Raw genomic sequence first — 49,156 nt, forward strand, 5'->3', positions numbered from 1 at the left:
ACGCGAAAATCGGTGTCGACAATGGCCGTCGGCGCGGCCGAATGGGTCAACCACGCATAGCCGGAACCGTAGACGTTCTCAGAGGTGCCAAAAGGCAGCTTGTCCTCGTCGCCCTTGGCGCGCCGGTAGACCAGGGCGCGGTCCTGCCGGCTGAACGGAACTTCGTCATGGTCGCTTTCGATGATGTATTGCCGGATTTCCGGCCGGATGCTTTCCATCAGAAAGCGCAGATGCCCGATCACTGGATAGTTGCGCAGAATCGAATGCTTGTGCTGGCGCATATCATGAACGCCCAGAAGGACCAGCGCGCCCGCAACCACCGTCGGGACAAGCAGCCACCCGCTATAGGCAAGCCCCCCGGCAAGCGAAGCGACAAGAGCGAGCATGGCAAGGACAAATACCGCATAGCGTTGATTCAGCAGAGCATTTTTTAGCATGATGTCCTGACGCAATGCGTGGTCGGTGTACGTTGAACGCGGGAAATTCGGGGTTTCCTGAAGAGACGGCGGCAAACGGCGCCGTCCTCTTCTTCGAGACCGAATCTGGACGATCTCATCCAGAATATAGCCCTCCTGATCGACCGCGCGCCACACAGCTTGGCTCTGCCACGCGGGCAAAATTCGGCAGGCCTGGTGTCGTCGGGATCGCGAGCACCCAGGTGGACGATATGCTTGACGCCTGCCTTCTTGGCATCGTCGATGAGGGATTTGCTCTGGCGCAGCATGTCGATGGTATATCCGGTCATCAAGAACGCCCCGTCGACGCCCTCAAATGCGGGCAGCCGGGTTTTCGGGCGGTCAAAGTCCATCTCGACGACAGGCAAGCCGAAATGGGCAGCCTCCTCCGGTGAACGAACGGCTAGAACCATTTCCAGATCGGTGCGTGCCGCCAACAGACGGACGATCGTTCCACGGACTTGACCGGTGGCGCCGGTCACGAGGATGACCGGTTTCTGGTGCTGATTTGACATGGATATTCTTTCGTTGACGTCGGCTGTTCCGCCGCTGAAATCGGCAGAGGCGGAGGTTAAAGCGTCAGCGCCATCCTGGTCGCACGGTGAAAGCCGAATACCGGCGCGAGCAGGCCAAGAGACACCCGTTCGACCGGGCGAAAGCCGAGGTTCTGATACAGTCTCCTTGCGCCCTCGTTGCTATCGACTACATCCAGAGTAAGCGCACGTTTGCCAGCTTCGCGAGCGAAGCTGATCACGCCCGCCATCAAAGCTTGTCCAACCCCCTTCCCACGGGCGCTCTCGTCCACACAAATACTTTCGATCATCATTTCATCGACACTCGCGCTGCTGTCGAGCGCATTGAGTAGAAGCCCGCGCCAGATGCCGCCGACCGGACCATAGCTTTTGCGCAAATCATCATGTGTGACGGCAAGCCCTCCCTCTTGGTCGGTTTTGAAAGTCACGATGCCAATAAGCTGACCGTCGCCGGCAATGGCCGTGAACGCCTGCGCGGGCTGAATGCAGCGGCGCAGCAGGCCACGCGCCTGAGGCGCGGGCCCGAGCGGCACGAGGAGTTTGCGTGAAAACGCCTGCCAGTAAAGGTCCAGTGCACGGTCCAGAAGCTCGGCACGGATACCCGCTTCGATGCGAATGGTGGGGACGTTCCGCGAATTCGGCGTGATGGTTTGCATTTGAGAACTTTCAGGCACGTTTGCCTTGAACGTGAGCCCGCCCTCTGCAAAGTGGGCGGGCGCGCAGGCGGATGCAGGATCCGTCCGCGAGCCAGAGACGGCCGCGATTGGGTTGTCGGGCCGGAACCTTCAGCCCCTCGCGTCGCCAGATCCGCTCAACCCGTTTGTCGTTGTCCAGCCATTGGCCAGCACCTCCCTGCTACAGGCTCTTGGCGAGCCTTGGATCGAGCGAGTCTCGCAGGCCGTCGCCAAGCAGGTTGACCGCCAGGACGGTGATGGACAGGAACAGGGCCGGGAAGAAGATGATTTGCGGGCGGACCTGCCAGAGCGATCTGCCCTCGGCCATGATATTGCCCCAGGACGGCGTGGAGGGAGGGACGCCCGCGCCGATGAAGGACAAGATTGCCTCGACGATCATGGCGCTGGCGCAGATATAGGTCGCCTGCACCATCATCGGCGCGATCGTGTTGGGCAGGATGTGGCGGATGATTATGCGCGGCACGCGTGCGCCCTGTGACACGGCAGCCTCGACATAGGGCTGCTCCCGCAAGGAGAGCACGACACCTCGGATCAGCCGTGCGACCCGTGGAATTTCCGCAATGGTTATTGCGATGACGACGTTGCCGACCGAGCCACGCGTCAGTGCCATCAAGGCGATGGCGAGCAGGATCGGAGGGATCGACATCATGCCGTCGATTATGCGCATGACGATGCCATCTGCCCAGCGCACGAAGCCAGCAAAAAGACCGACGGCTAGGCCAATGACGGAAGCCAAGATTGCCACGCTGAAACCAACGACGAGCGAGACGCGCGCGCCATAGATGACGCGCGCATAGACATCGCGGCCGAGCATATCGGTGCCAAACCAGTACAACTCAGATGGCGCGCGGGTGCGGCGGGCCGGCGAAATCGCCGTCGGGTCGACCGTCCACAGCAGGGGCGCGAGGATAGCGATCGAGATCATCAACAGCACCAGCCCCCCCCCGATCGTGACTGAGAGATGCTTGCGCCAATAAGATCGCCGCTTGGGGGAAGTTTTACTTGCTACAGGGGGCGTTACAGCGAGAGAGGAGGGTGCGTTGGTCAATAGCTGATCCTCGGATCGACAACGGTATAGATCAAGTCAACGGCCAGATTCACCAGCACGTAAACGAAAGAGAAGATCAGCACGACGCCCTGGATAACGGGATAGTCGCGCTGCAAGATCGCATCGAGCGTCAGTCTCCCGAGGCCTGGAATGGCGAAGACGCTCTCCGTGACAACCGCACCGCCGATCAACAGCGCGACGCCTATGCCGATGATGGTGACGATCGGGACGGCCGCATTCTTCAGCGCGTGGATGTAAAGCACAGCCGTCTCGTCAAGCCCCTTGGCCTGCGCCGTGCGGACATAATCTTGCTGCAGCACTTCCATCATCGTCGCTCGGGTAATCCGCGCGATCAGCGCAATGTAGACGGAACCGAGCGCGATTGAGGGGAGGATCAGGTTCCGCAACCATGGCCAGAAGCCCTGAGCAAGCGGCGTATAGCCTTGGACGGGCAGCCATTCCAGTCTGAGCGCAAAAACATAGGCGAGCAGATAGCCGACGACGAAGACCGGGACGGAGAAGCCGAAGACGGCAAAGGCGACTACCGCGCGGTCGATCCAGCTGCCGGCTCTCCAAGCCGCGACGACGCCAAGCGGAACCGCGATCACAACGGCCAGTATTAGCGTTAGCACCATCAGCGACACTGTCGGCTCAATGCGCTGTCGAATGAGTTGGGACACCGGTAGGGACGTGAAGATTGAAGTGCCGAGATCGCCCTGCAGCACCCGGAACAGCCATTCGCAAAAGCGTACGAGATAGGGTTGGTCAAGACCCAGGCTAGCACGCATGCGCTCGACATCGGCGGGCGAGGCCTGGTCACCGGCGATAACGGCGGCGGGGTCCCCAGGCGCAATATAGAGCAGCGAGAATACGAACAGGGCGACAAAGCCCATCACTGGTATCGTAGTCAGAATTCGCCTAAAGATGAACGCTATCACGATTGACTTCCATCTGCCATAGTTGGATTCTGGTGAAGTTTAATTAAATCAAACCCTTCAAATAAATTCGGCTATCTGGAATATATAAAATATATGACTTAGATAAACTTTATAGATTAGTCATCTTATACATAATTGTGAGCGTTCGATTATCGCCGAATACAATAGATATTCTCCGTCTTTAGCGCAGCCGATTGGATACCGAGATCGTCTCAAGCCCGGCCCTTTCGGGTAGGCGCGTAAAGCGTGCTGATTTGGAATCGTCGGCCAAGCCGCTTCGTTCCGCCGCAATAAGTAGGGATCCGGTTCCAGGCCACCGATAGTTAGTTCAACAAACGTCTTTCCACCGTTCCCAATGACTTAAGCGACAGCCCGCGTTGCAACCGCAACATCCTTTGGGTGGTGTTCGCAGGATTCTTGATCTCGTTATTGAGCTAGTCCCAATAGCGCCCCGTATCGATAGGCTCCTCGAGCGGCTCGTGACGGCGCGCGGGAGCTGTAATGTTCCAGAGCAGATGTATGGAGCCAAGCTCGAACGGATCGACGAGGCCCAGCACGGTATGCGCCTTGACTCTCATTGCTTCACGATTCAGTCGCACCATGTTCTCACCCTTTTCATACAGGACAGCAGAGCATCGCCTCGGCGTAGTCTAATTACGTTTTACACCCCAAGGCAGATTCTGACTGCTGCGCACGAAACCGGTGAGATTCGACCGATAAGCGGTTCTGATAAAGTATCGCCCAAGCGGAACGATAGGAGCTTCCTTGTAAGACTCCTCTTCGATCGCGGCGGATATCTGCTTCTTGCTCAACTCGGTGGAAGCGTCGAGCCATTGGGCTACGAGTTGTTCGACTCTTTCGTTTTTGTACCATCCGAACCAACCCGAATGGCCGAGGCCCCGAAGGGTTACGTTGATCGCTGGATTGCTGACCGAAGCGACCGGCCACCAGGTATGAAAAATGCTCCAACCGCCCTTCTCGACCGGCTCTTTGCTGGTGCGCCGCTGAACGACCGAGCCCCAATCCGTTGCGACCATCTCGACGTTCATTCCAAGCTTTCTCAAAAGGTCTTCAGTAACGTCGCCAAAAGGGCCGAGCGACGGCAGATCGCTGGGGTTGATAATAACAACCTTCTCACCCTTGTAGCCGGCCTCAATAAGCATCTTCTTGGCAGCTGCGATGTCCGGCTTCTTCGGGCCGACGTCGGAACCATATGATGTCCCACAAGGCCACATGCTATGGCATTCGCTGAACAAGCCCGGTTCGTTGCCAGTGATGACCCGCAAGTAATCGTCTTGATTAGCGGCAATTAAAACCGCGCGCCGAATCGCGGGGTTGTCGAAAGGTGGGTGAAGCGTGTTGAACCGCAATGTTCCAACATAACCGTTCGGATCGTTTACGCCGACCGAGACGCCTGCTCGCCCCTGCAGCAGCGGAATAAGATCAGGTGCAACCTGATCCCACCAATCGACCTCACCTGCCTGCAACGCTGCTGCCGCGGTGCTCGGATCAGGAATGATATGCCACTCGACGCGATCAAAATTGACTACCTTGCCGCCGCTCGTCCCCGACGGCGCCTCCTGCCGTGGCACGTATTCGTTGAAGCGAGAATACACGACCCGGCTACCCGAAACGTATTCACTCGCGACAAATCGGAAGGGGCCTGAGCCGATTATCTCCGTAATTTGCCTGAACGGATCGGTGCTTGCAATTCTCTCTGGCATCATAAACGTGTAAGCTGTAGATGGCTTTCCCAAAGCTTCCAATAAAGACGGAAATGGGCGTTTCAGCTTGATACTAATAGTCCTGTCGTCTGCCGTCCCCCATTCTTCTACAACAGTTGCAAGCAGGCCGCCAAACGAGTCCCGCTTCGACCAGCGCCGCAAACTTGCCGAGCAATCCCTCGCCAGGACAGGCGTATTGTCATGCCAACGCAGTCCGTCGCGCAGCTTGATTGTCCAAGTCCGTCCGTCATCTGAGACCGTGTGCCCTTCGGCCATCTGTGGCATGATGGCACCGAACTCGTCCGCGCCATAGAGCGTATCGAACACCGTCATGCCATGGAGCACAGTCACCGAGGCGTTCGTCCATATTGGGTCGAGCGCCGTCAGGTTCGCATGCGGCACGAAGCGAAGGACACGAGGGTCCGCAGCCCGCGGGCGCCCAGGCATGGCGCTGGCCCCGACAAGGCCGGCAGCCGTGGCAATGAAGCGACGTCGATGCATCATATCCTGATCTCCCGCAGTAGTGGCGCCCTGAGTTTCACAAACTCCGAGATCGCGCTGGCAAATTTCTGCAAATGCATATCGGTCACCGGCAAGCTAAGCGCGATCATGCCTCGGCGTGCCAGATACAAGCCGGCGTCGTGGACCGCGTATTGCCGCCAGGAAGAACGGCGGCGGCCTCTTTGTGGAGCGCCTCGCTGCGCGGTCGTCGCTTAGTCAATGCGCGCATGGCCAAGCGCCGACTTGAGGTCACTATTCACCGAATAGGCTGCGCTACCGACATATCCGCACCTCTTGCCCCTCATGAACCTGGATAACGCTACAATGGAATCTCAAAATAATGCAACATGTGATCACGAGTTTCAATCCGAACAAATGATTATGACCGCGCTGCCCTATGCCGTTCGCGTGGCGCCAATGTAAAGCGCGCGATCGATCCGAAGGGAGGCGCAGGCGCGCCTGTTCGAGACCTTCCAATCGCTGCGAACACTGTCGACCAGCCCCCGTTTGCGCGCAGGCCTCAGAGCTCCATTTTTTCCAGAACATCCCGGAGCACCACCTTGTCCAGCGGCAGATTCGACACGATCCGCTTGAGCTTGGCGCTCACCTCTTCCAGCCGTCGCAACCGCCTCACCTCCGACGGCAGGCCGGTATGATCCTTCCACCAATCAACAAAAGGCGGCGTCCGAGATCCCGACCTTCCGAAAACCTCCGCAACCGGGGCGCCGTCCACCACCTGCTTCAGCACGAACGCAATCTGCGCGCCCCTGTGAACTTCTACTTCTTCATCGACTCTCCCGCCCCCCGCCCTGGCAGGCATATGGAAAATTCCAGTTCAAATCGGCCTAAATTCGAGCAAGCCCCCGCTTTGCCCTCTCATGCATCTGTCTAATTTTATCCGGGACCACTGGAGACGCGCGTTCAAGTGGTTGCTAGAGCAGATTCTCGGGTCGCCGCTGCAAACGGCCAGCTTGATCTCCATCAAAATATGTGATCACAAATGATGGTCGCGCGTTTTTCGCACTCGCTCCTTCTTCATCCAAACTGGATGCCGCAATGTATTCCTACAGAAATTCCGACAGTAAATTGGCCTTGCCGAAAAGCGGGCTGCCTTGGTCGACTCTCGAAAGAGAACTCGATTCACTATAATCTTTCGACTTTGGTTGGAAATCTGCGGTCGGCAGGGCGGTCGCCAGGAGCCCGCTGTGATCCCTCCAGTTCGACGGCTGGGATCGAAGTAGCAGTTATTTCTTTTTTCTATTGGAGAAGCGTACATGACCTTTAACCTCGTTGCCGCCTTCTGGCAGCAGGAGACTAATACGTTCAACGCCCGGAAAACGGAGCTGGCGGCCTACCATGCCACGGCTTATCTGGAGGGGGACGCCATCGTCCAAACCTATCGCGATACACGGACAGACTGGGGAGCTGTCTTTGAGATGGCGGAGGAACGTGACTGGACGGTCATTAGCCCGCTCCATGCTCACGCGGTCCCGTTCGGTACGCTTTCTCAAACGGCCTTCGAAAGCCTTGCAGCAACAATCCTCGCCCCTTTGACCACGGACGCGCCGGTAGACGCGGTCCTGCTGATGCTGCATGGCGCGTTGGTCTCGGAAGACTATGAGGACTGCGAAGGAGAACTCATTTCGCGTGCGCGCCGTATCGTCGGACCTCGCGTTCCCATCGTAGTCACACTGGATCCCCACGGCAATGTTACGCAAGCGATGGCTGACGCCGCCTCAGCCATCGTCGCGTATCGCACAACCCCTCATGTCGACCAGTATGAGACGACCCGACGCGCCTTGGGCGTGCTGTGTCGTATCATCGACGAAAAGCTCTCGCCGCGAGTCCACTTGGCGAGGCCGCCCGTACTCGGTGGCCTTGACGGGGGTCGCACCCTCACGGGGCAAGGCCCCATGGTCGATGCACTGCGGCGAGCCGCGGAGTTGGAAGCTGAGAACCCCGACATCCTGGCGATCAGCCTACAGGCGGGATACATGTACTCCGATATCGCGGAAGCCGGGCCGAGCGCCACGATCACGACGTCCGGCGGTGGCGCGATCGCGGATTCGATCGGCCAGGAATTGTCTCGGTTCATCTGGGACACCCGCGCGACGCGCAGCGTGCATCTTCTTGGGCTCGACGAGGCCCTGCATGCCTTTGAACAAATTCCCGCGGGAACGGGGCCGGTCGTCTTGGTTGATTACACAGACAATCCTGGCGGCGGCGCGAATGGCGATGCTACGGCCCTTCTCGGACATATGCTGCGGGCCGGGCTCAAGAACGCTGCATTCTTCAGCATCGCCGACCCGGCCGCCGTTGCTATAGCGCAGGATGCGGGTATCGGCGCGCGAGTCACGCTCGCTTTGGGCGGCAGAGTAAATCCGGACAAAGGCGGCGGCCCATTGCACGTGTCCGGTGTGGTGCGAGCGCTCTCGGATGGAAAATATATCCGAAAGGGAGCCTATTTTCGCGGGACAGCCGCCTCACTGGGGCCTAGTGCACTGCTACAGATTGATGGCATCGACGTAATCGTCTGCACTTATCCGAATCAGACGGAGGAGCGTCAGCAATTCCAGCTCTTTGGGATTGCCTTCGAGCAGTTCGACGTCGTTGGCTGCAAGGGGATGAATCATTTTCGTGTCGATCTTGAGGAGTTTTCGCGAGCACTGATATTCGTCGATAGCGGCGGCATCTGTCCGCTCAACCCCACGAAGCTTCCGTATCAGCGTCTCAGGCGCCCCATTTGGCCGCTCGACGAGAACATCACGCCGGAGCTCGTTTAAGGCAGGCTTCCTGTTGAGGTTGGGCAGCAAAGTCGTCACTATGCTCGAGACCCGTGAACCAAACGAGCACTTCCGAGCGCCTTGCGCGGATGAAGCCGGTTGTAACTATCGAACCAATTCGGCAGTTGGCACACGAGGGTTTCGGCGGTCGGCATCGGGTACCGCCGTCGGTACATCGGATTTGCCGGTCGCGCGGTCGACGATGGGGAAGCGCATGGGGCTGCTGTGCGCTTCCATCGAGCCGAGTTTCGGCACCGCCGAGAACAGCGACTAGGTATAGAGTTTCTGCGGCCCGGCGAAGATATCTTCGGCGGCAGCTCTCCGTTGTACACCGCCACGGTGCTGTCGGCGATTTTGGCGACGACTCCCATAGTAGGTGATGAAGAGGACGGACATGCCTTCCTCATCCTGCAGCGCCTGATCAACTCGAGGATCTGCGCTTGGGTCGCCACATCGAGCGCGGTAGGCGGCTCGTCGGCGATCGGGAGGTTCGGCTTGGCAGGCCAGCGCCATCGCGATCATCACGCGCGGGCTCGTGCCGCCAGAGAAGCGGTTCTGATATTCATGGTGACTGAGATATTTCCAAGCTGCTGCAACAACCCGTGCGGTATCAGACGTGTCACAGGTCTCTATTGTTAAGCCCGATTGGTCGTCGTTTGGCCCAACGGTGTGTTCCGGGTCGCCCAAATCAGAGTTTGGCGGGGTAGGCGAATTCGCGCTCAGCCGATCCCGACCTTGTACCTTCCAAGCAGTGCTGCGAGTCTCGCGCGGTTGTTCATGATCGGCTCGGATCCGTCCTCCTTCAGATGAGCTGCGGTGCGATCGAAGAGAGCCACGCAAAGTTCTCCATTGTCATGGTTCGAGCGATAGGTGACGCCATCCGGCGTTGAGGGATGATCGTAGACGGCGCGAGACCAGAGCTGGGCGACGCTATGAGGGCCGCTCGTCACCGCGCCTGTTGCACCAAGTTGAGCCAGACCCGGACCATGAAAGGAGACTAGCCTCAGGGGTGCGGTGACTATGATTTCAGCGAAGCACCGCTCCTCGAGAAACGTCAGCGCTACAAAGCGCGCGCCTACGGTGCGCAGGCAAGTCTCCGCGAAAGCGCCCTCGATCGTTGTCGCAAGATAGCAGACCCCATAGGTCTTGCTCGGATCGTCGAAGCGATTGCCGCCGGTTGCGCCGAAGAAGGTCGGACTGAGGTTGCTGCGATGGATCCGCTTTAGCCGCGCTCCGGCGTCGATGATCTCGGCGGGAAGGTCGCAGTTGGAAAAATCGGCTGGCGGCATAGGCCCAGGCTTAGGCAGCGCCATGTTCGCCGTAAGCCGCGGCCGCTACCACCACGTCGTCAATCTCCCCCTGGCGGAGCAGATCGATCGGCCTCTCGCTTCCGAGCCGAGCGTCACCCGTCAGCATGAAGTTTACGCGCATCCAGGGATCATCGACGGTGAATGCGTTCAAAACCTCACGGATGCCGCGCAGCAGGCCAGTTTTGCCGATCTGGAAGGCCGGATAGACGTAGCCGTCGCCGATGTCCAACCAGAATACCTGGTTCCGCTCTCGCTTGCGACCGAGCCCCTGCGGCGTGATGCCAAGATGGTCAGCGAGCTGCTGAGCAGAAAGCGCCCCGCCCTCGCCCTTCAGCATGTTGCGTTTCATCTCTGCCCCGCGCAGCAGCGCCTCGGTCAGGGGATCAGGCCGTTCCAACTGTATCTCCGCGCCAATTGCCGCAGCCTCACGCAGCGAGCTGAAGAGAACGTCGGTGTCGGTGGACGCTCCTACGGCAGCCAAAAGGCGATCGCGCGGCATGCGCTGAGCTATCCGCTCAAGAGCCCTGCCCGTCCGAAGGACAAAAGCCTGGACGAGGTCATCGCTCGACCCCAGCTCTGTCCGGCGGCTGCCTGCGGAGGTTGCCTTGGATGAAGCATCTCCGAAGTGGCTGGCGCGACCGCGGCGACGCTGAGTACCGGCTGAAGCAGTGGCCGCCATGTCAAAGACCCTCAATTTGTTTCTCCTATCTTGTTACAAATGGACAATGACACTGGAAACTTCAACTGCAACCATCGACGAATCCAGTCCCGGTCGGTGCGGTCGGGTCGGCAATTTTCAGAACGCGCGTTTGCGGGTGGCGCAGCGCCACGACCGCCACTTCGGCGACGTTGGCTGCTGCAGTCGTATGGAACCGGCTTAGACCACCAAACAACAGCGGATCGTTCGCCGACCATCCAGCACCCGTTTGACGAACCCGTCTGGCGCTCGATGGAAGACCGCCCGCAGCGGACCGGCAGGAGGCCCCCCCTTTGCACGGATCGCTCCAATGCAACCAGGGCTGACATGTCGTGCTGGTCGATACACCGCCTGGCTGATAAACCCAGGCGGAGAGTGAGCTGACCATGCACCGTGGAAACCTGTCGAGTTAGTTGAGGTGAATATCTTGCAATTGGACAAGGAAATTATTGTATTTGAAGAGGGCGATCCTAATGAAAACCCTTGGGTTTCAGGCTCCCCGACCATCGAAAATATCGTCGTAGAAAAATATTCGCCGCTCTGGGTCCAGGAATTCAATAAACAACAAAAGAATATTGAGACGGCGCTTGCTGATTTTTCTGTGAAAATTGAGCATGTCGGCTCTACGGCCGTGCCTGGGCTTCCTGCCAAGCCAGTTATCGATATTGATTTGATCGTTGAGGATCCAAGTCGTGAGACTGATTATGTACCAACACTATCTCGGATTGGCTACAAGCTGACCATACGAGAGCCGTCCTGGTACCAGCACCGAATGCTGCGTTTGGCGGAGCCGCGCGTAAATCTCCACGTGTTCGGACGAAATTGCCCTGAGCATATTCGCCATGTCTTATTTCGGGATTGGCTGCGCGCGCATCCAGACGATAGGCAACGATACGCTGATGCAAAATCGATCGCAGCAGACGGCGTGGACACTGCCAACGCTTATAACATGAATAAGCAATCGGTTGTTCGAGATATTTATCAGACCATCTTTAGAGCGCGCGGGCTAATCTAAGGGCCGGAGCGTTCCAACGATTAGATGGCGCGTGATCTCCGCACGCGCTAGCGACATCTTTCGCGCGCATTGTCGCGCAGCACTGCCGTTGATCGCGGTGGGATGATCACGGCGGCGGCAGGGTCCCGCTGGGCGATGATGCGGTACACGGGAGTACGCGCCGTCGGCCGTGACCGAATCGGGTATGAGATTTGATCAAGCAGCGGTCCGACCAGCGAGGCACCGCCGTCTTTGAAGCAAGGATTTCACCGATATCCGGGTCAGCGGCAAGGCGTAACTTGCGCCAGGTCCGGAGCCCTTAGCCTCCATGCTTCTCGCGCTGCCATTCGCCGGCCTCGAACACCTTCAGGCCAGTGGGGTCGATCACCACGGTCACTGGACCAGTTGCTGTTCCCACCGCCTTGGCGACGGTCAGGCCGACGCTGCGGTCGCAAGAAGGTGGTGTGATCGGGGACCGGACGCCGGCGACCGGACTGCTTGCGGCAGCGTCGGCGCGATGATTGGAGGTTCAATCAACCTCCACTGCATCAAGGAGAATTGGGACGAAGTCCTGCGGATGACGGGCTCAATCTGGGCAGGCACTGCTGCACCCTCGACGCTGATGCGTCGACTCGCCGCCTATCAACGCCAGAACGCTCTCGCGCAAGTTCTACGCGACATAGGTCGGTTGGAACGAACGCTGTTCGCGCAGGACTGGATCTTGGACCCAGCCCTGCGCTGGCGCACCAATGCCGGCCTTAACAAAGGCGAGGCTCGTAGGGCTTTGGCTCAAGCTCTGTTCTACCATCGCCATGGCGAACTCCGGGACCGGACGTTTGAGACCAGCGCTACCGCGCTTCTGGGCTCGACCTGACGATCGCGACCATCATCCTGTGCAACACAGTATCTCGGTCGAGCCGTTGGAGAGCGCCGCGCCGGTGGCGAGCATCTGCCGGATGAGTTCTCGGCCCATATCGCACCGCTCGGCTGGGAGCACAGCAGCTTCAACGCGGACTAATATCTGGCCCACCGAGCCATTCATTGGGTACTTCCGTCCGATGCGGAATCGTCGCTCACCCCTCCTCAAGCGGCCTACGGTGGATCCCGGCAAGATTCTGCGATGACCCTAAGCTTGGATCGCTCATCGCCTCATTGCAAGATGTGATCACACATTACGCCAACGGGCGCATCAGACAATAGTCGAAATCAAACCGCGCGACGTGAAAGATCGTGTTAAGAGAAAAATAGTTGCTAAAGTGCGATTTTATGGGCATTTTCGCCAGTACCATAAAGGCAAAATGCGACTTGTCTGGAAACCAAAAACCGGCTTGCCTGTAAATTCAAAATGTGATCACATAACTCCATGAACAACGTAGCCTTGGATAGCTGCGGCCCTAGCGCCGGCTGGCAATCGTTTCCGGCCATCGATCCCGGGTCAACGAAGTCTCCAGCTCATGTGCAAGTTAGCGGAAAGCGGAATGACCATGGCGGTTGTCATCCATGGAGATTGGCTTTGCCCGCATATATAGCCGATCGAGTGGTCTTCATGAGCGCGGGGCGGATCCTCGAGCAGGGTTAAGCGGAGGACATGATCGCCGCCCTCAACACACCCGACTACAGATTTCCCCAAGTAAATCCGGTCACAGGTGGCCGACGGGCCGATGCCGGATCATGGGCCTAATTGAGCGGAGCACGATTTATGGAACTCACCAACTTTGCACGGGCCGGAGCGTCCGCGCCGCCTCGCCAACCCATAGTTGAGCTTATCGGCGTTGGAAAGCGCTACGGTAATTTCCAAGTACTGAGTCAGATTGATCTGACGGTAGCCCGCGGTGAAAAGGTGATCATTTGCGGCCCGTCAGGGTCCGGCAAATCAACTCTTATTCGCTGTATCAATCACTTGGAACAGCATCAAGTGGGTCGCATAGTTGTCGACGGCGTGGAACTCAGTGACAATTCGGCTGCGATTGAGGAAGTTCGCCGCGAAGTCGGAATGGTATTCCAGCATTTCAACCTCTTCCCGCACCTTACGGTTCTCGAGAACTGCACGCTCGCTCCCATCTGGGTGGAGAAGATGCTCAAGAAGGACGCGGAAGAGATCGCCATGCACTACCTGAAGCGGGTCAAGATCCCCGAGCAGGCGAACAAGTATCCGGGCCAGCTTTCCGGTGGCCAGCAACAGCGCGTGGCGATCGCCCGGTCGCTTTGCATGCGCCCGAAGATCATGCTTTTCGACGAGCCGACATCTGCGCTCGACCCGGAGATGGTGCATGAGGTGCTGGAGACAATGACAGATCTGGCCGCGGAGGGGATGACAATGCTGTGCGTGACGCACGAGATGAACTTCGCGAGGAAGGTAGCGGATCGGATCGTGTTCATGGACCGTGGGCGAATTATTGAGAGCGGGGGACCGGCGGAATTCTTCAGTAACCCTAAAGAACAACGTACGCGCGACTTCCTCCAGCAAATTCTGCACTAAGAACAGACCACACTATGATTAGAAACTCGTCGCCGTCAAAGACCGTTTCAAGGCCGGCGGGAATGTACAAACAAAAGACGTAGGCCTCCGATGACTGAATAGCAGGCCGTTTCCGATGTCGAATTATTGAGCGAATCCAGCCCTCGCGCCTGACTTTTCACGCAGAGCCCTGCACACAATCAGTCGTGATAGTCTGCATGCGTGCGCGATTTTCTCGGTGAGCATATTCGGGGCTTGCCGTACTCTGCCAGTCGAGCGTCGACTTGGCGCGCGGCTATGACGGCTCGAGGAGACGGGTTTTGTGCGTCAAGTTGCACAAAGGTGGTTGCGGTGACGATGGTCATGCAGCCTGTTTGAGGGCGGTTTTCTTGTGCTCTCAAAGGTCCTGCATGTTGAGGTATCGATTTGCCTTCACCTAGTTTGCGTTGGTTCACCTCGCGAGGTGACGGGACTTCAGTTATGCTTCTGTAGGGCCTTTGCAAAATGCATCAATGCATCTTCCATGTCTTGTGGGGACCGGGAGGCGAAGCCCATGAGCCAACCTCCGATTGGCATGGAGCCGAGTGTCAGCCGGCCGAGGCCTCGCAGAGCAATTCCTGAACGTTCCGCGATGGCGAGCGTTTCTGCCTCGTCGCGCGCGTACTTCAACCGCGCGGTGACGTGGAGTCCCGCCCGCGGCACATTGCAGGCCGCAAAGGAGCCTAGATGGCGCTCGAATGCTGCGACGAACAAATCGCGGCGTGCCTGGTATATCTGCCGCATCCGCCGGGTATGGGCGGTGAAATGTCCCTCCCTCATGAATTCGGCCAGCACCACCTGATTGAGCTTGGCGGCGGAACCGTCGATCAGCGAACGCCCGGTGACGAAGGCTGCTGCCAAGTGCTCCGGCACGACGAGATAAGCGATCCGAAGCCCCGGAAACAGCACTTTGGTCATGGTGCCGACGTACAGGACATTGCCCCGCGCATTCAAACTCTGGAGCGAGGCGATAGGCCTCCCATCATAACGGAATTCGCTGTCGTAATCGTCTTCGATAATCCAGGAGCCGTTCCTCTCCGACCAGTCGAGCAGTGATAGCCTCCTGTCGAGCGACATGGTGACACCAAGTGGATATTGGTTCGACGGTGTAACGTAGACGGCGCGAACCTGCCCCTCTGCCTTCGCGAGTTGCTCGATCACGAGTCCTTCGTCGTCGATCGATATAGGGAGCAGAGTGGCGCCGGCGCTTCGGAACGCCATCTGTGCACCGTAGTAGCCGGGATCCTCGAGGGCGATCAGGTCTCCGGGCGAGGCGACAAGCTTCGCTATCAAGCCGAGGGCTTGCTGAGAACTGCTGAGGACGAGAATCTGCCTGGGACTGACGGCGATCCCGCGGCAGGCTGCGAGGTAGTGCGCGATTTCCTCACGCAGGGGCAAATATCCTTGCGCTTCTGCGTACAGCAGTTCCGTGCGCGATTTCGTGCGAACCGCGCGTGCGGCGATGCGCTGCCAGCTTTGCAGCGGAAAGGCTTCTACATCCGGGAGCAAAGAGAAAGGCATCGGCCTGTCGCGCTCGACGACGCCACCACCTGCCGTGAGCGCATGCCCACGTTCGGAAAGCCCCGCGATCCCGCCGCCTTTCGCGCGCGCGCGGTGACAGAGCCCGGTGGGAGCAGTGCCGCGAGGCGCGACGAAGGTGCCGCTTCCCTGCCTTCGCACGACAAACCCCTCGAGTTCGAGCTGATGATAGGCAGCATCGACGGTTTCGCGGGCAAGGCCGGCTTGCTTTGCCAGCGCCCGGCTCGACGGCAGTCGCGCTCCACCTACGGCGTGTCCCTCCAGCACCAGAGAACGCACGGCATGTTGCAGCCGCGCTGCCAAAGACGCTGCAGGGGCGGCTGTTTCCAAGAGGGTCAACAGGATATCGCTCGTTGACCGCACCTGTGAAAGTGGCCTGGGCATGTTTCTGGAATTGGCTGAGCTCACCGGGTCAGTTCGCTCGTATACAAGCGGCCTTGGCGCACGGCAATGCCGGAGCCAGGACACCGAATCTACACGAAGAGGCTGTCATGCTATCTGATCTCCATTGGGCCGCGCGAACGGCCGAGGATCTCAATAATCTCGCGCAACGCGATGCGATCGTCGTCCTTCCGCTGAGTTCCACCGAGCAGCACGGCCCGCATTTACCGACAGGCTGCGACACCATCCTGACCGAGGCGGTCGCCGAGCGTATGGCCCGTCTAGTCTCGCATCATCGGCCGATCCTCATCGCCCCAACGGTCTGGATCGGGCTCGCTCAGCATCATGTCGCATTTGGCGGAAGCTTCAGCGTTTCCATGGCGACCTATCACGCCTTACTCCGCGATATTGTCACGTCGATCAAGACCGCGGGCTTTCGCAAGGTCCTGCTCGTTAATGGCCATGGAGGAAACATCTCCGCTCTGCATGTGCTGACGGATGCCCTAACGCAGGAAACAGAATTGGCTGTGGCGAGCACGACGTACACACTCCTTCCCAATCAGCAGCGTGCGCTGGAGGCGATACTTGAAGACCAACTGATTCTGCAGCATGCCTGTGAGGCCGAAACCTCGATGATGATGGCCATACGGCCTGATCTGGTGCGGACCCAGCGGTTGAGTGAGGCTTTTCAGCCCGGATACAGCAAGGGCGATGCATCGCCGCTGAGCGATCCATTGCTGCTCTGGACGTCCTTCAAGGCCTTCTGCCCGAGCGGCGTTCGTGGCGACGCCCGGCGCGCCTCGGCAGGGAAGGGTGAGCGTCTCCTTGCGGTTGCGGCGGAGCTTCTCGCCACGAAGCTTATCGCCGGCGAGCCGTGGAACAGGCAAGGAGGGTCTGCGTGATGGAGTGGGGTATCGTGATCAGAAGTGTCGAGCGACGCGATTTCGAGCAATGGCGGGTGCTTTGGGACGGCTATAACAGCTTCTACGGCCGAACCGGCGAGACGGCATTGGCCGACGACATCACTTTGAGCACCTGGGGGCGTTTTTTTGACTCCTACGAACCTGTCCGTGCTCTCGTCGCTGAGCGTGCCGGTGAACTCGTCGGTCTGACGCACTACATCTTCCACCGCAATACCACGATGATCGAACCGACCTGCTATCTCCAAGATCTATTCACCAGCGAGGCTGCGCGGAGCAAAGGCGTCGGCCGGAAGCTGATCGCGGGCGTCTCCGAGTACGCAGGCCGAGCCGGTGCTAGACGCGTCTATTGGCAAACCCATGAAAGCAATGCACTCGCACGCAAGCTCTACGACGATGTTGCTCTGTGTTCCGGCTTCATTATCTATCGTAAGGATCTGAGATGAGTCCGGAGCAGTGCCCATCACGAGAGAGAGGGAGACGATCGTAGCGTTCTCCCCTGAAGCTGCGCTGCACGCTTCTCGCTTGGCGAGGTCTTCCGTGTCGCTCCCGAAACGGAGAACATCATCGGTGCGACACGGGATGGGTGGATGCGAGGCCATCATTTCGCGGCGGCCTCGGCTCTGGTCAGCCCTTTCGGCTCACTGCGCGGCAGGCCGCCGTTCAGAACGAGATAGGCGACGAGCCCGATAACAAGGCCCCAGAATGCCCCGCCGATGCCAATCAGCTTGATGTTCGCGGCTGAGGCCAGGAACGTGATAAGCGCGGCTTCGCGGGACGTGGGATCGGCCATCGCTCCCGCAAGGCTGCCGCCGATCGTGCCGAGCAGCGCAAGGCCGGCCAGCGTGGTGATGAACGTCGCTGGAAAGGCCATGAAAACTGCGGCGAGCGTGACGCCGAACACCCCGACGAGCACATAGGAACACCCGGCAGCAATGCCTGCGATCCAGCGCTTCGACGGGTCTTCGTGCGCCTCCTTGCCTGTGGCGATCGCGGCTGTGATCGCCGCGATGTTAAAGGCATGGGATCCGAACGGGGCCATGACGAGGGAGCCTAGCCCCGTCACGGTGACGATCGGATTGGCGCTGGTCTTGAAGCCGTCGTTTCGCAGCACCAGCATCCCCGGCATGTACTGGCCGGTCAGCGTGATGAGGAAAAGCGGCAGCGCGACGGACAGGAACGCGTTCAGCGAAAACTCCGGCATGGTGAAAACGGGAGCGGCGAATTCCAGTTTCAGCCCCGACAGATCGACCCTGCCCTGCGCGAGGAGGAAGGTCAGTCCGAGAACTAAGATGCCGACTACGGCATATCGCGCGGAGAAGCGCTTCAGCAGGACATAAGCGATGACCAGCAAGCTGACGAGCAGCGGATCGACGCTCGCGCCGCCGAACGCGCCGATGCCGAATTGGAGCAGGATGCCGGCTAGCAGGCCTGAGGCGATACCCGACGGAATTAAGCGGATGACCTTCTCGAAATAGCCTGACAGCCCGAGCGCAACGAAGGCCGCCGCCGAGATCATGTAGGCGCCGACGGCCTCGGCATACGGCGTGGTGCCAAGCGCAGTCACGAGGAAGGCAGCCGCCGGCGTCGACCATGCCGTGATGATCGGCTCGCGATAACGCAAGCTCAAGAGAATCCCCGTAAGCCCTACGCCGATCGAAACCGACCAGACCCAGGATGCAGTGAACTCCGGGCTTAGCCCGGCGACCTTCGCCGCCTGAAAGACGAGGATGAAGGTGCCGCCATAGTTGACGATAACGGAGATCAGGCCGGCGACGGCTGGATGGGTCAAGTCGCTCAAGCGAATGGGTGATGGTACAGAACGGGGCGACATGATCCTAAAAAATCTCCTGAAAGTCGGGGCGTGGAACCGACAAGCCGGATTGACACATACCCGATCAATGGCCCGGTATTCCCACCCATTTCATTCAAGAAGGCCATACCATTTGTTCAGGCATTCCCAACTGGAATCCGTGAAAGCGTGGATCGCCCACCCCGCTCATGCGGCGATGTCGCTTCATGTACGAATCCAGCGAGGCATCCGGCAAATGATCGTCAATGGCGCGCTCGGGCCGGGAAAGCCCCTTCCCGCCTCGCGCGCGCTCGCCACGTCGCTGGGAGTGTCGCGCGATACGATCGAAGCGGCCTACGCCAAACTGCATGCCGAAGGCTTTATCGACCGCCGCGTCGGGAGCGGCAGCTTCGTGGCGCAGATGACGGAGTTTGCGCCCGGCCATCGTCGGTCTCGGCGGGATGCGCTGCTACGCCGTCAGGCTCCGAAACTCAGCCAACGCGGCAACGCCATGTTCAGCAGTGGCGGCGTGCGCGAAGCGCTTTCACCTCGGCCGTTCTCGCCTGGCGTGCCGGAAACCCGCACCTTTCCGCTTCAGCTTTGGGAGAAGCTGGAGCGGCAGGTGCGCAGGGAGGTCGGTACTCAGGTTCTGACGCACGGCGATCCTCAGGGAACCGAAGCGCTGCGCCGTGCCATCGCCGACTACGTGAACCTCGAGCGCGGCGCGCATGCCACGGCCGACCGGGTGCTGATTCTGACCAGTTCGCAGCAGGCCATGATGTTGTGTGCGAACATGCTGCTCGACCCCGGCGACCGGATCTTCATAGAGGACCCGGCCTATCACGGCGCACGCAAGACGTTCGATGCGGCAGGCCTGGAATGCATCCCGATCCGGGTCGACCGGCAAGGCATTGTCGTTGAACAGATCCTGGCCGAGCCGCGCAACACGAAAGCCGTTTCCCTGACGCCGTCCCACCAATTTCCGACCGGCGCGACACTGGTCCTGGAACGACGTCTGGCTCTGATCGAATGGGCGGCCCGACATAAGGCCTGGATCATCGAGGACGACTACGACAGCGAATTCCACTATGTCGGCAAGCCAACGGCATGCATACAGGGGCTCGATCCCCATGACCGGACGATCTACATCGGCACTTTCACCAAATCGCTCTTTCCAGGCCTGCGGATCGGGTATGCGGTGCTGCCGCCGCAACTCGTGGAGTCGATGACCGTCGCGCGCACGCTCATCGACGGTCACTCCGCCCCGATGGCGCAACTGACGCTGGCCCGTTTCATGGAAGGTGGGCATTTCGGCGCCTATGTCCGCACCATGCGAGGCATCTATGCGCAGCGCCTGGATGCGCTTGCCGATCTTGTCCAGAAGCACCTGTCGGACTTTATCGAACCGCGCATTCCCGTCGGCGGGCTGCAGATGCCCTGCCGGCTGATCTGCGACTTGTCCGAACGCGTCGTCGTCGATGCAGGGCGGCGCGTCGGCATCGAACTTCTGGGATTGTCGGCCCTTCACGCCACGGGCGATGCCGAAGCTGGTTTCCTGATGGGCTTTGCCGCCTACACGCCCACCGAGATCCAGATCGCGGTCATGAAACTGGCGAATGCATTTCGGACGGTGACAAACCCATAGCGCAATTCCGGTCAGTCGAATGGCCTGATCGATCTGTCGCGAGGAGCTTCTGGTCAACGCGAACAACTGCTCGGTCAGCAACGCTCCTGCTCTGTTGGCCGGAACGCCGAAGTCGAAACTTGTGGACGGCGACAAGGTCAAGAAGGTTAAGGGCGTGACGCCCGAGGCTATGGATAAGATCGATCGCGAACTGGCGCGCGCCCCCGTAATCGATGAGCTCCATCCAGGACACCTACGGCCGCGAGCACTTACAGCTCATGGTCGTGAAGGGATATCTCGGGAAGCTCCTCAGCAACGTTCGGATCGTGCATATCTGGGCAAGAACCGACCGTCGTTTCTGGACGAATTTCAGTCAATTTCAGAAACGAACTCGACCCTGGCGCAGGAGAAGGTCGTCTGAGTGCGGCACGTGTGGTCATGCATCACGCACACCAGACAGACAATCATGGCATTCCAATAGTGCACTTGACATGTTAGCATTCGATACGCCGGGCGCCTCGCCGAGGCCGGTATCGAGCCCTCTGTCGGCGGCGTCGGCGATTCTCATGACAACGCGCTCGCCGAGACGATCAACGGCCTCTACAAGGCGGAGCTCATCCACCGGCGCGGACCCTGGCGGAGCTTCGAGGCCGTCGAGTTCGCCACGCTGACCTGGGTCGACTGGTTCAACAATCGCCTTGAAACTCCCACTTTGGTCGGTCTAGTTTCCAGGGATCAGGTCACAGGGAGAATTGCATTTCGTCCCTGCAAGTGCTTCCGTTTTGCGGTTCCTTGACAAGCAGCTTGCTCGACGACGCAATCTCAAATGCATATTGCGTCGGCGAGACAATCTGATTCGACTTTAGGAGAGCCGTTCCATATCGCGGGAGAGCGGGACAGACCCGAGCGTATCCTCACCTGGTGGGATTTTCCGCTCCGCTGGGTCGTCGCCGACATAGATGTGCGGGTAATTGTTCCCTCGTGGCACCCCCAGCATCAGGAGGAACTCCGCGTGCGTCTTGGCGCTGATCTCATCGAGCGTTACGCCATCGGCCAGCTCGATCAGGCTCATGCCAGTACCGCCCTTCTTGTCGATTGAGAACACGCCGAGATCCGTGATCACCAGGTCGACCACACCCGTCCCCGTCAGAGGCAGCGTGCAGGCCTTCAGGAGCTTCGGATCCTCGGAGCCGTCCTTGCCCCTGGCCACATGCTCCATGACCACCACGACCCGCTTGACGCCGGCGACCAGATCCATGGCGCCGCCCATGCCCTTCACCATCTTGCCGGGGATCATCCAGTTGGCGAGATCGCCGCTTTGAGCCACCTGCATGGCGCCCAGGATGGACAGATCGATATGGCCGCCGCGGATCATGCCGAAGGAATCCGCGCTCGAGAAATAGCTCGTCGTCGGAAGCTCGGTGATCGTCTGCTTGCCGGCGTTGATGAGGTCCGGGTCCTCCTCGCCCTCGTAGGGGAAGGGCCCCATGCCGAGCATGCCGTTCTCTGACTGGAGTTGCACGCGCATCCCCTTCGGGATGTAGTTCGACACGAGGGTCGGTATGCCGATGCCGAGATTCACATAGAAACCGTCGCGCAATTCCTTCGCCGCGCGAGCGGCCATCTGTTCACGGGTCCAAGCCATCAGATCTCCTCCCCTGCGCCCGCCGGAATAGCCGCCTCAGGGTTTTTGCGGGTCGTTCGCTGCTCGATGCGTTTTTGCGGATTGGGCATATGCACGATGCGCTTCACGAAAATGCCTGGCGTGTGGATGCAGTCCGGATCGATCTCGCCCACCTGAACCAGATGCTCGACCTCTGCGATCGTGATCTTCGCGGCGGTCGCCATCATCGGATTGAAGTTGCGGGCCGTCTTCCGGTAGACAAGATTGCCCTCGGCGTCGCCCTTCCAGGCATGGACGAGAGCGAGATCGGCGAAGAGGCCGCGCTCCATCACGTACATCTCGCCGTTGAATTCGCGCACTTCCTTGCCTTCCGCGATCAGGGTGCCGACGCCGGTCTTGGTGTAGAAGGCCGGAATTCCCGCGCCGCCGGCACGGATGCGCTCCGCAAGGGTCCCCTGCGGATTGAACTCGAGCTCGAGCTCTCCCGAGAGATATTGCTGCGCGAAAAGCTTGTTCTCGCCCACGTAGGAGGAAATCATCTTCCGGATCTGGCGGGTTTCCAGAAGCCGACCGAGGCCCACACCGTCGATCCCCGCATTGTTGGAGATGAAGGTGAGGTCCTTTGCGCCCGATTCGCGGACCGCCTCGATCAGCGTCTCGGGTATTCCGCAGAGCCCGAAGCCCCCCGCCATGATGGTCACGCCATCCTTGATCAGTTCGGGAAGCGCTGCCCGCGCATGGCTGTAAACCTTATCCATCCATATCTCTCTGTATCAAGTTTCGGCTTTATCAGAAACAGTCATCGCTTGCCCTAGCTCGGGCGCAAAAATGCCGCGCCGAGGGCTGCCACCGTCAGTCTCAATGAGCGCCAGAGACGTGACTGAAAAACTCCTTGAGCCGTCCAGTGCGAGGCTGGCCGAAGATCACGTCGGGCGGCTCGTCATGCAGGATGCGCCCTCGGTCCATGAACACCATCCGATCGGCCACCGCGCGGGCAAAGCCCATTTCATGCGTTACACAGATCATGGTGATGCCGCTTTCTGCCAGCTCTTCCATGACGTCGAGCACTTCCTTGACCATTTCGGGATCGAGCGCCGATGTCGGCTCGTCAAATAGAAGGACTTCGGGTTGCAGGCACAGCGCCCTCGCGATGGCGACGCGCTGCTGCTGGCCACCGGAAAGCTCTCTCGGAAATTTATGGGCCTGATCGGCAATCCTGACCCTAGCGAGGAACTCGAGCGCCAATTCACGGGCTCGCGACTCGCTCAGGCCACGCGTCATCATCAGCCCAACCGTGCAATTCTCGACGACACGAAGATGCGGGAACAAATTGAATTGCTGAAACACCATACCGACCTTGCGCCGGACCATCGGTATGGTGCCGAGCCCATGGTCGACTGGGATATCGCCCACCCTGATGCGGCCCTGCTGAAAACGCTCCAACCCATTGATGCAGCGGATCAGCGTTGACTTACCTGAACCGGACGGTCCAAAAACCACGATGTGTTCGCCGCGTCCAATGGTAAGGTTGATGTTGTTGAGAACCTGGAAAGCGCCGAAGTGTTTGTGTACGTTCTCGAAGGTAACAGTTGGAGTCTTCGCCGCGGCTGTGGCATCCGATCCGCTCATGACTTTGCTCCGCTGGACTTAAGGTGGCGCTCGAGCTTCTGGCTGTACCAGGAAATTCCGCCGCAGAAGATGAAGTAAATCATTGCGGTAAAGATGTAAGCTTCGGCATATATTCCGTGCCATTCCGGGTCGGTGATCGCCGCGTTGGTGGTTCCTAACAAGTCATGCATACTGATGATGACGACGAGAGAAGTATCCTTGAAGGCCGCAATGAAAATATTAACAAGCGAAGGAATGGTCAGCCGGAACACCTGCGGCAGGATGATGTTGCGCATACTCTGCCAATAGGTCAGGCCTATTGCGTCCGCTGCATCGTATTGTCCCTTGCTGATTGCTTGCAGGCCGCCGCGCAGCACTTCAGCCATATAGGCGGCGAAGAACATGATGAAAGCAATCTGCGCGCGTAGAATTTTCGACACCACGAGTTTTTCGGGAAGAATGATCGGCAACATTAACGAAGCCATGAACAGGATACTGATCAGTGGCACGCCGCGGATCAACTCGATATAGGCAACGCAAATCCAGCGCACGACCGGCAGTTCAGATTGGCGTCCGAGCGCCAGAAAGATCGACAGCAAAAGCGCGAAAAGGATGCCGAATGCAGATAGCATCAGCGTCAATGGCAGCCCGCTCCACCGGTCGATCTCGACATACGGCAGCCCGAGGACGCCGCCGGCCATCAGCGCAGCGCACGCCGGAAGCGTGACCAGCCAGACAATGGCAAGCGTCCGCCCAGTGTGTGGGCGCCGCCAACGGCGCCAATCGGCCGTAAACGCCATGGCACCGAGGAATATCACCATGGCGAGCAGTGCTCTCCATTGCTCCTCGTATGGATAGCGCCCGAAGATGATCAGGCGTGCCTTGGCGTTGATGAAGGCCCAGCAGGCGCCCGAAGCCTGCGCGCAGATTGCGTAGCTGGCGTTTCCCCAGGTGCTGTCGAGAACTGCCCAGCGAAAAAACGCTGGCAGGATCGTCACGATGAGCACTCCGAAGACCAGCGTCAGCGTGGCGTTAGTGGGCGAGCCAAATAGATCTTTGAATAGGCCGGGCCCGATCTTCTTCAGGCGCATGCCCGTTGCCAGCGCCGCTGGCGTGACGTGATCCCGCGTCATCTAGCCCCCTTTGCCAAGATGGCGCGATTATAGACATTCATCAGATATGAGATGATCAGGCTGAATGACAGGTAGATCGCCATGATCATTGCGATCACTTCAATTGCCTTGCCGGTCTCGCTGATAATGATGGTCGCAACACGTATGATGTCCGGGTATCCGATTGCGACCGCCAAGGAGCTGTTCTTGACAACATTGAGATACTGACTGGCAAGTGGTGGAATGACCACGCGCAAGGCTTGTGGTAGAATGATAAGCCACATGATCGGCCCGGAACGCAGGCCGAGCGCCGATGCTGCTTCGCGCTGACCCAGCGGCACGCCCAAAATACCGCTTCGCACGTTCTCGGCGATAAAGGCCGCTGTGTAGACCGTTAGGCCGAAAAACACCGCTGTGAACTCTGGCGTGACCGACGCCCCACCGCTGAAGTTAAAGCCGGCGATACGTGGAACGTTGAGAGTCGCCGTCGTGGCGATCAACACCAGAATGGTGACCAGCAACCCGAGCGCAAGCTTGGGGCCGCGCAGCAAGCCGGATAGTTGCTCTGATTTCCATGTTCTTGCCGGCCGACGGAGCACCAATACAATGGCAAGCATCGTCGTTAGACCCGCCACAATCCAGGAATGCAGCCGATCCAGTTGCAAGGTGGGGAAATTGATACCCCTATTGCTCAGGAAGAGACCCTCGACCGGCTGAAAGGCTTGGCGCGGTAACGGAAAGGAACGAGTGATTATCACATACCAGAACAACATCTGGAGGATGAGCGGTATGTTGCGGGTGACTTCGACATAGCTGGCGGAAAGGAGGCGGGCGACCGGATTTGACGATAGGCGCATGATGCCAATGAGGATGCCGAGGACCGTGGCCGCGACGATGCTGAGGATCGAGACGGCAAAGGTGTTGGCGATGCCGGCATAAAGCGCGTCGAGAAATGTATCGCCGGCAACGAAACCGGTCATATTCTCGCCCATTTCGAACGAGGCGTTCTCCGAAAGGAAGCCGAAGCCCATCGATAACGAACTCTTGGAGAGGTTGACCGTCGCATTGCTGACGAAGAACCATGTCGCTCCCACTAACCCGAGAACGAGCGCGGCCTGCATCAAGAGACCTTGAATGGCCGGGCGCCTCCAGAGTGGAGGCGCGCGATACGTGTTAGGATATTTGGTCATCACGCACTCATGTTGGGCAGAACGGCTCGCCTGGATTGATGCGTTACCGCCAAGATGGAGCGAACAGGAGCCCGCCACGCTCGTAGAGGTCATTCATGCCGCGTTCGATCTTGAGCGCGGATCCCTTGCCGAGATGCTTGTCGTAAATCTCGCCGTAGTTTCCGACCGCCTTGATAACATTGGCCGTCCAATCCTTTGCCAAACCCATCTTTTCGCCAATGTCGCCTTCAACGCCCAGGAAGGTACGCACGGCAGGATCGTCGGACTTCAGCTTCTCCTCGACATTCTTTTGGGTGATGCCGAGTTCCTCGGCAGTCACTAACGCAAAATGCGTCCAGCGGATGATGTCGTTCCAGCGCTCGTCGCCCTCTCGCACCAACGGTGCCTCGTAGGACTTGGCGATCACCTCGGGCAGGATGACATGCGCATCCGGGTCCTTAAAGCGCGAGCGCGCGATCGCAAGCGCCGGCGTCTCGTGGGACATCGCATCGCAGCGTCCACTCTCGTAGACCGACTGGACTTGCGCGGTCTGTTCGATCGCGATCGGCTTGAACTTCATTTTGTTAGCGCGGAAGTAATCTGCAATGTAGCGCTCGCTCACGCTGCCGGCCAGCACGCAGATCGCGGCGCCATCTAGGTCTTTGACACTTTTCGCGCCAAGCTGCTTGTGAGCCATAAAGCTCTGGCCGGTATAGAAATTTGGCGACGTGAAGTTGACCTTGAGCTGAGTATCGCGGGAAATCGTATAGGTGATGCTGCGCGAGAGCACGTCGACTTCGCCCGATTGCAGCGCCGTAAAAGACTGATTGAAGGCGACCGGCGTGAACTTGACCTTGTCACCGTTTCCGAACATCGCTGCCGAGAACGCCCTACAGTAGTCGGTGTCGAAGCCTGTCCAAGCGCCCTTGTCGTTCAAATAGGAGAAGCCGGGCAGGTTATCGGAGACGCCGCATTTGATGGCGCCGGCGCCCTTGGCAGTTTCAAGCATGTCGGCGTGCGCCGCCATCGGTAAGGCCAGCGACAGCATAATGCCGCCCGCTAGGGCGAGGATTTTGTTTCTCATGTCGATCTCCGGTTGTCTGCTGGAAATTACATTTTAGCGGCCGTGATTGGCGGGGCCGCCCTCAAGCATGGCGCCTGCGATGATCGTTGCGCCGCAGCGAGCGGACGACAGATCGGCTCTGCGGCCTGCAAAGCTCAGGCGTAGATGTTTTAAACTGTCAGGTTCCCCCATCGAGACGATTGCCATCCGGAAAGGCCGCAGCCATTCAAGGGCACATTTTTCTCATGGCGATTGTGATCACAAACTAATTTTGAGCGCAAGCTGCTTTTCTTGTTTTTGAAAATGGGCGCCGCCGCCCTCTCCGCATCAGCGTCGCTCCCGGGAATCTTACTAGCCTCTGGCCGAACACTCCGATAATCCGTCTTGCGTGTCGCGCGGGTCGATTTGGGCGCTTGCCCACATACAACATCTCGTATATTGTGATCACAACAAACACCTGAGCCGGCGATTGGCATCGCCAATCGCCGGCTCAGAGAAGTATCACCTGCAGCACGCAAGGACCCGCTCCCTTGCGGGAGGCTACTGTGCTTCCTTGCGCTAAGGCCTCCAGGAGAGTTTTTGATGTCCAAACCAGAATCAGCGGTGCCCATGTCGGATGCTGACAGAGCGAATGCTCCAGCCATGGATTTCTCGTCGCCCTTTGTCAGCCTGACCTCCGTGACGAGGCAGTCCCTGAACGAGCAGGTCTACGAATCCTTGCACCGGGCGTTGGCCAGCGGCTATTTCGCGCCCGGACAGCGCGTGCCGCTGCGTGCCGTCGCGAACGCGCTTGGCACGAGCACCATGCCGGTGCGCGAAGCAGTCAAGCGCCTGGTGGCAATCGGCGCTCTCGAATTGCTGGAAAATCGTCGCGTACGCGTGCCTCTCGTCAGCGTCGAGAGTTACCGTGATCTGGTCGCCGCCCGTTCGCTGATCGAGGCGGCAGCGGCGGAGGCAGCGACCCAGTTGATGACCGACGAGACGCTGGAATTACTTGCCCGCAGGCATGGCGAGATGTGTGAAATTTCCACTCGGCCGCACAATGAGGAGAATGTCCGCGCCTATCTCGCCTGCAATCAGGCGTTTCACTTCCTCATCTACGGGGCGGCCGGCTCGCACACGCTGATCAAAGTGATCCAATCGCTGTGGATTCGGTCGGGCCCATTTTTCCACATCCTGCACAAGCAATCCTCCGATTGGCGCGGCAACGACAATCACGTCCGCATCCTTACCGCGATGCAGCGGCGCGACCCCGCCGAGGCGAGGGCCGCGGTCCATGCAGATATTGTCGGCTCCATCGATCACATCGTCGGCGACAGCCTATTTCAGGCGGCGAGCGATGACTGATTAACCCATCGCAGGCCGACCCTGCCCCTTCACTCCCAATTCTCAACACTCCACGCATGCCACACGAGAGGTTAGGCGAATGAGCCGAAAGATTATGATTAGTTGCGCAGTTACCGGTTCGGCCGATTCGCCCGGCAAGAATCCGGCCGTGCCGGTGACGCCGCAGGCTATTGCTGAATCAGCGATCGACGCTGCTAAGGCTGGAGCGGCGATCGTGCACATCCATGTCCGCGATCTGAAGACTACCCGGCCGAGCATGGACCTGGAACTCTATCGTGAGGTCACCGAGCGCATCCGCGACAGCGGCGTTGACGTAATTATCAACTTGACGACTGGCGCTGGGGGGCGCTTCGTGCCCGGCGCTGTCAACCCGCGGGAGGGTGGCGAAGGCACGTTTTTTTTCCTGCCTCACGAGCGCACACGCCATGTCGATGCGCTGCGTCCGGAGATCTGCAGCCTGGACATGGGCTCAATGAACATGGGCGATCAGGCGTTCTTGAACACGCCTGACCATTTGCGAACCATGGCCAACACGATTGCGAAAGCCGGCGTGCTCCCCGAGCTTGAGGTGTTCGAAGCTGGCCATGTGCTGCTCGCCCGGCGCCTCATCGAAGAGAAGCTGATCCGCTCCCCTGCCCTGTTCCAGATTTGCCTCGGGATATTGTGGGGGCAGCCGGCTACTGCGGAAGCGATGCTGTATATGCGCAACCTCTTGCCAGCAGACAGCGTGTGGTTCGCTTTTGGCGTCTCACTGCATCAGTTCCCGATGGCGGCGCAGGCGATCCTGCTGGGCGGCCATGTTCGCGTCGGCTTGGAGGACAACCTCTATCTCGCTCGCGGCAAGCTAGCCCCAAGCAATGCTGCGCTGGTCGAAAAGGCTGCATCGATCATCAACATACTTGGCCATACCCCTGCGACGCCGGCTGAGGCCCGCGAAATGCTGAAAATTGTGAAGTGATCTCTGGAGTCAGTCATGTCCAATGATACGATGAATGTGAGCCTGGACGCTGCGCTGCAAGAAGCGCAGGAGAACTTTGCGGACGGGAACCCGAAAAGCAAAGCAGCCCATGCCATGGCTACACAGTTCATGCCGGGCGGCAATACGCGTACGAGCCTGTTTCATCCGCCGTTTCCCCTGACGGTGGTACGCGGCGAAGGCCCGCATCTGTGGGATGCAGACGGCCACAAATACACGGATTTCCTTGGGGAATTTACCGCCGGTATCTATGGCCATTCCCACCCGATCATCCGAGTAGCGATCGACAAGGCTCTCGATGGTGGCATTAACTTCGGCGGGCACGGCCTGATTGAAGCTGAGTTCGCCGCTACGCTATGTGACCGTTTCCCTTCCATCGACCTGCTTCGTTTCACCAATTCTGGCACCGAAGCCAACATGATGGCGATCAGCACCGCGCTGGCAGTAAACAAGCGCAGGAAGGTGATGGTCTTTAACGGCGGCTACCATGGTGGTGTGTTTACCTTCCACCACGGTCATAACGCCATCAATGCACCGTTCGATTTCATTGTCGCTCGCTATAATGATGTCCGTGCGACGCAGCAGTTGATCAAGGACAATGCTTCGGCGCTTGGCGTTGTGATCCTCGAGCCGATGCAAGGCGGCGGCGGCTGTATTCCGGCAACGCGCGAATTCCTCGCCATGTTGCGCGAGATGACCAAGGAGCATGGCATCACGCTGATCTTCGACGAAGTGATGACCTCGCGGCTCAGTCCGGGCGGGTTGCAGGGCGAGCACGGTATTACACCGGACCTCACCACGCTCGGCAAATATATCGGCGGCGGCATGAGCTTCGGAGCGTTCGGCGGTGCGGCCAGCATCATGAGCCATCTCGACCCGCGCCAGCCGCAATCATTGCCACATGCCGGCACCTTCAACAACAATGCACTCACCATGGCCGCCGGCCTAACGGCGATGACCCAGATCTACACACGGGATGAGGTCAGCAGATTAAACGAACTCGGCGAAGAAACCCGGAAAACATTGAACGCCATCGCCACGAAATACGACGCGTCGATGACATTCTCGGGGCGAGGCTCGATGATGAACGTCCACATGACGACTGGCGAAATCCGAAGCGTCGAGGATGTTGCACGTGGTAATATGCGACTACGTGACCTGTTTTTCTTCGACATGCTTAAGCGCGGAATCTACATGGCGCGGCGCGGAATGATCAACTTGTCGCTCGTGCATGAGCAGCGCCATATCGATGCACTGCTGAGCGCAGTCGAGGATTTCGCCGTCACCCGCAGGCCGCTGGTCTCCACCAAGGCCGGTTGAGGAGTCGTCAAATATCCCGCGCCCGGCTTCACCTGGGCGCGGGTGACCCTATCGCGTCGGTGCGAAAAAGGAACTCCCGACGCCCCCCCCGCGACATAGCGCGGTTTCGGATAAGGGCCATTTAGCGAGGCGTGCTGAACCGCAGTCAGCGCGCGTAGATATCTTTCGACAGAATGACCGGCGTCATTGTGCCCGCTGTCCATGGCCACCCTCTTAGCTCACCAGAAGGATCCGCCTATGCCGCTCTATTCATTCGACGGAATCAGGCCCGAATGCCCGGGTGACGGCCAATACTGGCTTGCCCCCGATGCGCATGTGATCGGCCGGGTGCGCCTCGGGGCCGGGGTCGGAATCTGGTTCGGCGCGGTACTACGCGGCGACAATGAATGGATCGAGATCGGCGAGAACAGCAATATTCAGGAAACGTGCGTGCTCCACACCGATATGGGCTATCCGCTCACTGTCGCCGCCGGCTGCACTATTGGCCATCGCGCGATCCTGCACGGATGCGCCGTCGGCGAGAACAGCCTAATCGGCATGGGCGCCACGGTACTGAACGGTGCCAGGATCGGCCGCAATTGCCTAGTCGGGGCCAATGCGCTCGTTACCGCGGGCAAGGTTTTTCCCGACAACTCGCTGATCGTCGGCGCTCCGGCCAAGGCCATTCGTACGCTCGACGAAAAGGCGATCGCGCGGATCTCCAGCTCGGTGCAAGGATATGTCGCGCGGTGGAAACAATTTGCCGCGAGTCTGAAGCAGGTCGATTGAAAGTCGGCTGCGCCCTCCAGCTGCGGGAGCGGTGCCATGACGCAATCTGTGTACTCGGACGAGATCGATCGTGACCGTAATCACCTATACTAAGCGATTATCCCGGAAGTGCGCAACGGGCGGGTGTACACCGGCCCCTGGGCAACGCCGCGCTAAACACGTCGCTGTGGTAGGATTGGGCGGTAGGGCCCGCGCTGGAGACGAACTCGACGAGCAAGAAGCGGCAACGTCGGACGATCTAGAGCGTTCCCGCGAGACCTTCGGACTAACGGCCGAACATTCGGCCCATATTTTTGGCGGTTTCAGATACCGATCGGCGGCCGCTGATCCCGTCGATCCTCTAAGTGTTGCGGATCGCGCTGACGACATGCCGCTTTAGTGATCGTTATCCCCACGTTGTCGGCTTATAAAGATCTTCCCCAGCAATCAATCATGAAAACACGGTGTTAGTTCGTTCAATACGAACGGATATTTAAAAATATAAACTTTTCATAAGACGCATGTACGGCAAAGACCCTCAAGGTTCACGGGGTCTGGCGCCCAAGTAAACACTGGCACGAAACATAAAAATATCGGTCTCAATGCCTAAAAACCGGAAGGTATTTGCCAATGCACGCCGCAGCACGCACCTTGTACGACAAATTGGTCGATAATCATATCGTCAAATCCTTGAATGATGATTCCACCGAGGTCTTACTATATGTTGACCGTACGGTTCTTAATGAATACACAAGTCCTCAGGCGTTTTCAGGTATTAGAGAAGCAAATCGCAAAATTTGGCGAGCTAGCTCAGCACTGGGAACCGTGGATCATGTGAACCCCACCACTCCGACGCGCACTGCTGACATGGAAGACAGGAGTGCCGCTCGACAACTGGAGTATTTTGCCGACAATTGCCGGCTCTTTGGCATCGAAATGTACGATGCTTTTCATCCGCGCCGCGGCATCGAACACGTCGTAATGCCGGAGTTGGGGCTTGTCTTGCCGGGTACTGTAATCGCGGCTGGCGATAGCCATACGACAACATATGGCGCGTTTGGTGCACTTGGTTTCGGGATAGGGACCTCGGACATTGAGCATTTGCTGGTAACCCAGACACTCCCATATCGGCGGCTGCGCTCGATGCGAGTATTGGTGGATGGAAATTTGCCCACCGGAGTTACCGCAAAAGACTTGATAATGACGCTCATTCGGCAAATCGGAGCGTCTGGTGCTACGGGCTACGCAATCGAGTTTGCCGGTAAGGCCATCACCGACTTATCGGTCGAGGGCCGTATGACCATCTGCAACATGTCGGTAGAGTGTGGTGCCCGGGGTGCCGTGATCGCGCCGGATAAGCGGGTCTTCGACCACATTGAGGACCTCGAACGCGCGCCCAAAGGACTAATGTTTAATCGCGCAGTACAGCACTGGAAATCCCTCCATAGCGATGCTGATGCGATATTTCATAGGTCCGTCGACATCGTTGCTGCCGACATCAAGCCAATGGTGACATGGGGGACCAGTCCCGATCAGGCAATTCCAATCAGTGGCCGAATTCCTGATCCGTCACAGGAGCAAGAGCCCGGCCGGCGCCGGGACATGGAACGGGCGCTGGCATATATGGGCTTGCAGCCTGGAATGGCGCTGTCGGATGTCGCAATCAACCGAGCCTTTATTGGATCGTGCACCAACGCCCGAATAGAAGATCTAAGAGATGCGGCAGTAATTGTCCGTGGCCGACGCGTAGCAAAAAGTGTTCGCGGAATGGTCGTGCCGGGCTCCAATTCCGTGAAGCGGCAGGCGGAAACTGAGGGATTGGACAAGGTATTCATCGATGCCGGCTTTGAATGGCGTGGCCCCGGTTGCTCCATGTGCCTAGCGATGAATGATGACGTCCTCGCACCTGGCGAGCGCTGCGCATCTAGTACCAATCGAAACTTCGAAGGGCGCCAAGGTGTCGGCGGGCGCACTCACCTCATGAGCCCGGCAATGGTGGCCGCTGCGGCAATCGCAGGCCACCTCACTGACGTCAGTCAATTTCAATCCTGAGGGTGTCATGGATCCGTTCACACGTGTTTCAGGCGTCGCGGCGGCGCTTCCCGGATCGAGTATCGATACGGACGTAATCATGCCCAAAAAATTCTTGAAAGGTATCGACCGTGCAGGCCTTTCGCGCGGAGTTTTCCATGATCTCCGTTTCGGAGAGGCTGCGGAGAGTTTTGTCCTTAATAGGCAAGAGTGGCGGGACGCAAAGTTCCTTGTCGTCGGACCAAATTTTGGATGTGGCTCAAGCAGAGAGCACGCAGTCTGGGGGCTCTTGCAACTCGGGATCCGAGCGATTATCGGGACCTCTTTTGCGGGAATTTTCTTTGATAACTGCACCCGCAATGGACTGCTTGCACTAACCCTGAGTGACGGGGATATTCAAAGCTTGATGCTGCATGCCTCCGATCCAACGAAGAACCGCTTCGAGATCGATCTTGAAGGCCAGAAAATCTCATCTGGCTGTAGCTTGGAAATTAAGTTCGAGATTGATAGCCGTAGGAAACGCTCGCTCATGCTCGGCCTTGACGCGATTGGAGAGACGCTGCTGGACGCGCCACTTGTTCAAGAATTCGAACAGGCTTACTTCCTAGAGAACCCTTGGCTCGCTGGGGGCGTTGGTGCCTAATTCGGCCTGAGGTGTCGCGCTAAGGGACGGGAGAGCCGGCTCGGGAAATCCGAACAGCGCGGTTGAGTGAGTTTCTGCCTGAAGGCGGCATGGCGGCCGCGACAGGAGAGATCATGACGAGACGACCGCGGCGGAACCACACGCCGGCTTCAAGGCGAAAGTGGCGTTGGCAGCGATCAAGGGCAAGAAGACGCTGGCGGAGCTGGCCCAGCGGTTTGACGTCCACCGCGACCAGATCACGCAGTGGCGCGGCCAGCTTTTGGAAGGCGCCGTGGGTGCCTTCGGCTCGGACACCAGGGCCGAGACTGCCGCTCCGACGATCGACGTGAGATGCTGGAGAATGATTTTTTGTCCGGGGCGCTCGGAAAGGCGGGCCTTCTGAGCGCAAAGCGATGATCGATCGCCAGCACGATCTGCCGCTGAGCCGGGAAGCTCGTATGCTCGTGATCAGTCGGGGCAGCGTCTTTTATCTGCCCCGCGCTGTCTCGGTTGCCGGTCTGGCGTTGATGCGCCGGATCGACGAACTGCATCTGGGTCGGCAGACGCCCGACCAGGCCTACTTCAACGCGCTGCTGCCAATCCCGGTGGCGGCATAACCAGGGCCGAGATCCACTTAGCGACAGCCCCGAAACTGTTCAACCAAACCGAGCCAGCTCTCCATTTCCGGTCATCGGATATTATAGGTACCGCGCGATATGATTTGGCTGGAGTGCCGAAAAGGCGAATCACCTTTTCGTATTACCATCCCATCCGACTGGAATTGCAGTTGCTTCGCGCCTGAAGCCTGTACACTTTCGCCCCAGACGTTCCATCCCTTCTTCAATACTCAATATTAGCCGAACAGCCGCACCCCGGCCGTCCGGCGCCTATGGTCAGGAGATTTTCATGCCATCAAGCGAACAGGACTTCTTCGTCATCACCGGTGGCCCCGGCTCGGGGAAGAGCACACTGCTGGATCGGTTGGAGAAAAATGGCGTCCCGCGATCCGCCGAGGCCGGGCGCGGCATCATTCAGGATCAGTTGGCGATAGGCGGTTCCGCATTGCCATGGATGGACAGGGAGCTGTTCGCGGAACTCATGCTGTCCTGGGAAATGCGGTCGCACAGGCAGGCGACGCAACAGCACGCGATCGGGCGGATGCTATTCGACAGGGGTCTGCCGGACATCATTGGTTATCTCCAAGTGGAGGGGCTGTCCGTCCCTGATCACGTGCGACAGGCGAGCGAGCGGCTCCGCTACAATACTTGCGTTTTCATTGCACCGCCCTGGCCGGAAATTTATCGGCAGGATGCTGAGCGCAAGCAGGATCTCGATACGGCCCACAGAACCTACGAGGCAATGATCGCCGTATATACGGCCCTTGGTTACGACCTGGTCGAACTTCCTCGCACCAGTATCGAAGATCGCGCCGAATTTGTCCGCTCACTGATCGGCTGATTGATAACAGCCAGGGTCCGCCCAGCCGAAAGAGAATGAGAGGTGTGTGGAGGATTTCGCGACGGGCTTGAGGTCGAAAGAGAGGCTCTCGCTCCCGCCAGCATTTGGAAAATTTGCTTCAGATCGAAGCGATGACCGCTCCTTCCCAAAAAATCCGACAGACCTGAGGACTACAAAGCCAGTTTTTTGGCCCCGTTGAGTTCGATTGGCAGCGGGGCTCCATCGGCGTCGGGCATCAACCCTGCAAGCTGTCGGGTGCAATGTGAAGACCCTGGCCCATAGCGAGTTCTCCGATTCTTGCTTCGGGATCAAACATCTAACGCTAAAAATACGGCCTCAGGCCCGTTCAAGCGCGACCGCGACGCCTTGCCCGACGCCAATGCACATCGTGGCCACGTCACGACGACTGCCGGGAAGCGGGCATGACGTACCAGATTCGTTATAGTGAGTTCGTTTCGCAGTACCTTGGATACGGCGGAGCCAGAAGGCTTCGGACGTGTCCAACCGATTGGTGTCTACGGTGCTTTGGCAAAACGCGTAAAGCCGATATCACCCAAAGCAAGGCACAACCTGTCGATCAGTTCGGCGCACTCGCCTGAACTGATGGTCAATGCAGGCGCCAACAGAATGTGGTCACCCCGCTCGCCGTCGATGCACCCGCCGCCCGGGTAGGTCAGCAATCCGCGCTCCATCGCCGCCTGTTTGAATTTCGCGAAGACGCGGTGCTCTGGATCGAACGGTGCTTTGGTCGATCTGTCTGCGACGAGCTCAATCCCCAGGAAGAGGCCACGCCCCCGAATGTCGCCGACATTGGGGTGCTCCCGCAAAGCATCATCCAGACCGGCCTTGAGCTCTTCCCCACGGATCCGGGCCGCGACCAGGAGGGAGTGATCGCGGATATAGCGTTGCACTGCGTCGCCGGCAGCGCAGGCGGCAGGATGGGCCATGTAGGTGAAGCCGTGCTTGAGTTCACCGCTGCCTTCGGTCAGGGCGGCCTCGACGCGATCGCCCACGAGGACAGCGCCGATCGGCTGAAAGCCGCCTCCGAGTCCCTTGGCAACGGTCAGTAGGTCCGGCGCGACGCCGTCTTCCGCACAGGCATAGTGCCAGCCGGTTCGGCCGATGCCGCACATGATCTCGTCGAGGATCAGCAGCACGCCATGGCGGTCGCAAATCTCCCGGATTGTCTTGAGATAGCCTGGCACGGCCGGCACGGCTCCAAGAGTGGCTCCAACGACCGGCTCGCAAATGAAAGCGGCAACATTTGACGGCCCCAGCGCGAGTATCGCCGCCTCGAGCTCGTTTGCCGCCCGCCTGCCGTAGTCAAGGAGGTCTTCATCAGGCTCCCTAAGACGGTATTCGTAACAGGGGTCGATAAAGTGAGCGTCGAACAGCATAGGCGCGTAGACCTCGCGCCGCTTGACGTTACCTCCAACCGACAGGGCACCGAGCGTCGCACCGTGATAGCTCTGTCGGCGGGAGATAATCTTGGACCGCGAAGGTTCGCCGCGCTCGACCCAGTACTGTCTGGCGAGTTTCAGCGCAGCCTCTACGGCTTCGGAACCGCCCGAACAGAACAGAACACGAGAGAGTCCCTGCGGCGCCCCCTCGATTAGCGCCTCCGCCAGGCGTTCGGCAGGTTCAGATGTGAAGAAAGACGTGTGATAGAACGCCACCTGCGTCATCTGCCGACGGATCGCATCCTCGACCTCGCCATTGCCGTGCCCTAGGCAGGAGACAGCTGCGCCGCCCGATACCGCGTCGAGATATTCTCGACCTTCCGCAGTCCAAATCCGCAGGCCCTCGGCGCGGACTACTGTCTCGGGGATAGATCCGGGCTTTCGGTGGAGCACGCGGCTCGCATTCGTTGTAGGCATGAGCGGAACCGCTGGCTCTTTGTGCTTGGGCTAGGGAAAGAGGGCCGCCGGACGACGCCGCCGGCCCGAGGGGGCGTCAGGTCAGCAGCCACGTATTGAAGCGCTCAAGTGCGTCGGCGCGGTGCTGCCCCCACCACTTCTCATCCTGCTTGACCATGCCCTTCAAATTTTCCGTGCTCGACGGCAGCATCGCGGCGCGTTCCTTGGAGATGAATTTGTAGGCGTCGGTATTTGTCGGGCCATAGCTCAGGAACTGCGTGTAAGCGGCCTGACGTTCCGGGTTCGCGCAGAACTTGATAAACTGGCGGACAGTTGCAACGCGAGGTCCGCCCTTTGGGATAGCGAAGCCCTCGACCGAGTAAATTGCCTGGTTCCAGACGAGCTTGATCGGCGCCCCGCCATCGAGCACAGCCTGCGCTCGGCCATTCCAGATGGCAACCAGGTCGACCTCTCCGGACTGAATGATTTGGGCAGACTGTGCTCCTCCGGACCACCACACGGCAACATGTGACTTGATCCGGTCGAGGCTCTTGAAAGCCCGGTCGAGATCAAGTGGGTAAAGCTTGTCGAGCGGCACCCCATCGGCAAGCAGGGCCTGCTCAAGCGTATCGATCGGGCTCTTGGAAAGGCTTCGGCGGCCCGGGAAGCGCTTCACGTCCCAAAAATCAGACCAGGACTTCGGGGCATCGTCCTTAAAGCGGTCCGTGCGGTACGCAAACAGGGTCGCGTACATGTCGGTTCCGAGCCAATAGGGCGTGACTGCTTCCGGCAGCATGCCTGCGGTATCGGCCGCCGTAACCTCGAGCGGATCGAGCAGGTTCTGAGCCTGGAGGATGTCTCGAGCCGCCATCGTCAGGATCGAAGCGTCCCAAGTATAGGACTTGGTCTCGACAATGGCCTTAATCTGCGCGGTCGGCTCGGCCTCACGCGCGACATTGATCACGCGGATGCCCGTTGCCTTCTCAAACGGATCGTAAAAGGCTTTCCGGAAAGCTTCGCCATATGCGCCACCTGGATCGGCCACAGTGATCTGCTTGATCTGTGCCTGGGCAGTGCCTGCGCCAATTAGCCCCGGACCTGCAATGGCCGCGCCCAGCGTACCCTGCAGCATGGCGCGCCGTGAAATAGTCGTCATACTTTATCTCCCCTTTTTGTCTGGTTTGATTGCCAACACGGACGCGAGCTATTTCTGGCCCGCTCTTTGCCGGAAGAATGCCTCCATCATCCGGGCTGGCTCGCCCGAACCGTAGGATTCTTTCTGCATCACCTCGCCCGCGCGCAGCGCGTTGACGAAACCCGCCTCGGTGACCTCCCGGAATCGCGCCTTGTTGAGACGCATGGCGACCGGGGGCTTCCGGGCAAGTTCCTGAGCAAGCTCAAGCGCTCGCGGAAGGACGCGTTCTTGTTCGACCAGTTCCGAGATCAGACCGATCCTCAGGCATTCTTCGGCGGACATCATCCTGCCGGTGAGCGTAAGTTCGATGGTGCGCGAAAGCCCGATCATCTCGCGCATGATCCAGGGACCGAGCGTGCTGGCGATGCCCGAATTGATTTCGGGCTGCCCCATCTTCACCCCCGAATGCGCAATCCGGATATCCGTCAGGAGCGAGAACTGGAACGCGGAGCCTGCCGCGACGCCGTTGAGTGCCGCAATGAACGGCTTCGTGAGCGAGCGAACGAGCCCATACAAAACCTCCCATTCGGCGATCCAGGCTTTGCCGTCGTCTCCTGAGAAGCGCTTCGTCTCATTGAGGTCCTGCCCTGCGCTGAAGGCCCGCTCGCCCGCTCCGGTGATAACGATGGAACGGACGGATTCGTCGCATTCGAAAGCACGCAGTTTTTCGACGAGGGCGGCGCGCATAGGACCGTCCCAGGCATTGAGAACCTGAGGCCGGTTCAGCATGATCAGGCCGACGCCGTCGGAAACGGAAGAAAGGATCGTGTCGCTCATCACTGGTCACCCGGCCTTGGCGACAGAGCGCATGATGGTGCGGCTCTGCTCGCGCATGAATTGCTGAACGTAGTAGGGGCCGAGCGCGCCTTTGCCCGCGACGCCCGAGCCCTTCCAGCCGCAGAAGGTCTGGACGCCGGGCCACGCGCCGGTGGTCGCTCCGCTGGCACGGTTGGCGTAGAGCGCTCCAGCTTCAGCTCGGTCAAGGAAGAGATCGAGCTCGGCCGGGTCTTGAGCGTATGTGCCGGCAGTCAATCCGTAGGTAGTATCGTTGCCGTCGGCGATCGCTTGCTCAAGGTGATCGAATGGCTGGACCGACAAGAACGGCAAGAAGTACTCGTCCTTGTTCAAGTGATGATTGGCGGCGAGCCCCTCCACAATGACGGGTTCGACATAGACCCCGCCGTCAAAATCACCGCCTGACAGCCGCATGCCGCCCGATACAATTCGTCCATCGCGCTGCGCCTCTGCGCAGGCGCGGGCATATCGCTCGCCGGCAGCGGCATTGATGACCGGGCCCATGAAGATTGACGCGTCACGCGGAGCTCCGATCCGGAGGGCGCTCGTTCGCTCGGTCAACTTGCCGAGAAACTCCGCGTAGATCTCGCGCGCCACGTAGACTTTGGAGCAGGAGGAGCACTTCTGGCCCTGCAAGCCAAAAGCTGAGCGCATGACACCCTCGGCGGCGACGTCAAGCTCGGCGCTCGCTGTGACGTAGCACGGATTCTTGCCGCCCATCTCAATAATGACGGGTCGGTTATAAGCCCCGGCGGCGACGGTTCGGAGAATATGGGTGCCGACTGCATGCGAGCCGATGAAGGCGTAACCTGACACCGCCGGATGCTCTAGAAGCGCCTGACCGGTGGATGCACCTCCGCATACCAGGTTTACGACGCCATCGGGCAGGCCCGCCTCGGCGCAGAGCCGGGCAAGCCAAGCGCCCGTCAGGCCGGCTTGAGGGCTCGGCTTCAGCACCACGGCATTCCCGGCCAGGACAGCGCCCGCCAACATGCCTATGCCGAGCGCAACGGGAAAATTAAACGGAACGATGACCGCGAAAACACCATAGGGGCGTAGGACGTCGGAAGTTTCTTCGACCGGGACGGCGCGCGCGAGCGGCCGGTAGAAGCCATCATTCGCCTCGATCTGATCGCTGTAGTAGCGCACGAGATCGACGGCCTCCTCGACTTCGCCCATAGCCTCCGCAAAGGATTTTCCGACCTCGCGGATGCAGTCGGCCGCGACCTCGAATTTGTACTCGGACAGCAAATTCGCCACCCCGCGCATAAGCGCGACCCGTTCCTTCCAGCTGCGCCCGGCCCAATCGGGGAACGCGGCGCGCGCAGCTACGACCGCACGATCGACGTCGGCGGGCTCCGCCTCGAAGAAGCTTCCGAGTTCCACTCCATCGATCGGGCTGCGTGCTAGGTAGCGCGCCCCACCCTCATCGGCCTGGCCTCCAATCAGATTTGGGATGGATTTGCCGGCACTACCCGCCGCGGCGCGCAGCTCAGTGGCAAGGCGAACGAAGACTTTGGAGAAGTCCGTCCCGACGTTGGAATACGTCACTCGAGGCAGAGCGTGATCCATACGAATGCAGTTCCCAGGCTGGGTTGAATCTTGGGGCTCTCAGCGAACCCAACTCAACGGAGCATGACAGGCCATTCGATGTCAAACATAAAGACACAAAGTATGCCATTGTAATACTTTGTAGACAAGATCCACTCGGCGCAACGGCTTTAGCGAGATGCCGCCACTTTAACGACGTAGGGAAGAGCCGATTTGGTGGCTGGAATGAGAGATCGAACGGGCTGCCGCAATCACGAGGGGAGCGAAACGAATTTCAGCGTCTTCAGGCGTATAGCGCACGCGAGACACCGAAACAGTCACCGCGGCGATAGGTAACCCCGCCTCGAAGATCGGCGCCGAGATCGATAGATCGTCGTGATAGAACTCTTCGAACGCAGTCGCATACCCGCGAGCGCTGCTGACGTCCAACTTGGCCAGCAACGCGTCCATCTCCCAGGTTGTGTTCTCCGTGATTGGACGGCGATCGCATTGCTCTAGAAGGCCGACCGCCTCCAATCGGGGAAGCCTGGAGAGCATCGCGATGCCCGGCGCCGTGCAATAGACGGGCATCCGCGTTCCGATAGTCACATCCGTATTAAAAAGATGCCTGCTCATAAATCGGGATACGAAAACGATCTCCGCTTTGTCACGCATCGTAATATTGATTGTCTCTTCGGTCTCCCGACTCAAATGAATAAGATAAGGCATCGCTCTATTTAAAAGGGTGTTCGCATGGAGATAGCCGTAACCCAGATCGAGTACCTTTATACCTAGCTCGAAATGTTTTGTTGTAGGATCTCTTCTCAGATAACCCAGTTGCTCAAGAGTGTGTGAAAATCGCTGGGCCGTACTCTTGTCAACACCCAGCTCTGCGGCCAGTGCTGTCAGACTCAAACTCGCGCCTCGGCGAACGAAGACATCGAGCACCCGCAACGCCTTCTCGACTGACCGCACCATCAGTGGGTCGTCGTCCTGCGGCCGCGACGCCGCCGCGGATGGACGCTTTGCCTTCTTCTCTGACACCGTCATTTGATCTCCGCTCAAACTCATATGGAAGCTCGTCGTTACGAACCCTAGAGGCGTTGACATGTGAAGTGAAGGGACCTTAGTGTGTTAAAAAGTATTATAATGCAATACTATATCTGATATCGCTCTTGGGGGGGGGTAACGCATGTCTCAACAGCCGCCGAAGGTTTTGGTGCAAGGGCTTTCCAAGCGCTATGGCGAAATCGACGCTCTACAGGCCACGGATCTGTCGATCGAGACTGGGGAATTCCTGACGCTTTTGGGGCCATCCGGCTCAGGAAAGACCACCCTGCTCCAGATGGTTTGCGGACTGGTCCCTCCAAGTGCAGGGCGGGTGATCATCGATGGCCAGGACCATACGGCGACGCCTGTCCACCGTCGCGACATCGGACTCGTCTTCCAGCATTACGCACTTTTCCCGCATCTCACCGTGGCCGAAAACATAGCTTTTCCCCTAGAGATGCGGCGGCTGAAAACCAGCCTCGTCAAGGACAAGGTTGCGCAGGCACTCGACCTTGTCCGTCTGGCACACCTTGGTGCCAGATTTCCGCGCGAACTCTCCGGCGGACAGCAGCAACGCGTCGCCCTGGCCCGCTGCTTCGTATACCAGCCCTCCGTCATCCTAATGGACGAGCCCCTCGGAGCACTCGACCGCAAACTGCGCGAGCATCTGCAAGTCGAAATCAAACAGCTGCATCGCAAGACCGGCGCGACGATCATCTACGTCACACACGATCAGGAAGAGGCGCTCGCGATGTCCGATCGCATCTGCCTGATGAACCAGGCAAGAGTCGAGCAGGTAGCAGCTCCGCGCGATATCTACATGCGGCCCGCCACAGCCTTCGCTGCAGAGTTCATCGGAACGTCGAACATCTTCCGCGGTCACATTTCGAGGGAGAACGGAGAACCGATTCTCATCTCTGCAGGCCATGCTTTCAAGGTAGCAGACGTCAGCCAGGGCGAAGGAGCGGCCGCAGCACTCGTGATCCGCCCAGAAGCCGTCAGCCTCGGCAACCGCGGAGAGAACTCCGTTAGCGGTAGGGTCATCGAAACGATTTTTGGCGGCGCAGACGTCAGGGTGCTGGTCGAGACCGCGAGTCTGGGTGTGGTCAGTTGCCGCCTCACCGCGACTGCCGATGCGCCTTCCATCGGCGACACTGTCTCGGTTTCCTGGCCCAAGAGCGTCGGCGTGGTGGTTAAGCCATGATGCATATCAATCGCCTACCGGGCTCGAGCCCCCTCCGCCTCTCCGCGTCCTGGCTCGTGATGCCAGCCCTCATCCTGCTGGCAATCTTCTTTCTCTGGCCGGTGGCGCAGCTCCTGACCTTGAGCGCCTATGACAGCGCCGGCTCGTTTAGCACTGCGAATTTCCGACGTGTGATCGAGACGCCGCTCTATGTCCGTGTCCTGACGGTCACGCTGAGGATATCGGCGATCACTGCATGCGTCTCGGTGCTGCTGGGCTTCCCGCTCGCTTACTGGATCGCTCGTCTGTCGCCGCGTGCGAAGACCTATGTTCTGCTGTTTGTCCTGATCCCGTTCTGGACCAGCTATCTCGTCAAGACTTTCGCCTGGATGCTGGTTCTCGGACGAACCGGTGTCATCAACCAGATACTCGGCACCATCGGCGGGGGACCTCTGTCGATGTTGCAGGGAGAAGGCGCGGTCATCGTCGGCATGGTGCACGGCATGCTCCCCCTAGCCGTGCTAACCATGCTCCCGGTCATTTCGTCGGTAGACAACCGTCTGCTTCAGGCTGCCCAGACTTTGGGGGCACATCCGGCACGTGGCTTCTGGCTGACCCATGTCCCGCTGTCCCTGCCGGGGTTGACCTCTGCCTGGCTACTAACCTTCATCACGTCGCTCGGCTTCTTCATCGTTCCGGCCCTACTGGGCGGACCGCAGCAGACCTTTCTCGCTCAAATGATCATCGCGCAGATCCAGCAGCTGTTGAACTTCGGCTTTGCAAGCACGCTGTCGGTCCTGCTGCTGGTAGCCACATTCGTTGCCTGGTTCATCTATGATCGGCTTTTCGGCATGTCGACCTTGTCAGGCGGCGAGTCTGCGCCAAGGTCACACGGCGGGCTAATTCGCGCCAGTGGGCGCCTGATCCTTCGCATCTGTGCCGATGTCTCTGAGTTCATCTCGACGGCGCTGGCGTGGGTACTGCCCGGCAGGCTCCGCCAACAGATGATGCCGGCTTACGGTATTCTGGTGCTATTCTTCCTTGCCGCGCCCACGCTGGTTGTCATCCCGATCGCTTTCACGAGCGCGAGCTTTCTGGACTTTCCGCCAGCGGGCTACAGCCTCCGCTGGTTCGAGGTCTATTTCCAATCGCCCTTGTGGATGACTGCGACGCTCAACTCCTTCGTCATCGGTTTCGTCAGCGCCTTGCTGGCGACGCTGCTCGGCGGATTGGCTGCGCTAGGTCTCGCGAAGAGCGATACGCGCTGGAAAGGTGTGATCTTCGCGCTGATGCTCTCGCCAATGATCGTTCCGCGCATCGTGTTCGGCGTTGGACTGATGTACCTGTTTGCTCGTATCGGCTTGATTGGAACCAGAACCGGCCTCGTCATCGGCCATGTCGTCCTCGCGCTGCCATTCACCTTTGTTACCATCGCCGCAGTTCTGAAGAACCATGACTGGCGGCTCGACCACGCAGCCTCAACCCTTGGCGCCAATCGATTGCGGGTGCTGTCGCGCGTCACAGTCCCCCTCACCAAGGGAGCGCTGATCGCGGCCTTCCTGTTCGCTTTCATCACTTCCTTCGACGAACTGACGCTCGCGATCTTTGTGTCGGGCGGCGTGATGACGACGCTTCCGAAGCAGATGTGGGACGACATGTTCCTGCAGCTCAACCCAACGATTGCGGCCGCCTCGGTTGTCGTCTTCCTCCTCGCGCTCACTCTCCTGCTGCTCGCCGAGAAGGCCGGTGGCAGGCGGGCCCGATAGAACCGGATTAGCTTATGACCTTGCAGAATACTGGGTTCCTCGAGCTCTTTCTCCGCAAATGCCGAGAGGAGCCCATGGCCGGCTTCGCGAGCTTGGGCGATCGGACATATAGCTTCCGCGACCTCGACCGGGCTTCGCGCGCTGCCGCTGCCGAGTTCGCGGCGAAAGGCCTCGTGCCAGGTGATCGCGTGGCCATCATGATGGCCAATCGGCCGGAGGTCCTGTTCCTGCTGTACGGGTTGGCGCGCGCAGGCCTAGTTTGGGTGCCGATCAATCCTCAACAGCGAGGAGTGGGACTGCGTTACCTCATCGAGCATTCGCAGCCCAACCTGGTCATCGCCGATGACAGCCGTCTTCAGAGCTTGCAAGAATGCAGGCCGCAGTTCTCGGGCTTCGAAGTGATCGCGCATGGCCCGACGACGCCCTCGTTCCTGGATCATCTGCTGGACGAAGATATCCCTTGGCAGGATGTCCCTGCCACGACCGACAGCCTCTTCGCCATCATGTACACTTCAGGAACGACGGGGCATCCAAAGGGTGTCCTCGTCACCCATGGTATGATGCGCTTCGCCGCGGAGGCCGCCATCCTCCTCGCCGATGCACGCGATGGCGACCGGCTCCTTATGTGGGAGCCCTTGTATCATGTTGGCGGCGCGCAGGTTTTGTTGATGCCGCTCCTGAGACGCCTAACCATCGCCATGGTCGAACGTTTCAGCGCCTCGCGCTTCTGGCAAGAGGTGCGAGAGACCGGCTCGACTCATATTCACTATCTCGGCGGCATTCTCCAGATGCTGCAGCAGCGTCCCGCCTCCGCTTCCGAGCGCGAGCACGGCGTGCGCGTGGGCTGGGGAGCGGGTGCCCGTGCCGACAACTGGAATGCGATCCAGGATCGGTTCGGCATCTCGCTTCGCGAAGCCTATGGAATGACCGAGACATCCAGCATCGCGACCTATAACGGCGATGGTACGCCCGGCAGCGTCGGCCGCACAGTGCCATGGTTCTCAGTCCAGATTCTCGACGATGCCGGCCGCCCTGTGCCACCCGACAGCCGTGGCGAAATCGTCCTGACCCCGCTAGCGCCGCACGCGCTATTTGCCGGCTACTATCGCAACGAGGATGCGACGAAAGCCGCTCTACGCGATGGCAAGATGTATACCAACGACGTGGGGTCGATGGATCAGGACGGGCGACTCTACTTCCACGGTAGGAAGACGGACAGCATCCGCTGCCGCGGCGAGAACGTTTCGGCGATGGAAATCGAGCAGGTCGTTGCGATGCATCCCGCCGTCGTGGACGCCGCAGCATTGGGGGTCGACGCCCAGATCGGGGAGCAGGAGATCAAGCTCTTTGTGCAGTTGAAGCAGGGCGTCGATCTGTCGGCGGCCAGCCTGTCGGAATGGCTGAGCGATCGCCTCGCCGCTTATCAGAACCCGCGCTATATCGCCTTCGTCAAGGAATTCGAACGGACGCCCAGCGAGCGCATCATGAAGCATCGCCTCGAAAGGGGTGTGTCTGACAGTTGGGACAGGCTGCCTCCGACCAAGGCGCCGACGTCGAATGATTCAAAAATGCTGGAGACACCGCGATGAAAGACGTCCTCTCCACGCGGTTTTCAACCCAGCCGTATTGGACAGCGGCCCTGCCCCCCTTTTGCGACATGGCACGGGCGCTGCCGCAACAGGTAGATGTTATCGTCGTCGGCGCGGGCTATGCAGGCCTCTCGGCAGCGCGAACCCTTGCGCGCAGCGACCGATCGGTCATTGCCTTCGATGCGGGGCGTATTGGCGAGGGTGCGTCGTCCCGCTCGGCGGGCTCGCTCGGCAACGTCCCGAAGGCCAAGCTTGCACAGATCAATGCTCGTTATGGCGAGGCGGTCGGGCGCGAAATCTATCGTGAGGCACGGCTCGCGCGCGAATTTGTTGAGCAGATGATTCGGGACGAGAACATCGATTGCGACCTTCAGACACGCGGCCGGGTCATCGCTGCCCACAGTACGAAGGCCTTCAACAAATTGAAGGTTGCGCTTCCGACCTTCCAGGACACCATGGGCGCAGTCGAGCTTCTTGGCGCTGACCGCCAAAGTGAAGAGATCGGCTCCGACGCATTCCATGGCGTCCTCGTGGTTAGCTCCTCCGCCACGCTGCAGCCAGCATTGCTGCAGCATGGATTGGCCCGGGCCGCTCGCGCGGCCGGTGCCCATCTGGCGCAGGAATGCCGCGTCACTGACATAAAGCGCACCGGTGGCTCGTTTGAGGTTACGGCAGCCGGCAAAACCTATCGTGCTACGGACGTCATCATTGCAACGAATGCGGAGACCGGTCGCGACACCGCAGTGATGCGGAGCCTGCGGCGCCGTCTGACGATTGTTCCCGCCTTCGCGCTCACTACGGAAGAGATGGACCCCGAGATCGTGTCCCGGGTACTGCCCAAGGGTCGCTCATTCAGCGACACCTTTCAGATTCTCCATTACATGGCACCAGCCGGAGAACGTCGCCTGATCATGAGCGGGAGGGCAGGACGCTCAGATGGCGATCTGGCCACCAAGGCGCGCAGACTGTTCGCATACTTCCAATCGCGATTTCCGGCCTTGGCAGAGACCGAGGTCAGTCATTGCTGGACCGGCACATTCGCGCTGACCGACGATTGGATACCCCATATCGGCATTGAAGAAGGCGTGCACTACATGCTGGGATGCTGCGGCGTCGGTGTGCCCATGTCCACCTATCTCGGACATCGAATCGCTCAGAAGATACTGGGCCAGGAAGCGCGGACCAGCGCCTATGACCGGCCGCTCCCGGCGATTCCCTATTGGCCAGCGAACAACCTTTTCCTTCCGGCCGCCGTGCGTGCTTTTGCGCTGCGCGACCGCCTGTTTCGATGAGCAGCACGATGAACAACGTAATTGGACCCGAGGAGATCGAGCAGCTCGACATCCCGCTCGACGAGATCGCAAATACGATCGGTGAAGCTTTTCTGGCAGGAGCCGCCGGCGACATCATCTGGAAGCCGAAGACCCTGCTTGTAGGCGAGGACGGCGCTTTCCAGATGTCGACCTATGCGGCTTGGCGCCAGCGGAACCTGTCTCTCTTCCACATGCTGTTTGGTCCGACTGCAGATGCTATCCTGAAAGGAGCGCCCGCCTATTCAAGCCGACAATATGCCCTTGAGCGCTCGAGCGGCGCGCCTATCGGCCTGATCGACGGCACTTACACGTCCAGTATCCTACCGGCGGGTATCACTCGCCTTCTAACCGGCAAACTGGCGAGAACACGCTCGGGCATCGCCACCATTATCGGAGCGGGCACGCAGGCGCGCCTCAATCTCGAGGCGTTGGATGGCGTCCTCCCGATCCGTGAGGTGCGGATAGTCACTCGCTCTCAGGCATCGGCCGAATCGTTCGCAGCTTTCGTCCGACAGCGTGGGCAGACGCCTGTAATCACGACGGCCGGACAAGCGGCGCTCTCCGACGCCGACATCGTCATTTCCACGATCCCGGCAAGCCCTGGGCTGAAACCCTTTCTTGATCCTGCCTGGGTCGAACCGGGAACCTTTGTCAATGTCGTGGATCTTGGGCGCAGTTGGTTGCCTGGTTTTGAGGCCTTCGATCGAATGATCGTCGATGATCGGGTACAGGCGGAACAGCAGTTCCGCGACGGCCGCTTGCTGCATGGCGGCCCTTTCGACAGCGAGATCGCGGACATTCTCAACGGCAGCCGGCCAACGCGTCTGAGCGAAAACGAGCGCGTAGTGCTAGTTCATCCGGGCAATGTCGTCGGCGTTATAGGCGTTACTGCAGCGATCCTTGAATTTCGCGCGGGCTTGCGATCTGGGGCGCCAGGACTGCGCGGACGTAAGGCTGAAGGGTCCAGTTGCGTTGACCGGTCGGTCACGCCTCCATAGGGCCGTTGCCTAGCAAGGGGGAACCAGCAAGTGCGCTCGCTGCCCGCGAGAAGCCTCGCTAATCGCTGCGACCCCGAGCACGGGGACTGGGCGATCTGTTGTACGGAGAAGAGACGCCCAGCAATTTCGCAGATTTACGGTCTTACGCAGCTCTGCCAAGGGCGGCCGCGACCACGAAGGGCGCGCCAGTTTTGGCCTTGACCTCGTCAAGGGACACGCCGGGTGCCAGTTCGAGCAAGGTCAGCCCGCCCTTCGCCTTGTCGCAGGCCATGACGCACAAATCGGTCACAACAAGGTCGACGACGCCAGCGCCGGTCAGGGGCAAGGTGCAGCGTTCGAGGATTTTTGGATCGCCATGCTTGTTGGCATGTTC

General features: G+C 59.3%; 41 protein-coding genes and 6 pseudogenes. 21 read left to right on the top strand and 26 right to left on the bottom strand.

Annotation, left to right across the window (positions count from 1 at the left end):
- The 9 genes and pseudogenes from AB4099_RS32855 to AB4099_RS32895 all read right to left on the bottom strand — a co-directional run.
- A pseudogene (locus tag AB4099_RS32855) lies at positions 1-452 on the bottom strand (FMN-binding glutamate synthase family protein); the annotation flags it as partial.
- Positions 431-970 (bottom strand): NAD(P)H-binding protein, encoded by a 540-nt coding sequence (locus AB4099_RS32860; protein ID WP_441481161.1) that lies wholly within the window; start codon positions 968-970, stop codon positions 431-433. The pseudogene AB4099_RS32855 and the gene AB4099_RS32860, both read right to left, overlap by 22 nt.
- A gap of 56 nt (positions 971-1,026) precedes the next feature.
- The gene (locus tag AB4099_RS32865; protein ID WP_441481162.1) at positions 1,027-1,644 is read right to left on the bottom strand and encodes a GNAT family N-acetyltransferase; all 618 of its coding nucleotides are present in this window, start codon (positions 1,642-1,644) and stop codon (positions 1,027-1,029) included.
- A 61-nt stretch (positions 1,645-1,705) separates the two neighbouring features.
- Positions 1,706-1,825: pseudogene (locus tag AB4099_RS32870) on the bottom strand (IS3 family transposase); the annotation flags it as partial.
- Between the two features lie 18 nt (positions 1,826-1,843).
- A complete protein-coding gene (locus tag AB4099_RS32875) occupies positions 1,844-2,731 on the bottom strand; it encodes an ABC transporter permease (protein ID WP_441481163.1) in 888 nt (295 codons plus the stop codon).
- Positions 2,728-3,669, bottom strand: a complete 942-nt coding sequence (locus AB4099_RS32880) for an ABC transporter permease (protein WP_441481164.1) — start codon at positions 3,667-3,669, stop codon at positions 2,728-2,730. The genes AB4099_RS32875 and AB4099_RS32880 overlap by 4 nt, the downstream gene beginning before the upstream one ends.
- Before the next feature lie 434 nt (positions 3,670-4,103).
- Positions 4,104-4,247 (bottom strand): hypothetical protein, encoded by a 144-nt coding sequence (locus AB4099_RS32885; RefSeq protein ID WP_441481165.1) that lies wholly within the window; start codon positions 4,245-4,247, stop codon positions 4,104-4,106.
- A gap of 72 nt (positions 4,248-4,319) precedes the next feature.
- Entirely contained in the window at positions 4,320-5,897 is a 1,578-nt protein-coding gene (locus tag AB4099_RS32890) for an ABC transporter substrate-binding protein (protein WP_441481166.1), read from the bottom strand.
- A gap of 517 nt (positions 5,898-6,414) precedes the next feature.
- Positions 6,415-6,642 (bottom strand): hypothetical protein, encoded by a 228-nt coding sequence (locus tag AB4099_RS32895; protein ID WP_441481167.1) that lies wholly within the window; start codon positions 6,640-6,642, stop codon positions 6,415-6,417.
- Positions 6,643-7,168: 526 nt separating this feature from the next.
- Here AB4099_RS32895 and AB4099_RS32900 point away from each other — a divergent pair.
- Complete coding sequence (locus tag AB4099_RS32900; protein ID WP_441481168.1) at positions 7,169-8,677, top strand: M81 family metallopeptidase; 1,509 nt, start codon at positions 7,169-7,171, stop codon at positions 8,675-8,677.
- A gap of 153 nt (positions 8,678-8,830) precedes the next feature.
- Here the strand turns inward: AB4099_RS32900 and AB4099_RS32905 are convergent.
- From AB4099_RS32905 to AB4099_RS32915, 3 genes and pseudogenes are all read right to left on the bottom strand, one after another.
- Positions 8,831-9,307: pseudogene (locus AB4099_RS32905) on the bottom strand (glutathione ABC transporter ATP-binding protein GsiA); the annotation flags it as partial.
- Between the two features lie 89 nt (positions 9,308-9,396).
- On the bottom strand, positions 9,397-9,966 hold the full coding sequence (locus tag AB4099_RS32910; RefSeq protein ID WP_441481169.1) for an RES family NAD+ phosphorylase: 570 nt from the start codon (positions 9,964-9,966) through the stop codon (positions 9,397-9,399).
- A 10-nt stretch (positions 9,967-9,976) separates the two neighbouring features.
- The gene (locus AB4099_RS32915) at positions 9,977-10,486 is read right to left on the bottom strand and encodes a hypothetical protein (RefSeq protein WP_441481170.1); all 510 of its coding nucleotides are present in this window, start codon (positions 10,484-10,486) and stop codon (positions 9,977-9,979) included.
- A gap of 625 nt (positions 10,487-11,111) precedes the next feature.
- Here AB4099_RS32915 and AB4099_RS32920 point away from each other — a divergent pair.
- The 3 genes from AB4099_RS32920 (at position 11,112) to AB4099_RS32930 (ending at position 14,157) form a co-directional block, all read left to right on the top strand.
- On the top strand, positions 11,112-11,699 hold the full coding sequence (locus AB4099_RS32920; protein WP_441481171.1) for a GrpB family protein: 588 nt from the start codon (positions 11,112-11,114) through the stop codon (positions 11,697-11,699).
- Between the two features lie 307 nt (positions 11,700-12,006).
- The gene (locus AB4099_RS32925; RefSeq protein ID WP_441481172.1) at positions 12,007-12,552 is read left to right on the top strand and encodes a Tn3 family transposase; all 546 of its coding nucleotides are present in this window, start codon (positions 12,007-12,009) and stop codon (positions 12,550-12,552) included.
- Between the two features lie 825 nt (positions 12,553-13,377).
- A complete protein-coding gene (locus AB4099_RS32930) occupies positions 13,378-14,157 on the top strand; it encodes an amino acid ABC transporter ATP-binding protein (protein ID WP_441481173.1) in 780 nt (259 codons plus the stop codon).
- A gap of 453 nt (positions 14,158-14,610) precedes the next feature.
- On the opposite strand, the gene pdxR (AB4099_RS32935) is transcribed toward AB4099_RS32930, so the two are convergent.
- Complete coding sequence (gene pdxR / locus AB4099_RS32935) at positions 14,611-16,053, bottom strand: MocR-like pyridoxine biosynthesis transcription factor PdxR (RefSeq protein WP_441481174.1); 1,443 nt, start codon at positions 16,051-16,053, stop codon at positions 14,611-14,613.
- Positions 16,054-16,205: 152 nt separating this feature from the next.
- Here pdxR (AB4099_RS32935) and AB4099_RS32940 point away from each other — a divergent pair, with 152 nt between their 5' ends.
- Together AB4099_RS32940 and AB4099_RS32945 are read left to right on the top strand one after the other, a co-directional pair.
- Entirely contained in the window at positions 16,206-16,997 is a 792-nt protein-coding gene (locus AB4099_RS32940; protein WP_441481175.1) for a creatininase family protein, read from the top strand.
- Positions 16,997-17,461 carry a GNAT family N-acetyltransferase gene (locus tag AB4099_RS32945; protein ID WP_441481176.1) on the top strand — a complete coding sequence of 155 codons (465 nt, stop codon included), beginning with the start codon at positions 16,997-16,999 and terminating at the stop codon, positions 17,459-17,461. The genes AB4099_RS32940 and AB4099_RS32945 overlap by 1 nt, the downstream gene beginning before the upstream one ends.
- A 155-nt stretch (positions 17,462-17,616) precedes the next feature.
- Here AB4099_RS32945 and AB4099_RS32950 read toward each other — a convergent pair whose 3' ends face one another.
- Entirely contained in the window at positions 17,617-18,849 is a 1,233-nt protein-coding gene (locus AB4099_RS32950) for a benzoate/H(+) symporter BenE family transporter (protein WP_441481177.1), read from the bottom strand.
- Between the two features lie 112 nt (positions 18,850-18,961).
- On the opposite strand from AB4099_RS32950, the gene pdxR (AB4099_RS32955) reads away from it, so the two are divergent.
- Together pdxR (AB4099_RS32955) and AB4099_RS32960 are read left to right on the top strand one after the other, a co-directional pair.
- Entirely contained in the window at positions 18,962-20,452 is a 1,491-nt protein-coding gene (pdxR, locus tag AB4099_RS32955) for a MocR-like pyridoxine biosynthesis transcription factor PdxR (protein WP_441481200.1), read from the top strand.
- A gap of 469 nt (positions 20,453-20,921) precedes the next feature.
- A pseudogene (locus tag AB4099_RS32960) lies at positions 20,922-21,227 on the top strand (integrase core domain-containing protein); the annotation flags it as partial.
- 195 nt (positions 21,228-21,422) lie between these two features.
- On the opposite strand, the pseudogene AB4099_RS32965 reads toward AB4099_RS32960, so the two are convergent.
- From AB4099_RS32965 to AB4099_RS32990, 6 genes and pseudogenes are all read right to left on the bottom strand, one after another.
- Positions 21,423-22,076: pseudogene (locus AB4099_RS32965) on the bottom strand (3-oxoacid CoA-transferase subunit B); the annotation flags it as partial.
- Complete coding sequence (locus tag AB4099_RS32970; protein WP_441481178.1) at positions 22,076-22,813, bottom strand: CoA transferase subunit A; 738 nt, start codon at positions 22,811-22,813, stop codon at positions 22,076-22,078. The pseudogene AB4099_RS32965 and the gene AB4099_RS32970, both read right to left, overlap by 1 nt.
- A gap of 100 nt (positions 22,814-22,913) precedes the next feature.
- The gene (locus tag AB4099_RS32975; protein WP_441481179.1) at positions 22,914-23,684 is read right to left on the bottom strand and encodes an amino acid ABC transporter ATP-binding protein; all 771 of its coding nucleotides are present in this window, start codon (positions 23,682-23,684) and stop codon (positions 22,914-22,916) included.
- Positions 23,681-24,796: an amino acid ABC transporter permease gene (locus AB4099_RS32980; RefSeq protein ID WP_441481180.1), complete on the bottom strand. Its 1,116-nt coding sequence runs from the start codon at positions 24,794-24,796 to the stop codon at positions 23,681-23,683. Before AB4099_RS32980 ends, AB4099_RS32975 begins: the two co-directional genes overlap by 4 nt.
- On the bottom strand, positions 24,793-25,965 hold the full coding sequence (locus AB4099_RS32985; protein ID WP_441481181.1) for an amino acid ABC transporter permease: 1,173 nt from the start codon (positions 25,963-25,965) through the stop codon (positions 24,793-24,795). Before AB4099_RS32985 ends, AB4099_RS32980 begins: the two co-directional genes overlap by 4 nt.
- A 43-nt stretch (positions 25,966-26,008) precedes the next feature.
- On the bottom strand, positions 26,009-27,028 hold the full coding sequence (locus AB4099_RS32990; RefSeq protein WP_441481182.1) for an amino acid ABC transporter substrate-binding protein: 1,020 nt from the start codon (positions 27,026-27,028) through the stop codon (positions 26,009-26,011).
- Positions 27,029-27,589: 561 nt separating this feature from the next.
- Between AB4099_RS32990 and AB4099_RS32995 the strand changes: the two genes are divergently transcribed.
- From AB4099_RS32995 to AB4099_RS33030, 8 genes and pseudogenes are all read left to right on the top strand, one after another.
- The gene (locus tag AB4099_RS32995; protein WP_441481183.1) at positions 27,590-28,354 is read left to right on the top strand and encodes a GntR family transcriptional regulator; all 765 of its coding nucleotides are present in this window, start codon (positions 27,590-27,592) and stop codon (positions 28,352-28,354) included.
- A 79-nt stretch (positions 28,355-28,433) separates the two neighbouring features.
- Complete coding sequence (locus AB4099_RS33000; protein WP_441481184.1) at positions 28,434-29,312, top strand: beta-keto acid cleavage family enzyme; 879 nt, start codon at positions 28,434-28,436, stop codon at positions 29,310-29,312.
- Positions 29,313-29,327: 15 nt separating this feature from the next.
- Complete coding sequence (locus AB4099_RS33005; protein ID WP_441481185.1) at positions 29,328-30,650, top strand: aspartate aminotransferase family protein; 1,323 nt, start codon at positions 29,328-29,330, stop codon at positions 30,648-30,650.
- Positions 30,651-30,887: 237 nt separating this feature from the next.
- A complete protein-coding gene (locus AB4099_RS33010) occupies positions 30,888-31,418 on the top strand; it encodes a gamma carbonic anhydrase family protein (RefSeq protein WP_441481201.1) in 531 nt (176 codons plus the stop codon).
- A gap of 609 nt (positions 31,419-32,027) precedes the next feature.
- On the top strand, positions 32,028-33,449 hold the full coding sequence (gene leuC / locus AB4099_RS33015) for a 3-isopropylmalate dehydratase large subunit (RefSeq protein WP_441481186.1): 1,422 nt from the start codon (positions 32,028-32,030) through the stop codon (positions 33,447-33,449).
- Between the two features lie 7 nt (positions 33,450-33,456).
- On the top strand, positions 33,457-34,071 hold the full coding sequence (leuD, locus tag AB4099_RS33020; protein ID WP_441481187.1) for a 3-isopropylmalate dehydratase small subunit: 615 nt from the start codon (positions 33,457-33,459) through the stop codon (positions 34,069-34,071).
- Positions 34,072-34,184: 113 nt separating this feature from the next.
- Positions 34,185-34,604, top strand: a pseudogene (locus tag AB4099_RS33025) (transposase); the annotation flags it as partial.
- A gap of 352 nt (positions 34,605-34,956) precedes the next feature.
- The gene (locus AB4099_RS33030; RefSeq protein ID WP_441481188.1) at positions 34,957-35,508 is read left to right on the top strand and encodes an AAA family ATPase; all 552 of its coding nucleotides are present in this window, start codon (positions 34,957-34,959) and stop codon (positions 35,506-35,508) included.
- Positions 35,509-36,023: 515 nt separating this feature from the next.
- On the opposite strand, the gene AB4099_RS33035 is transcribed toward AB4099_RS33030, so the two are convergent.
- From AB4099_RS33035 to AB4099_RS33055, 5 genes are all read right to left on the bottom strand, one after another.
- Positions 36,024-37,385 carry an aspartate aminotransferase family protein gene (locus tag AB4099_RS33035; protein WP_441481189.1) on the bottom strand — a complete coding sequence of 454 codons (1,362 nt, stop codon included), beginning with the start codon at positions 37,383-37,385 and terminating at the stop codon, positions 36,024-36,026.
- Positions 37,386-37,461: 76 nt separating this feature from the next.
- Positions 37,462-38,520, bottom strand: a complete 1,059-nt coding sequence (locus AB4099_RS33040) for an ABC transporter substrate-binding protein (protein WP_441481190.1) — start codon at positions 38,518-38,520, stop codon at positions 37,462-37,464.
- 48 nt (positions 38,521-38,568) lie between these two features.
- Positions 38,569-39,336, bottom strand: coding sequence for an enoyl-CoA hydratase/isomerase family protein (locus AB4099_RS33045; protein WP_441481191.1), 768 nt, complete (start codon positions 39,334-39,336; stop codon positions 38,569-38,571).
- Positions 39,337-39,342: 6 nt separating this feature from the next.
- Entirely contained in the window at positions 39,343-40,926 is a 1,584-nt protein-coding gene (locus tag AB4099_RS33050; RefSeq protein ID WP_441481192.1) for an aldehyde dehydrogenase family protein, read from the bottom strand.
- Positions 40,927-41,094: 168 nt separating this feature from the next.
- On the bottom strand, positions 41,095-41,934 hold the full coding sequence (locus AB4099_RS33055; RefSeq protein ID WP_441481193.1) for an IclR family transcriptional regulator: 840 nt from the start codon (positions 41,932-41,934) through the stop codon (positions 41,095-41,097).
- Positions 41,935-42,076: 142 nt separating this feature from the next.
- Between AB4099_RS33055 and AB4099_RS33060 the strand changes: the two genes are divergently transcribed.
- The 5 genes from AB4099_RS33060 to AB4099_RS33080 all read left to right on the top strand — a co-directional run bounded on the left by AB4099_RS33060 (position 42,077) and on the right by AB4099_RS33080 (position 48,783).
- A complete protein-coding gene (locus AB4099_RS33060; RefSeq protein ID WP_441481194.1) occupies positions 42,077-43,138 on the top strand; it encodes an ABC transporter ATP-binding protein in 1,062 nt (353 codons plus the stop codon).
- Positions 43,135-44,883, top strand: a complete 1,749-nt coding sequence (locus AB4099_RS33065) for an ABC transporter permease subunit (protein ID WP_441481195.1) — start codon at positions 43,135-43,137, stop codon at positions 44,881-44,883. Before AB4099_RS33060 ends, AB4099_RS33065 begins: the two co-directional genes overlap by 4 nt.
- A 74-nt stretch (positions 44,884-44,957) precedes the next feature.
- Positions 44,958-46,472 (top strand): AMP-binding protein, encoded by a 1,515-nt coding sequence (locus AB4099_RS33070; protein ID WP_441481196.1) that lies wholly within the window; start codon positions 44,958-44,960, stop codon positions 46,470-46,472.
- Positions 46,469-47,764, top strand: coding sequence for an NAD(P)/FAD-dependent oxidoreductase (locus AB4099_RS33075; protein ID WP_441481197.1), 1,296 nt, complete (start codon positions 46,469-46,471; stop codon positions 47,762-47,764). Before AB4099_RS33070 ends, AB4099_RS33075 begins: the two co-directional genes overlap by 4 nt.
- Before the next feature lie 8 nt (positions 47,765-47,772).
- Positions 47,773-48,783, top strand: a complete 1,011-nt coding sequence (locus AB4099_RS33080) for a hypothetical protein (protein ID WP_441481198.1) — start codon at positions 47,773-47,775, stop codon at positions 48,781-48,783.
- Between the two features lie 142 nt (positions 48,784-48,925).
- On the opposite strand, the gene AB4099_RS33085 is transcribed toward AB4099_RS33080, so the two are convergent.
- Positions 48,926-49,156: CoA-transferase (locus tag AB4099_RS33085; RefSeq protein ID WP_441481199.1), on the bottom strand; the 231-nt coding region annotated here is incomplete at its 5' end.

This window comes from Allobosea sp. 2KB_26 (assembly GCF_052115715.1).
Taxonomy (GTDB): domain Bacteria; phylum Pseudomonadota; class Alphaproteobacteria; order Rhizobiales; family Beijerinckiaceae; genus Allobosea.

Coding starts and splice junctions, on each gene's coding strand:
- AB4099_RS32860 (WP_441481161.1), bottom strand. CDS start 970: ATGTCAAATCAGCACCAGAAACCGGTCATCCTCGTGACCGGCGCCACC.
- AB4099_RS32865 (WP_441481162.1), bottom strand. CDS start 1,644: ATGCAAACCATCACGCCGAATTCGCGGAACGTCCCCACCATTCGCATC.
- AB4099_RS32885 (WP_441481165.1), bottom strand. CDS start 4,247: ATGAGAGTCAAGGCGCATACCGTGCTGGGCCTCGTCGATCCGTTCGAG.
- AB4099_RS32890 (WP_441481166.1), bottom strand. CDS start 5,897: ATGATGCATCGACGTCGCTTCATTGCCACGGCTGCCGGCCTTGTCGGG.
- AB4099_RS32900 (WP_441481168.1), top strand. CDS start 7,169: ATGACCTTTAACCTCGTTGCCGCCTTCTGGCAGCAGGAGACTAATACG.
- AB4099_RS32910 (WP_441481169.1), bottom strand. CDS start 9,966: ATGCCGCCAGCCGATTTTTCCAACTGCGACCTTCCCGCCGAGATCATC.
- AB4099_RS32915 (WP_441481170.1), bottom strand. CDS start 10,486: ATGCCGCGCGATCGCCTTTTGGCTGCCGTAGGAGCGTCCACCGACACC.
- AB4099_RS32925 (WP_441481172.1), top strand. CDS start 12,007: ATGCTTCTCGCGCTGCCATTCGCCGGCCTCGAACACCTTCAGGCCAGT.
- AB4099_RS32930 (WP_441481173.1), top strand. CDS start 13,378: ATGGAACTCACCAACTTTGCACGGGCCGGAGCGTCCGCGCCGCCTCGC.
- AB4099_RS32940 (WP_441481175.1), top strand. CDS start 16,206: ATGCTATCTGATCTCCATTGGGCCGCGCGAACGGCCGAGGATCTCAAT.
- AB4099_RS32945 (WP_441481176.1), top strand. CDS start 16,997: ATGGAGTGGGGTATCGTGATCAGAAGTGTCGAGCGACGCGATTTCGAG.
- AB4099_RS32950 (WP_441481177.1), bottom strand. CDS start 18,849: ATGTCGCCCCGTTCTGTACCATCACCCATTCGCTTGAGCGACTTGACC.
- AB4099_RS32970 (WP_441481178.1), bottom strand. CDS start 22,813: ATGGATAAGGTTTACAGCCATGCGCGGGCAGCGCTTCCCGAACTGATC.
- AB4099_RS32975 (WP_441481179.1), bottom strand. CDS start 23,684: ATGAGCGGATCGGATGCCACAGCCGCGGCGAAGACTCCAACTGTTACC.
- AB4099_RS32980 (WP_441481180.1), bottom strand. CDS start 24,796: ATGACGCGGGATCACGTCACGCCAGCGGCGCTGGCAACGGGCATGCGC.
- AB4099_RS32985 (WP_441481181.1), bottom strand. CDS start 25,965: ATGACCAAATATCCTAACACGTATCGCGCGCCTCCACTCTGGAGGCGC.
- AB4099_RS32990 (WP_441481182.1), bottom strand. CDS start 27,028: ATGAGAAACAAAATCCTCGCCCTAGCGGGCGGCATTATGCTGTCGCTG.
- AB4099_RS32995 (WP_441481183.1), top strand. CDS start 27,590: ATGTCCAAACCAGAATCAGCGGTGCCCATGTCGGATGCTGACAGAGCG.
- AB4099_RS33000 (WP_441481184.1), top strand. CDS start 28,434: ATGAGCCGAAAGATTATGATTAGTTGCGCAGTTACCGGTTCGGCCGAT.
- AB4099_RS33005 (WP_441481185.1), top strand. CDS start 29,328: ATGTCCAATGATACGATGAATGTGAGCCTGGACGCTGCGCTGCAAGAA.
- AB4099_RS33010 (WP_441481201.1), top strand. CDS start 30,888: ATGCCGCTCTATTCATTCGACGGAATCAGGCCCGAATGCCCGGGTGAC.
- leuC (WP_441481186.1), top strand. CDS start 32,028: ATGCACGCCGCAGCACGCACCTTGTACGACAAATTGGTCGATAATCAT.
- leuD (WP_441481187.1), top strand. CDS start 33,457: ATGGATCCGTTCACACGTGTTTCAGGCGTCGCGGCGGCGCTTCCCGGA.
- AB4099_RS33030 (WP_441481188.1), top strand. CDS start 34,957: ATGCCATCAAGCGAACAGGACTTCTTCGTCATCACCGGTGGCCCCGGC.
- AB4099_RS33035 (WP_441481189.1), bottom strand. CDS start 37,385: ATGCCTACAACGAATGCGAGCCGCGTGCTCCACCGAAAGCCCGGATCT.
- AB4099_RS33040 (WP_441481190.1), bottom strand. CDS start 38,520: ATGACGACTATTTCACGGCGCGCCATGCTGCAGGGTACGCTGGGCGCG.
- AB4099_RS33045 (WP_441481191.1), bottom strand. CDS start 39,336: ATGAGCGACACGATCCTTTCTTCCGTTTCCGACGGCGTCGGCCTGATC.
- AB4099_RS33050 (WP_441481192.1), bottom strand. CDS start 40,926: ATGGATCACGCTCTGCCTCGAGTGACGTATTCCAACGTCGGGACGGAC.
- AB4099_RS33055 (WP_441481193.1), bottom strand. CDS start 41,934: ATGACGGTGTCAGAGAAGAAGGCAAAGCGTCCATCCGCGGCGGCGTCG.
- AB4099_RS33060 (WP_441481194.1), top strand. CDS start 42,077: ATGTCTCAACAGCCGCCGAAGGTTTTGGTGCAAGGGCTTTCCAAGCGC.
- AB4099_RS33065 (WP_441481195.1), top strand. CDS start 43,135: ATGATGCATATCAATCGCCTACCGGGCTCGAGCCCCCTCCGCCTCTCC.
- AB4099_RS33070 (WP_441481196.1), top strand. CDS start 44,958: ATGGCCGGCTTCGCGAGCTTGGGCGATCGGACATATAGCTTCCGCGAC.
- AB4099_RS33075 (WP_441481197.1), top strand. CDS start 46,469: ATGAAAGACGTCCTCTCCACGCGGTTTTCAACCCAGCCGTATTGGACA.
- AB4099_RS33080 (WP_441481198.1), top strand. CDS start 47,773: ATGAACAACGTAATTGGACCCGAGGAGATCGAGCAGCTCGACATCCCG.